The sequence below is a fragment of the Stenotrophomonas sp. STEN029 genome, assembly GCF_056760015.1.
Map to the genome: position 1 here is coordinate 1 of NZ_JBRREC010000035.1, position 42,726 is coordinate 42,726.

Genomic DNA, 42,726 nt, shown 5'->3' on the forward strand with positions numbered 1-42,726 from the left:
GGAGGGGGCCGTTCCTGGCGATCTACAAGATGGCGACGTAGCCGCTTCTACCCCCTCCCTTTCGCGCAGCGAAGGGGAGGGTTGGGGAGGGGGGCTTTGGCTTTGGCTTTGGCTATGGCTTTTGCTTTTGCCCTGCCACAACCACAAGAAGCGACGATCAGTACCCCGCCGCCTGCCCATCCTTTCGACTCTCCGAAGCACCGTAGTAAACGCCGCTTTCCGGGTCACGCATGATCGCCTGATAGCCGCCATAAGGACCGTCGGCGAACACCACACGGTGGCCCTTGCGCATCAGGCTGCGCACCGTCTCATATGCAAAGCCGGTTTCCAGATTGACCTCGCCACCATCACGCATCGCCGTGGCCTGTCCGGTGGGCTCGGTGGAGCCCTCGTGCTGGATGCGTGGTGCATCGCCGGCCTCCTGCAGGTTCATGCCGAAGTCGACCAGGTTCATCACGATCTGTGCATGCCCCTGCGGCTGCATCGCACCGCCCATCACCCCGAAGCTGGCGAACGGCTTTCCGTCCTTGGTGATGAAGGCCGGAATGATGGTCTGGAACGGGCGCTTGCCCGGCGCATAACCGTTGGGATGATCCTTCTGCAACACGAACATCTCGCCGCGGTCCTGCAGGATGAAGCCCAGCCCCGGCGGCGCCATGCCGCTGCCCATGCCGCGATAGTTGGACTGGATCAGCGACACCATCATGCCGTCAGCATCGGCCACGGTCATGTAGATGGTGTCACCCTCCTCCAGCTGCCTTGGCGTACCCGGCTGTACTTCCTTCAAGGCCTTGTCCATCGAGATCAGGCTGCGGCGCTGCGCTGCGTAGTCCTTGGAAATCAGTCGCTGTACCGGTGCAGGCGAGAACGCCGGGTCCGCATAGAAGCGGGCGCGATCGGCGAAGGCCAGTTTCTTGGCTTCAACGAACAGATGGATGTGCTCGGCCGAGCCGAATGGAATCTTCGAGAAATCGTAGCCTTCCAGCACGTTGAGGATCTGCAGCGCAGCGATGCCCTGGCTGTTCGGTGGCAGTTCCCATACGTCATAGCCTCGGTAGTTGCTGCTGACCGGCTCGACCCACTCGCCGTGATGCGCAGCCATGTCCTCGTAGCTCAGATACCCGCCATTGGCCTTGAAGTAGTCGCCAATGCCGCGCGCGATGTCGCCTTTGTAGAACGCATCGCGGCCACCATCGGCAATCTGCTGCAAGGTGTTTGCAAGGTTTGGGTTGCGCCACATCTGCCCCTTGCGCGGCGCGTGTCCATCAATGGTGAACTGCTCCTTGAAACCCGGATACTGCGACAGCTTGGGCACCGAGCGGTCCCAGTAATACGCAATGACCTCGGAAACCGGATGCCCATTGCGGGCGTAGGCGATGGCCGGCGCCAGGTTCTCAGCCATGGGCTTGCGACCGAAGCGTTCATGCAATGCGAACCAGCCATCCACCGCGCCCGGCACCGACACCGGCAGCGGTCCGGTCGCGGGAATCTCCTTCAAGCCACGCCGCTGCAACTCCGCCAGCGTCAACGAACGCGGTGAACGACCCGAGCCGTTGTAGCCATGGAGCTTCTGCGTCTTCGGGTCCCAGACGATCGCGAACAGGTCACCGCCAATGCCATTGCCGGTCGGCTCCATCAATCCCAGCGCAGCATTGGCAGCGATGGCCGCATCCATCGCCGAGCCGCCGCCCTTCATCACGTCCAGCGCGATCTGGGTGGCCAGCGGCTGCGACGTGGCCGCCATTGCATGCGGCGCGATGACTTCCGAGCGGGTGGCAAATTCGTGACCGGTGATGCGGTCTGCGGCAAACGCCGTTACCGGCACAGTAGACAGGGCAAGCAACAAGGCGCTACGCAGCATGGCAGATAACCGGCAAGGGAATGGCGGGACGATAGCCCAGCCACCGCGCTGACGCACGTCTTGTGCATGTGCCTCGTACTGAACTGCCCGTCACGCCAGCGCTCAAACCAGCCAAGCTGCACCACAGGCATCGGACTGTCTTTGTGGGTGCGGCGTCAGCCGCGAAGCAAGGACACCTTCAGATGGAGGTTTGAGCGAAACTCTGCTTCGCGGCTGGCGCCGCTCCCACAGCAAGACCGTCAGGTCACAGACCACCGCGGGCAACCCAGCCCTACATCCGTGCAGACGCCATTCCGATCAGGCTGGCTACCTCGTGTCCGTTACTGATCTGCTCCAGCAGGCCTCGCGTCTCCTGGTCTGGATCCAGGCCCAACTCCTGCCGCAATACCGATTCGAATCGCTGGTAGACCTTCAGCGCCGCGCCCCGCATGCCGGTGCCGGCGTGGGCGCGCATCACCCGCCGGGTATGCGCTTCATTCCATGGATCGCGCTTACTCAAGGCATTGGCCAGCTGCATCGCAGACTCCCAACGCGATGCTTCCAGCATTTCATCGCAGCAGCGTGCCGCCGCGTCTATCAGCTGTGCGTCCAGCGATTGGCGGGTACTCGCCAGCCAAGTCTGGAAGTTGGAATCGGCAATGTCTTCCATTCCATCCAGGAACACCCGCTGCTCGGCCATCAGATGAACCGATTCGCACGGCGCCTGCTCCAGCAGATCGATATCGAACATGGGCTCACCGCCGCGCATCAGGCCAACCGCCGAGCGCTCGATGCGCAGAATGCCCTCCTCCATCACCAGATTGCAGAAGCGATTGAGGTTGCTCAACACCTGGCGCAGGTTGGTCAAGGCACTGGTCTCCCCCAGGCTGGGCCACAACAGGGCCGCCAGCGCCGCCCGCGAATGCATGCGGTTGGACTCGACCGACAGGTAGCCGAGCAGGGCCCAGCCCTTCCGGTAGATCAGCGGCGCCGGCAGAACACCTCCCTGGCCCATCAGTTGCAGCAGACCGGGGGGCCGCCCCTCGCCGGGTACGTCACACCGGTGTGCACCCGCACACGTGATGTCCTGTCCTGGTAACTGCGTCATGGCGATCGTCCTCCGGCTGGCCCAGAAAGGGCCTGTTACTTGCTAAACCGGCAAAAGCAGCGCAATCCAATCACGGCAGGCGAAACTTTCTCTCCCGGCCCGATCAACGTGTTGAACTGACCCGAATCCGCGCAAACCAGCTCGCGCATGCGCTTGACCACGCAGGTTTCAATCGCAACCATGCCGCTGCGACGGGGCTTCCGCGCCAGATCCGGGAAATCACACCTGCAAGCGTTGACATGACGACGACGCGATGGTTATCTCGACCCATGCTGCAACGCCACAACGCCACCGCTGACCTGACTTCGACCCCGGCCCACGCCGCGGCGTCGATTCTCGTACTCGTACTTATTACCGAGCCAACAGGTGCGGGGCAGACTGGCGCGTAACGTAAAGACAGCCAGATTCGACTAAAGACCCCGCGCCGACCCCGGTGCGGGGTTTTTCGTTTCCAGCTTCTATTTCATCTGAAACCATGTACCCAACCACTGACACCTCCAGGAAACACACCACCAACGCCGCCAGCCGCAGCGCTGCGACCTGCATGGTGCCTCCCCCGCCCGCCCCGGCCGCTGCGTCCTGACGCAACGGCCGTTTTTATTTCTGCCTGACTCTCTTCATTGCAAGGAAACCAAGCACCATGAGCACCAACGAACTGCCCCAGATCAAAATCGCCGTCGTCGGTTACGGCAGCCAGGGCCGCGCCCATGCCATGAACCTGCGTGAATCCGGCTTCGACGTGGTTGTCGGCCTGCGCGCCGGCGGCCCCACCGAGGTCAAGGCGCAGGCCGACGGCTTCACCGTCAAGAGCCCGGCCGAAGCGGTCAAGGACGCCGACCTGGTCGCCGTGCTGACCCCGGACATGGTGCAGAAGAAGCTGTACAACGAGGTACTGGCGCCGAACATGAAGCAGGGCGCCTGCCTGCTGTTCGCGCACGGACTGAACGTGCATTTCGGCATGATCGAGCCGCGCGCCGATCTGGACGTGGTGCTGGTCGCACCCAAGGGCCCGGGCGCACTGGTGCGTCGCGAGTATGAAATCGGCCGCGGCGTGCCGTGCATCTACGCGGTCTACCAGGACAAGAGCGGCAAGGCCGAGCAGTTCGCGCTGGCCTATGCGGCTGGCCTGGGCGGCGCCCGCGCCAACATCATCAAGACCACCTTCAAGGAAGAGACCGAAACCGATCTGTTCGGTGAGCAGGCCGTGCTGTGCGGTGGTGCTTCCTCGCTGGTCCAGGCCGGCTTCGAAACCCTGGTCGAAGCCGGTTACCAGCCGGAAATCGCCTACTACGAAGTGCTGCACGAACTGAAGCTGATCGTCGACCTGTTCTACGAAGGCGGCATCACCCGCATGCTGGAGTTCATCTCCGAGACCGCGCAGTACGGCGATTTCGTCAGCGGCCCGCGCGTCATCGATGCCTCGGTGAAGGCACGCATGAAGGATGTGCTGACCGACATCCAGAACGGCACCTTCACCAAGAACTGGGAAGCCGAGTACGAAGCCGGCCTGCCGAACTACAAGAAGTTCCAGCAGGCAGACATGGAACACCCGATCGAGAAGGTGGGCAAAGAGCTCCGCGCCAAGATGGTTTGGCTGCAAGCACAGACTGCGTAATCCGCGGTCCCCCACCCGCAACTGGCAAAGGTCGCTGCATGAACACTTCCACCCCCGGTGCGCCCCGTAACGGCGCACGCTGGCTGACGCAGGCCCTGGAAACCGAAGGCGTGCAAACGCTGTTCGGCTACCCGGGCGGCACCATCATGCCGTTCTACGACGCATTGGTGGACTCCAGCCTCAAGCACATCCTGGTACGACACGAGCAGGGCGCGGCGCTTGCCGCCAATGGTTATGCCCGCGCAAGCGGCAAGGTAGGCGTATGCGTGGCCACCTCCGGCCCGGGTGCGTCCAACCTGGTCACCGGCATTGCCGATGCCATGCTCGACTCGGTACCGATGGTGTGCCTGACCGGCCAGGTCGCTACCCCGCTGCTGGGTACCGATGCGTTCCAGGAACTGGATGTGTTCGGCATGACCATGCCGATCGTCAAGCACAGCTGGCTGGTGCGCAGCGTTGATGAGCTGCCGCAGGTGGTTGCCGAAGCCTTCCGTGTCGCCCGCGAAGGGCGGCCCGGTCCGGTGCTGATCGACCTGCCCAAGGACGTGCAGCTGGGCGACGCCTCGCACCTGCCCGATCACGTGCCGGCCTCGATCGATCCGGTGCCGGCACCGTCGGCCGAGCGTCTGGCTGCTGCGGTCGAGATGATTGCCGCTGCCGAAAAGCCCGTGATCTACGGCGGCGGCGGCATCGGCCTGGCCGATGCGGTTGGCGAGTTCCGTCACTTCGTCGAAAGCTCGGGCATCCCGACCGTGCTGACCCTGCGCGGCCTGGGCGCTTTGCCAGCCAATCACCCGCAGTACCTGGGCATGCTGGGTATGCATGGCACCCGCGCCGCCAACATGGCGGTGCAGGAGTCGGACCTGCTGATCGTGGTCGGTGCCCGCTTCGATGACCGCGCCACCGGCAAGCTGGCCGAGTTCGCCCCGTTCGCCCGCGTCATCCATCTGGATGCCGACGCCTACGAGATCTCCAAGCTGCGCGCGGTCGACATTGCCATCCCCGGCAACGTCAAGACCGGGCTGCAGGCGCTGACCAGCATCCGCAGCAGCTGCAACAGCTGGCGCGCACGTTGTGCCGCCAACCGTGAAAAGTTCGCTGCCCGCTATGACGCGCCCGGCCACGATATCTACGCACCGGCGTTGTTGAAGCGGCTGAGCGAAGTGGCACCGCCGGATACCGTTATCGCCTGCGATGTCGGCCAGCACCAGATGTGGGTGGCGCAGCATTGCCGCTTCAACCACCCGCGCAACCACCTGACGTCGGGCGCGCTGGGCACGATGGGCTTCGGCCTGCCGGCAGCGATGGGCGCGCAGTTCGCCTGCCCCGATCGCACCGTGGTGCTGGTCTCCGGTGATGGCAGCTTCATGATGAACGTGCAGGAGCTGGCCACCATCGCCCGCTGTCGCCTGCCGGTGAAGATCGTGCTGCTGGACAACTCATCGCTGGGCATGGTCCGCCAGTGGCAGGAGCTGTTTTTCGCCGAGCGTTACAGCGAGATCGACCTGTCCGACAACCCGGACTTCGCCGCGCTGGTGCAGGTATTCGGCATCCCCGCCACTCGCATCACCCAGCGTGCGCAGGTCGAGGACGCGCTGGCCGCCATGCTGGATACGCCCGGCCCGGCGCTGCTGCACGTGTCCATCGATGCACGCGCCAACGTGTGGCCGCTGGTGCCACCCAACAACGCCAACAGCACCATGCTGGACAGCAACCCAGCCCATGCCAAGGCAGCGCAGGAGAGTTCCAATGCAATACCGGCTTGACCTGGTGCTGAAACCTGCCGAAGGCGCGCTGGTGCGCGTGATCGGCATGGTCGAACGGCGCGGCTTCGCCCCCAGCAACATCGCCGGCAACCGCAATGCCGACGATGCCGGCCGCTGGCACGTGCAGATGGACATCCATGGCACGCGCCCGCCGGAAACCCTGTGCCACCAGCTGCAGAAGGTCTACGACTGCGAATCCGTGCGGCTGGTACCGGTAGCAGGTGCCAGCGTATGAGCAGCGACGTAAGTGGCGTACCGGTAGTACGCCGCCACAAGCAACGGAGGCGTCTTCTTCAACGCGAACAGCCGACAGCTAGTTCGCTTGTATCCGGTGACGGCCACGTACATGCCTGACCGTGGCCGCGCCAACGCAGTTGCAACACCCGCTGACGCATTGAACGTCAGCGTTGCCGATGTCTTGGCCGCACAGGCACGCCTGCGCCGTTTCCTGCCGCCTACCCCGCTGCACTATGCCGAGCGTTTCGGCACCTGGTTGAAGCTGGAGAACCTGCAGCGCACCGGTTCCTACAAGGTGCGTGGTGCACTGAACGCGATGCTGGCGGCGCTGGAACGCGGTGATGAGCGCCCGGTGATCTGCGCTTCGGCCGGCAACCACGCCCAAGGCGTGGCCTGGGCTTCGCATCGGCTGGGCGTGCAGGCCATCACGGTGATGCCACATGGCGCACCGGCCACCAAGATTGCCGGCGTCCAGCATTGGGGCGCCACCGTGCGCCAGCACGGCAACAGCTACGACGATGCCTATGCGTTTGCCCGCGAGCTGGCCGAACAGAACGGCTACCGCTTCCTGTCCGCCTTCGACGACCCGGACGTGATCGCCGGCCAGGGCACGCTGGGCATCGAGCTGGCACCGCATGCTCCGGACGTGGTGATCGTGCCGATCGGCGGCGGCGGCCTGGCCTCGGGCGTTGCGCTGGCCCTGAAATCGCAGGGCGTGCGCATCATCGGTGCGCAGGTCGAAGGCGTGGACTCGATGGCACGCGCGATCAAGGGCGATGTACGCGAAGTTGATCCGGTGCCAACCCTGGCCGATGGCGTCAAGGTCAAGATCCCGGGCTTCCTCACCCGCCGCCTGTGCGCCAGCCTGCTCGACGATGTGGTCATCGTCCGTGAAGCCGAGCTGCGCGAAACCCTGGTGCGGCTGGCGTTGGAAGAACATGTCATCGCCGAAGGTGCTGGCGCGTTGGCGCTGGCCGCGGGCCGCCGCGTCTCCGGCAAGCGTAAGTGTGCGGTGGTATCCGGCGGCAACATCGACGCCACGGTATTGTCGACCTTGTTGTCTGAAGTACGCCCCAGTCCACCGCGCAAACCTCGACGGCGTAACGCCGAACGACTTAGAAGCCGTGTCGTTGCATCGACACAGCGCAGTTCCAGATCCGAATCCCCCCAAATTTCCGTTACCGCCGCAGTCGAGGAGACCCTCTGGTGAATACTCCAACCAACAATACCCCGCGAATTACAATCTTCGACACGACCCTGCGCGACGGTGAGCAATCACCCGGCTGCAGCATGACGCCACCGCAGAAGCTGGTGATGGCAAGGGCGCTGGCGGAACTGGGCGTGGACGTGATCGAAACCGGCTTCCCCGCAAGTTCGCAGTCCGACCGCGAAGCCATGGCACTGATCGGCCGCGAGGTACGACAGCCGGTCCTGGCAGTGCTGTCGCGCTGCCTGGCCGGCGATATCGAAACCTCCATCAAGGCTCTGGAAGCCGCAGCGCGCCCGCGCCTGCACCTGTTCCTGTCCACCAGTCCGCTGCACCGCGAGCACAAGCTGCGCATCAGCAAGGAACAGGTGCTGGAGTCGGTGCACAAGCATGTGAGCATGGCGCGCGGCTACCTGGATGACGTCGAGTTCTCCGCCGAGGACGCCACCCGCACCGAACTGGACTTCCTGACTGAAGTCACCCAGGTCGCGATCGCCGCCGGTGCGCGCACCATCAACCTGCCCGACACGGTTGGTTTCACCACGCCGGAGGAAATCCGCGCGATGTTCCAGCACGTGATCGCCAATGCGGCCGGCGCTGACAAGGTGGTATTCAGTACCCATTGCCACAACGACCTGGGCCTGGCCGTGGCCAACTCGCTGGCCGCCATCGAAGGCGGTGCACGCCAGGTGGAAGGTTCGATCAACGGCATCGGCGAGCGCGCCGGCAACTGCGCGCTGGAAGAAATCGCGATGGTGCTGAAGGTCCGCAACGCCTTCTACAACAACTTCGACACCGGTTTCGACACCCGCCGCATCGTACCCACCTCGCAGCTGCTGCAGCGTCTGGTCGGCATGCCGGTGCAGCGCAACAAGGCCATCGTCGGTGCCAATGCCTTCGCGCACGAATCCGGCATCCACCAGCACGGCATGCTGCGCAATCGCAATACCTACGAAATCATGCGTCCGGAAGACGTGGGCTGGGAGTCCTCGCAGATGGTGCTGGGCCGCCACAGCGGCCGCGCCGCGGTCGAGGCACGCCTGCGTGCGCTGGGCTACTGGCTGGAAGAAGAGGAACTGAAGCTGATCTTCGAGCAGTTCAAGGCACTGTGCGAACAGCAGCGCGTGGTCACCGATGCCGACCTGCAGACCCTGATGCAGGGTACCTCCAGCAGCGACGGCTACCGCCTGGCTTCGATGACCATCAGCGACGTCGGCAGCCGTGCCAATGCGTTGGTCGAGCTGTCCGATCCGGAAGGCAACCGCGTGGCTGAAACCGCGCAGGGCGACGGCCCGGTCGATGCCTTGTTCTCGGCATTGTCGGCCGCCACCGGCGTGCAGCTGACCCTGGACAGCTACCACGTGCACAGCGTCGGCATCGGCGCCGATGCGCGCGGCGAAGCCAACCTGAGCGTGCGTCACGAAGGCGAGATCCTCGAAGGCACCGGCACCAGCCGTGACATCATCGAAGCCAGCGCGCTTGCCTGGCTGGATGTCACCAACCGCCTGCTGCGCCAGCGTGAAAGCAGCACCACCGAGGAAGCCGTCAGCGCCTGAGCGCGACAGCAGAACATAGGCACCGGAACGAACCAATGAGCTCCGCACCCAAAACCCTGTACGACAAGCTGTGGGATGCCCACGTTGTCGTCCCTGAATCCGACAACGCGCCGGCCGTGCTGTATATCGACCTGCACCTGATCCATGAAGTCACCTCGCCGCAGGCCTTCACCGAACTGCGCGAGCGCGGCCTGAAGCCGCGCCGCACCGATCGCACCAAGGCGACGATGGATCACTCCACGCCGACCCTGCCGGCCGGCCCGGACGGCAAGCTGCCGTACGCAAGCAAGGCCTCCGAAGCGCAGGTCGAAACGCTGGCGAAGAATTGCGCCGAGTACGGCATCGAGCTGTTCGACCTGTCCTCGGCCAACCGCGGTATCGTCCACGTCATCGCCCCGGAGCAGGGTTTCACCCAGCCAGGCATGACCATCGTCTGTGGTGACAGCCACACCTCCACGCATGGCGCGTTCGGTTCGCTGGCCTTCGGCATCGGCACCAGCGAAGTCGGCCACGTGCTGGCCACGCAGTGCCTGCTGCAGCGCAAGGCCAGGACCATGGCAATCACCGTTGATGGCGAACTGGCGCCGGGCGTGGGTGCCAAGGACGTGGTGCTGCACATCATCGGCGTGATCGGCGTCAACGGTGGCACCGGCCATGTGCTGGAGTTCCGTGGCTCGGCGATCCGCGCGATGGACATGGAACAGCGCATGACCCTGTGCAACATGTCGATCGAAGCCGGTGCCCGCGCAGGTATGGTGGCGCCGGACCAGGTCACCTTCGACTGGGTCGCCAACACCCCGCGCGGCCCCAAGGGCGCCGACTTCGACACCGCCGTGGCGTACTGGTCCTCGTTGAACAGCGACGAAGGCGCACGCTTCGATGTGGAAGTGCAGATCGACGCCGCCGACATCCGCCCGACCCTGACCTGGGGCACGCACCCGGGCACAGCGATTGCGGTTGATGCGCCGATCCCGGCCGCCAACGATGCCGCTGCGCAGAAGGGCCTGGACTACATGAAGTTCGAAGCCGGCCACAGCTTGATCGGTACGCCGGTGGATGTGGTGTTCGTCGGTTCCTGCACCAATGGCCGCTTGAGCGACATGCGGGAAGTCGCACAGGTGTTGCGCGGCCGCCACGTCGCCGATGGCGTACGCATGCTGGTGGTGCCTGGCTCGGAGATCGTCAAGCGCGATGCCGAGGCCGAAGGCATCCACGAAATCGTGCGTGCCGCCGGTGCCGAGTGGCGCGAGCCGGGCTGCTCGATGTGCATCGCCATGAACGGCGACCTGGTTGCACCGGGCCAATTGGCGGTCAGCACCAGCAACCGCAATTTCGAAGGCCGCCAAGGCCCGGGCTCGCGCACCTTGCTGGCCTCGCCGATGAGCGCGGCGTGGGCAGCGGTGAATGGCCGCGTCGCCGATACCCGCGATCTGTTTGCCAAGGAGGTGGCGTGATGGCCGTCGCTTTTGCCCTTCTCCCTCCGGGAGATACAAAGGTATGCCCCCGCGAAGGCGGGGGTGCCCCGAAGGGGCGGATGAGGGCGACCGCTGCTCATTCCGGCAAACACCCTGCGCAAGCACACCCTCATCCGGCGCTGCGCGCCACCTTCTCCCGATGGGAGAAGGGCTACGCACTGGAGCTGTACTGATGGCCGCATTGACCACGATCACCTCGCGCAGCGTTGTGCTGCGCCAGACCAATATCGACACCGACCAGATCATCCCGGCGCGTTTCCTGTCCACCACCGAGCGCGCCGGCCTGGGCAAGAACGCCTTCAATGACTGGCGCTGGCAGGCCGATGGTTCGCCGAATGCCGAGTTCGCCTTCAACCAGCCGCACAACCAGGGCCGCGCCATCCTGTTGGCCGGTCGCAATTTCGGTTGTGGCTCCTCGCGTGAGCATGCCCCGTGGGCGCTGACCGATCTGGGCCTGCAGGCAATCGTCAGCAGCGAAATCGCCGACATCTTCCGCAACAACTCGCTGAAGAACGGTCTGTTGCCGATCGTGCTCGACGAAGCCGACGTGCAGGAACTGATGCAGCACCCGGATGACGAGCTGACCGTGGATGTGGCAGCGCGTGAGCTGCGCACCTCCAGCGGCAAGGCGTACAGCTTCCCGCTGGATGGCTTCTCGCAGACCTGTCTGCTGGAAGGTGTTGACCAGCTGGGCTGGCTGCTGGGTCGGGTGGATGAAATCGAGCGGTATGAGGCTGCTCGCGCGGCATGATGAAACACCCCTCCCCTTGCCGGCGCAGCCGGCAGGGAGAGGTCGGGAGGGGTTGGCTTTGGCTTGTAAGGCTCAAACTGCAACAGCAAGAGCTACCCCTCCCCAGCCCTCCCCTGCGCCTTCGGCGCAAGGGAGGGAGTAAATCCGCGCCGCCTGCAGGGCAGCGCGCGAAACACCCCTCCCCTTGCCGGCGCAGCCGGCAGGGGGAGGCTGGGAGGGGGTTGGCTTTGGCTTGTAATGCTCGAACAGCAACAGCAGAAGCTACCCCCTCCGCAACCTTCCCCTGCGCCTTCGGCGCAAGGGAGGGAGCTCCCAACAACAGCAACCGGAACCCATACATGCAAGCCAACATCGTCGTACTGCCGGGTGACGGCATCGGTCCAGAAATCACCGCCGTTGCCGTCGACGTGCTCAAGGCCATCGCAAGCCGGTTCGGCCACAGCTTCAGCTTCAGCGAACATGACATCGGCGGCATCGCCATCGACAGGCACGGCGAGCCGCTGCCGGCAGCCACGCTGGAGGCCTGCAGCAAGGCTGACGCGGTGCTGCTCGGCGCCGTTGGTGGCCCGAAGTGGTCCGACCCGAATGCCAAGGTCCGCCCGGAACAAGGCCTGCTGGCGATCCGCAGGGCACTGGGCCTGTACGCCAACCTGCGCCCGGTACGCACCCACCCAGCCGCGCTCAATGCCTCGCCGATCAAGCCTGAACTGCTCAAGGACGTGGACTTCGTGGTGGTGCGCGAGCTGACCGGCGGCATCTACTTCGGCGACAAAAGCCGCGATGCCGACAGCGCCAGCGACCTGTGTCGCTACACCGTGGTCGAGATCGAGCGCGTGCTGCGCAGCGCCTTCCGCCTGGCCCAACAGCGTCGCGGCAAGCTCACCTCGGTGGACAAGGCCAATGTGCTGGAAACCTCGCGCCTGTGGCGTGACATCGCCGCACGCATCGGCCGCGAGGAATTCCCGGACGTGGAACTGGAACACCAGCTGGTCGATTCCATGGCCATGCACCTGATCGCCAAGCCGCGCGTCTACGATGTGATCGTCACCGAGAACATGTTCGGCGACATCCTCACCGACGAGGCCTCGATGCTGGCCGGCTCGCTGGGCCTGCTGCCATCAGCCTCGTTGGGCGAACAGGGCAAGGTCGGCATCTACGAGCCCATCCACGGTTCGGCGCCGGATATCGCCGGCAAGGGCATCGCCAACCCCTATGCCACCATCCTCAGTGCGGCGATGCTGCTGCGCCATTCACTGGGACTGGAGGCCGAGGCTGCAGCCATCGAGCAGGCGGTCAGCGCTGCACTCGATGGTGGCCACTTCACCGCCGATCTGGCCGCGCAAGGGCAGGCGCTCAACACCCAGCAAGCCGGGCTAGCCGTGCTTGCGCAGTTGAACTGATGTAACCAGACGCGGCCCTTGGCCGCGTCTCTTTTTTGCGGGCTGTTCCCGCCAGGTGGATACCACGCCGTTTCTTCATTGGACCTGTCGTTTCAGGTCCCGCACCAACAAAGGAATGACCTTGAACTACCGCACTCCCGACGACTTCCTGGCCTATGTGGCCAAGCGCGACCCCAACCAATCCGAGTTCCTGCAAGCGGTAAAGGAAGTAGCGCACAGCCTGTGGCCATTCCTGCAGCAGAACCCGAAGTACACGCAATACGGGTTGCTGGAACGTCTGGTCGAGCCGGAGCGGGTCATCCAGTTCCGCGTCGCCTGGGCCGATGACAAGGGGCAAACCCACGTCAATCGCGCCTGGCGCGTGCAGCACAGTTCGGCGATTGGTCCATTCAAGGGCGGCATGCGTTTCCACCCCTCGGTGAACCTGTCCATCCTCAAGTTCCTGGCCTTCGAACAAACCTTCAAGAATGCCTTGACCACATTGCCGATGGGCGGCGGCAAGGGCGGCTCGGACTTCGACCCCAAGGGCAAGAGCGATGGCGAAGTGATGCGCTTCTGCCAGGCTTTGATGCTGGAGTTGTACCGCCACCTCGGCCCGGATACCGACGTGCCAGCCGGTGATATCGGCGTTGGCGCACGCGAAGTCGGCTTCATGGCCGGCATGATGAAGAAGCTCAGCAATGATGCCTCCAGCGTCTTCACTGGCAAGGGCCTGGCCTATGGCGGCAGCCTGATGCGGCCGGAAGCCACCGGCTTCGGCACGGTCTACTTCGTCGAGCAGATGCTGCACCATGCCAAGCGCCAGACCCACGGTGCCAAGGTATTGGTGTCCGGTTCCGGCAACGTCGCCCAGTACGCGGCGATCAAGGCCAGCGAGCTCGGCGCCAAGGTGCTGACCTTCTCCGACTCCGGCGGCGCGCTGTATGCGCGCGATGGCTTCGACGAGACCGCCCTGCAGGAAGTAATGGCGTTGAAGAATGAGCGCCGTGGTCGTCTGTCCGAACTCGCCGATGATGCCCGCTTCGAGTTCCTGGCCGACCGTCGCCCTTGGCATATCCCGGCCGATATCGCCCTGCCCTGCGCCACCCAGAACGAGCTGGACGAAACCGACGCACGCACCCTGGTCCACAACGGCGTGCTGTGCGTGGCAGAAGGAGCAAACATGCCGTCAACGCTGGAAGCAGTGGATGTATTCGTGCAGGCCGGCACGCTGTACGCGCCGGGCAAGGCCAGCAATGCCGGTGGCGTGGCCACTTCGGGTCTGGAAATGAGCCAGAACGCATTGCGCCTGTCGTGGCGCCATGCCGATGTCGACGAGCGCCTGCACGTGATCATGAAGGAGATCCACGCCAACTGCGTGCATCACGGCGTACGTGCCGATGGCAGCGTCAACTACGTGGACGGCGCCAACATCGCCGGCTTCGTCAAGGTCGCCGATGCCATGTTGGCGCAGGGCCTGTACTGAATCATCCAGCCCTCGCACGGCTGGAAACCGACGGCGCCCACGGGCGCCGTCGTCATGACAACACCCGGTTACGGCCTTCGCGCTTGGCGCGATAGAGCTGCCGGTCAGCGGCCGCCAACAGGGTGCGTCCGTCCGCCTGGCCTGGGCCGAATGCCGCAACACCGATACTGACGGTGACACTGACGTCGGCATCCACGTCCTCGAAGCGCAGTCGCGCCAGGCGGATCCGCAGCTCCTGCAATGCCGCCACCGCCTCCTGCAGTGATATGCCATGTATCACCACCAGGAACTCCTCACCGCCATGCCGGGCCACGAACTGCTCCTTGCCAAGCCGCAGCTGCAACAGACTGGCGATGTCACGCAGCACCTGATCACCGGCATCGTGGCCGTAGCGGTCGTTGATCTGCTTGAAGTGATCCACATCCACCAAGGCCACGTTCAAGGGCGTGCCCTCGGTGCTGGCGCGCTGCAACGCCTGCTGCAGGTAGGCGTCACCGGCACGTCGATTGGGCAGGCCGGTGAGCGGATCGTGCATGGCCTGATGCTCCAGGCGTTGCAACAGGCTGACGCGCTCCGAGTCGGCCTGCTCCAGCGCGCGGTTTTTCTCGCTCAATTCCTGGGTGCGTGCAGCGATCTCGTTGCTCAGGCGCTGTTGCCCGCGCCGGTAGCTGGCTGCGCGCCAACCTGCCAGCAACAGGATCAGGCCCAGCACGGCCGCAGCGCTCAGCCAGCGTACCCATGGCCGCTGCCATAGCGGTGCGGCGATATCCAGTTCCAGCACTGCTTCGCCGCCACGATTGGTATTTTCCCAATCCAACGGCAACGACATCGCCTGGATGCGCAGCCGATATTTCCCTGGCGGCAGATTGGTATAGATCGCTTCGACGCGACTGCCTGCATCCAACCAATCACTGTCAAAGCCTTCCAGACGATAGCGGTAACGCATCTTGTCCGGCGCGCGGAAACCGAGCCCGGCGTAGGCCACGGCAATGCGATCCACGCCGGCTGGCAGGGAATAGGCGCTGCTCACCGGCTGCGGATCGCCATCGATGACCACGCTCTCAATGGCCACCGGAATCTTCCGGAAACGTGCATTGCCATCGACACGCTGCGGATCGATCACCGCCAGGCCACCGGCGGTGGGAAACAATAATTCACCGTCACGCGTAAACCAGCCTGCAGGTGATGAAGCGCCATTGCCCTGGCTGCTGGGCATGCCATCGCTATGGTCCAGCACCTGCACCGCCAGATGTGTACGCGCGCCGGCAGCCACGGCAATCAGGTCCGTGCGATCAAGCCGGAACACGCCCTGGTTGCTGGACAGCCACAGATGGCCGGCGCCATCGTCGATGACCCGGAAAACCTTGTCGCGCGGCAACCCGTTGCGATGATCGAACACGGCAATGTCCAAGCCACGCTTGCGCAGCAGTCCGTGGTCACTGGCAATCCACAGGTCACCATTGTCGTCGCCAAGGAAGTCGAAGACATAGCGCGCCGGAAACCCCACATCAGGGAACCACGCCTGCAGCTTGCCCTCCTTGCCCAGGCTCGCCATGCCACCGTCCGTACCTATCCAGAGCACGCCGGCAGCGTCGCGGTACAGCGCATGTACCGCCAGTCCCGGCAGCCCCTCTTCCAGTCCATAGTGATGCAGCTTGCCGCGCTGGTGGTGATACAGACCCTCTGAGCTGCCTATCCAGAGGCTGCCATCGGCTTCACTCAACAGACTGCGGATCAGCGGCTGTACGGTACCCGGCAAGCTGATCTGTTGTACGACCCGACCAGCCTCATCCACGCCAAGCACGCCCTTGTTGTAGGTGCCAGCCCACACGCCCTGGCCACGCGCAGCCAAGGCCAGCACCGACGCGTCACGGCCAGTGCCCGGCAACAAGCGCACCGTGCTGATCAGATCGCCGCGCATGCGGTTCAGGCCTTCGGAATGTCCGATCCAGACATCACCGTTGTCGGACTGGATCAGCGCACGCAGATAGTCCGAGCCCAGTCCATCCTCCATGGTCAGTCCACGTGCCGCGCCTTCGTCGATGCGGAACAAGCCATCGGTGCTGCCCGCCCAGACCAGACCTTCCCGGTCGATCAACAAGGCGGGACTGACCTGCCCGGGAACCGCGATCCGCTCGGTCTTGCCTGGTGCCAAGCGCACCAGTCGGCCCGCGGACAGGCTCAGCCACAACGCATCGCTGGCATCATGGCGCACCGCATCCACGCGCTCACCAGGCAACAGGTGCTGCCGTCGGCCATCAGCGTGCAGCCAATGGACACCGTCGTCGGCAGCAACCACCCAGCCGTTGTCGCCATCATCGACCAGATCACGCACCACCCAACCAGCCGTACCGTTCCACGGCGCCAGATGTCCCTGCTGCTGGTGGTAGACACCTTTTTCAGTGGCAACCAGCACCGTTCCATCCGCCATCAGGCGCAGTGCGGTGATCGGCACCTCGGGCAGGCCAAGCGTGGCACCGGCATCGAGCAGCTGCCCCGAGGGCAGCAAGCGCAGCAGCTTGTCCTTGGCGGCGATCCACAGGTCGCCGGATGGATCCCGCAGCAATGCGGTAACCGATAGATGCCGGGCATCGGCACCCCCCAATGCTTCCCAACGCCCGCGGTGGTAGCTGTAGACGCCATCGGAAATGGTCCCGAACAGCACGGCGCCGTCGGCCTCGGGCAGGATGCTCAGCACCCCGGAAAGCTCCACGCCCGGGGTGTTCTGCCGATCAAATACGGTGAAGCTGCGGCCGTTGAAGCGGACCACGCCTTCCCAGGTGCCCAGCCAGATGAAGCCGTCAGTGCCCTGTGCCACCGACTGCACCAGGTTGTGCGGCAGCCCCTGCTCCATGCCCCACCCGGCCACGGTATGCCGCGCGGCCTGCGCCGGCGGCAAGATCAGGGCCCATAGCAGGGCTGTTACGAGCAGGGCGCATAGCCAAGCTGCCAGCCGGTCCCGGCCTGCAAGGCATGCAGCTGTGGCGTCGGCAATCCTCTGGCGTCTGTACAAACCCGCCTCCGCAGGTCACGCCGACTCCCCCGTCGGCGCGCCAATTTACCACCTCAACCGTGAAATCCGTCGCCGCTTCTTACGGCCGGCCCCGCGGCCAGCCTTGGCGACGACGGCTCACAGCGCGCCGCTCAGTGACTGGCCTCGTCCGGGCGCACCCGGAACCAGGCCGCATACAGCGCAGGCAGGAACACCAGGGTCAGCACCGTGCCGACGATCAACCCGCCCATGATCGAGATCGCCATCGAGCCGTAGAAGGCACTGCGCGACAGCGGGATCATCGCCAGCACCGCCGCCAGCGCGGTCAGCACGATAGGCCGGAAGCGGCGCACGGTGGCATCGATGATGGCGTGCCAGCGGTCATGGCCGGCATCGATGTCCTGCTGGATCTGGTCGATCAGGATCACCGAGTTGCGCATGATCATGCCGGCCAGTGCAATCGTGCCCAGCATCGCCACGAAGCCGAACGGCGCCTGGAACAGCAGCAGGAACCAGGTCGCGCCGATGATGCCCAGCGGTGCGGTGATGAACACCATCGCCGCCCGCGAGAAGCTGCGCAGCTGCACCATCAGCAAGGTCGCCACCACCACCAGGAACAGCGGCATGCCAGCCTTGATCGAGTTCTGCCCGCGCGCGGAGTCCTCGACGGTGCCGCCGGTTTCCAGCAGATAGCCACTGGGCAGGGCGTCGCGGATGTCACTCAAGGTCGGCACGATCTGCTCGACCACGCCGACCGGCAGCATGCTGTCGCCGATGTCGGCACGCACGGTGACGGTTGGCAGGCGGTCGCGGTGCCAGATGATGCCGTCTTCGAAGGCATATTCCAGCTTGGCCACCTGCGACAACGACACCGACTTGCCGCTGGCGGTCGGGATGGCCAGGCTGCCCAGCATGTCCAGACGCGCACGCTCATCATCCGGGCCACGCAGCAACATGCCGATCTGGCGATTGCCTTCGCGGTAGGTGCTCACGCTCATGCCTGACAGCGAGCTGGTCAGGAACTGCGCGATCTGCGCACTGCTCACGCCCAATACGCGGGCACGGTCCTGGTCCACCACCAGGCGCACCACCTTGCTCGGTTCGCTCCAGTTGAGGTTGACGTTGGTGGTATGCGGGTTCTGCCGCACCTTTTCCGCAACCTGCGCGGCAATCGCCTGCACGCGCTCGATATGCTCGCCGGAAATACGGAACTGCACCGGGTAGCCAACCGGCGGGCCGTTCTCCAGCCGGGTAACACGCAGCTGCACATCACCGAACTTGGGCACGACCTCCGTCAACAACCAATCACGCAGCTCCTCGCGTGCCTTGGTGTCCTCGGCCAGCACCACGTACTGGGCGAAGTTGGTGGCCGGCAACTGCTGGTCCAACGGCAGGTAGAAGCGCGGCGAGCCGTTGCCGACATAGCCGACGAAGTTGGCCACGCCCTTGTGCCCCTTGATGAGCGCTTCGAACTTCTGCGCCTGTGCCTGGGTGGCAGTCAGCGACGCGCCTTCGGCCAGTTCGATATCCACCATCAGCTCGGGCCGGGTTGAATCCGGGAAGAACTGCTGCGGCACGAAGCGGAAGATCACCAGCGAGAACACGAACAGGCCCGCCGTGGCCAGGATCACCAGCCAGCGACGACGCAGGCAGGCATCCAGGAACACCCGGAAGCGCTGGTAGAACGCGCTCTTGTACGGGTCATGGTCGTGCGCCAGCTCCTTCGGCTTGATCAGGTTGGCCACGGCCGGATTGCGGTCGGCCCAGCGCAGCCGCAGCGCATGCCAGCGCCCGGCAATACTGCCCGGCTTGGGCGGCTGCGGGTTGTGCAGGTCCGGCAGCATCTTGTCGCCAAGATAGGGAATGAACAGCACCGCGGCGATCCACGACACTACCAGCGCGATCGTCACCACCTGGAACAGGGAACGCGTGTATTCACCGGTGCTCGAAGCCGCGGTGGCAATCGGCAGGAAGCCGGCCGCGGTGATCAAGGTGCCGGTCAACATCGGGAAAGCGGTGGATGTCCAGGCAAAGCTGGCCGCACGCAGACGGTCGTAGCCCTGCTCCATCTTGGTGGCCATCATCTCCACCGCGATGATCGCGTCGTCCACCAGCAGACCCAGCGCAAGCACAAGCGCGCCCAGCGAAATCTTGTGCAGGCCGATGTCGAACTGATGCATGACGAAGAACGTCATCGCCAGCACCAGCGGGATCGATACCGCCACCACCAGGCCGGTACGCCAGCCCAGCGAGAAGAAGCTCACCAGCAGCACGATCACCACCGCCTCGGTCAGCACCTTGACGAACTCGCCCACCGATTCCTTCACCGCATGCGGTTGGTCGGAGACCTTGCGCAGCTGCATGCCGGCCGGCAGCGTCTTCTGCAGCTGCTCGAACTCGTTGTCCAGGGTCTTGCCCAGCTTGAGGATGTCACCGCCGTTCTTCATCGCCACGGCAATACCGATGGCGTCCTCACCCATGAAGCGCATCTTGGCCGAGGCCGGATCGGCGAAGCCACGCTTCACCTCGGCGATATCGCCCAGCCGCACGCTGCGATCACCGGCCTGGATCGGGAAGTTGCGGATGTCTTCGACGGAAGTGAACTGACCGCTGACGCGCAACTGCACGCGATCGGTCGGCGTCTCGAACCAGCTGGCCGGGGCAATCGCGTTCTGCTGCGCCAGCGCCTGCTGCACCTGCTGCATCGACACGCCCAGCGTGGCCAGCTTGGTGTTGGACAGCTGGATCCATACCTTCTCGTCCTGCAGGCCGAGCAGGTCGACCTTGCCCACGTCATCCACGCGCTGCAGCTGCAGCTGGATGCGATCGGCATAGTCGCGCATCAAGGCATAGTCGAAACCCTTGCCTGTCAGCGCATAGATATTGCCGAAGGTGTCACCGAACTCATCATTGAAAAACGGCCCGATCACTTCGGCTGGCAGCTGCGAATGGATGTCGCCGACCTTCTTGCGCACCTGGTAGAACAGTTCGGGCACGTCCTTGGACGGCATCGAGTCGCGCGCCATGAAGATCACCTGCGACTCCCCCGGGCGCGAATAGGCCTGGATGAATTCGAATTCGCCGGTGTTCATCAACGCTTTTTCGATCGGCTCGGTGACCTGCTTGGACACCTGCTCGGCGGTGGCGCCCGGCCACATGGTCTGCACCACCATCGCCTTGAAGGTGAACGGCGGATCTTCGGATTGGCCAAGGTGCTTGTACGACCAGGCACCGATGATCGCCATGGCGATCATCATGAACAACACCAGCGGGCGGTTACCGAGCGCCCATTCGGAGAGATTGAAGCGTTTCACGCCTCACTCTCCTTTTCAGCGCGGATCCAGCGCCGCTCGGCATTGCCGCGAGCGTCAGCCCCCATCCCGTTCCCTTCCCCCGCCGGGGGAAGGGCGAAGGTGTCGCACATATGAGATTTCGACAGGCTCATCGCGAGCCCTCCGACGCAGCCTTCTTCGGTGCGCCAAATTCGATGGGTCGGTTGCTCCTGTCCACGGCAGTCACTGGCTGGCCCTCGCGCAGCAGATGGCCACCGGCGGCAACCACCCAATCCTCGGCCTTCAAGCCCGCCAACACCGGAACGCTGTCCGGGCCGTAGGCACCCAGCGTCACCGCGCGCGCCTGCAGCTTGCCATCGGCAGGGTTCACCACCCACACGCTGGCCTGCTGCGGCTGCTTGCCCGCCTGCACCGCGGCCAGCGGCACGCTCATCACGCCTTGCTTGCCGTGGGCGATGAACACCCGCGCGCTCTGGCCCAGTTCAACCGTATCCAATGCTTCGGCAGCCAGACTGACCCGCGCGGCATAGGTACGCGCCTGCGGATCGGCAGCGGCGGCGATCTCGCGGATGCTGCCCGACAGACGCTTGCCTTCCTGGTTCCACAACTCGACCTCGACCGCCTGGCCAACGCTGAAGTCGCGGATCGCACTTTCCGGCAATGCAATGGCGACTTCGCGTGCGCCGTCGGCGGCCATCGTGTAAATGGTCTGGCCGGCGGCAACCACCTGCCCGGCCTCGGCCTCGCGGCTGGCGATCATCCCGCCTTCCGGTGCATGCAGTTGGGCGTAGCCGGACTGGTTGCGCGCAACATCGAGATTGGCCCGCGCCGCATCGGCCTGGCCCTGCGCTGCTTTCAGGGCAGCGGTCTGCGCATCCAGCGCCGACTGGCTGACCAGTTGCTGGCTGGCCAGCGTTTGATAGCGTTTGTGCTCGTCGCGGGCACGCACCAGGTCAGCTTCGGCGGCAGCGAACTGTGCCTGCGCCGCACGTGCCTGCAGGTTGTAGTCGGCAACATCCAGTTCGGCCAGCAACTGTCCCTTGCTGACCCGCTGGCCGGCATCGACCTCACGCCGCAGCAGCTTGCCGCCGACGCGGAAGGACAGCGCGGTTTCCTCGCGCGCACGCACCTCGCCCGGATAGGCGCCGACCGCCACCCCGCCATTGCCGGCCGGGTGCTCCACCAACACGGGTACAGCATGCACGGGCACGGATTCGGGCTTGCCGCAGGCAGCAAGCAAGGGCAACAGCAGGCAACAGCCAATCCATCGAAGGTGGGTCATAAATAAGGTCGCTGACGCAAGGGGGAAGAGGAGACGGGATTTCACCGCCATTACTAAACGCATCGGTATAGTATAAATATCGAACCAGCTGGTCTAGTATTACCGGATGTCTCCGAAAAAACCCTCCCCAGCGCCCGCCACGTCGGCGCAACGCAGTTCCGGTCCGGGTCGCCCCAAGGACCTGGGCAAGCGTGCGGCCATCCTGGACGCAGCCAAGGAGTTGTTCATCGAGCAGGGTTTCAATGGCGTCAGCATGGACGAGATTGCCGCCCGCGCCAGTGCCTCCAAGCTGACGGTCTACAGCCATTTCGGCGACAAGGACACCTTGTTCAGCGAGGCGATCCAGGCCAAGTGCGTGGAAATGATGCCTGATGAGCTGTTTGTCACCGACAACGAGGCGCCGCTGCGCGGCCAGCTGCAGGGCATCGGCCACGCGTTTTTTGCCCTGATCAGCAGTGACGCGGCCATCGCCACCCAGCGCATGATGATGACCCCGGATACCGATGACCGGGTCCGGCAGATGTTCTGGCAGGCCGGCCCAGCCCGTACCGAATCCGCGCTCACCGAGTTCCTCGGCGCCCGCGTTGCCCGTGGCCAGCTCGACATCGACGACCTGCCCCTGGCATCCCGGCAGTTCTTCTGCCTGATCAAGGGCGAGGTCCATGCACATATGATGTGTGGCCTGTGCACCGCCCCGGACCAGCTCAATGTGGACGTGCATATTGCCGCCAGCGTTGATTTTTTCCTGCGCGCCTACGGCCCGCGCCCGCAAGCTGAATGAACCGGAGGTGCGAATGACTTCCGGCACTGCGTCCAACGCGGCCCTCGCCGCAATGTTGGACCCGTACTTTGTGTCTGGTAACCGGTAAAATGGCCGGCCCACTGCGCTGGAATGATGAGCTTCCCATGACGATCGATTACTCCCACGTCCGCGAAATGATGGTTGAACAGCAGATCCGGCCCTGGGATGTGCTGGAGGTCCGCGTGCTGGACGTGCTGGCCCGCCTGCCGCGTGAAGCCTTCGTCGCCGAATCGCACCGTGCCCTGGCCTATGCCGATATCGAGCTGCCGCTGGGTCACGGCCAGAAGATGATGAAGCCGGTCATCGAAGGCCGTACCTTGCAGGCACTGGATCTGCAGCCGACCGACGAAGTGCTGGAAATCGGCACCGGCAGCGGCTTCCTGAGCGCCTGCATGGGCCAGCTGGCCCGCGAAGTGCTGAGCCTGGAAATCCAGCCCGAACTGGCCGAGCGTGCCCGCCAGAACCTGGACGCCGCCAAGCTGGGCAGCAATGTCCGCATTGAAGTGGCCGATGGCCTGAATTGGCAGAGCCAGCGTCAGTTCGACGCCATCTGCATCACCGGTGCGGTAGAAACCATTCCGGTGGAACTGCTGAAGCTGCTGCGCAGCGGCGGCCGCCTGTTTGCCATCCGCGGCGTCTCGCCGGTGATGGAAGCGGTGCTGGTCCAGGCCGATGGCAGCACCGCCTCGCTGTTCGAAACCGATCTTGATTATCTGCAGGGCGCTGCGCCCGCACCGCAATTCCAACTCTAAAACCGTCCAAGGAAGCCGCAATGATCCGCCGATCCCTCACCCTTGCGCTGGCAGTCGCCCTCACTCCGCTGACTTCCCATGCCGCCGACCTGTTGCAGGTCTACGAAATGGCCCGCAACGGTGACACGCAGCTGGCTGCGGCCGAGTCCACCCGCCTGTTCGACAAGGAAGGCGCGGTACAGGCACGTGCCGCGTTGCTGCCGCAGATCGGCGGCGAGGCTTCCTTGAACCGTACCCGCACCAACTACGACGACATCAGCGGCAGCTCCACCTCCAAGACCCGCAGCTACGGCATCAACGGCAGCCAGACCCTGTTCAACTGGAGCCAGTTCGCCAACCTGCGCGCGCAGCGCGACGTCAGCAAAGCCGCCGACTTCACCCTGGAATCGGCAAATGATGAACTGGTGGTGCGTACCGCGACCACCTACTTCAACGTGCTGGTCGGCATTGAATCGCTGACTGCCGCCGAGACCAACGAAGCCGCTGCCAAGAAGCAGTTCGACTACGCCGACAAACGCTTGGAAGTAGGCCTGGCACCGATCACCGACATGCACGAAGCCCGTGCCCAGTACGACCAGGCCCGCGCCAACACCATCCTTGCCCGCAATGCACTGGAAGACGCCTACCAGGCGCTGACCGAGCTGACCGGCCAGCCGGTGCGCGACGTGCGCGGCCTGCCGGTCGACTTCCGCCCGGAACTGCCGGCCAACCGCGGCAACGTCGACCAACTGGTCGCCGATGCGGTCTCGCGCAACCCGGCGCTGAAGGCGCAGGAGCTGCAGGTCAGCGCCGCCGAGTCCAACGTCTCCTCCGCCCGTGGCGGCCACTACCCGACCTTGTCGTTGGGCGGCAGCTGGGGCAAGAGTGCGCGTTGGGGCGACACCACCGGCAGCGGCACTGCTGCTCCGGATGCCACCACCAACTCGATCGGCCTGACCCTGAATGTGCCGATCTTCGCCGGTGGTGCCACCCAGTCCGGCGTGCGCCAGGCGCTGGCCCGTCGCGATATCGCCCAGGACACCTTCGAGCAGCAGAAGCGCGCCCTGGACCGCAATACCCGCAATGCCTACCAAGCGCTGGTGGCTGGTATCAGTGAAGTGGAAGCGCGTCGCCTGACCGTAGTCTCGGCACAAAGCGCCTACGACGCCTCGCAGGTCGGCCTGGAAGTCGGCACCCGTACCGTGCTGGACGTGGTGCAGAACCAGCGCACCCTGTTCCAGGCCCAGGTGGACTACGCTCAGTCCCGTTACAACTTCCTGCTGGCCCGCCTGCAGTTGAGCCAGGCCATCGGTGATCTGGAAATCAATGAGGTCCAGGACATCAACCGCCTGCTGACGGTGGATGCCGCTTCCAAGCTGCAGCCGAACAACGTGCAGTAACGCCGCGCAGAAGCGCAATACAGAAAGGCGGGCCTCGGCCCGCCTTTCTTGTTTCTGGAACACTGCTCGCGATCGCCTTCACCCGATCGGCTTCGCTTCTCTTTCTTTTGTAGGAGCGGTGTAAGCCGCGAAGCACGCACAGCATCAGCCCGCATTGGCGACAAGACTTCGAACACCGTCAGCTTCGCGGCTTACGCCGCTCCTACAACAAACCCGGCATACCCCGGGTGCACTGCGCTTAGCCGGGCTACGCAAGCGGCATCGCTTTTCTTTCTTTTGTGGGAGCGGCGTAAGCCGCGAAGCCGAAACATCATCAGATGGCACAGAAGCCCGAGGCTTCAGCCAGACCAGCTTCGCGGCTTACGCCGCTCCCACAGACAATCACCGCCATGGCAGCGGGTAAAGGGCTACGACGCAGGCTCACTCGCCGGTGGCAACTGCGGTGTGATCAACGCAATCGTATGCTCCAGCGCGCCACGGCCATTGGCGACCAGTGCACGTCCGGCCTGCACCATGCGCTCGCGCTCGGCCTCGTCCTGCAATAGACGCGACACCGCTGCACCCACTTCCGCCGCACCAGCACAGATGCACAGCGCTCCAGCCTCATCCATCCGCCGCGAGATCTCGGCGAAGTTATGCAGGTGCGGGCCGGTAACCGCGGCCGTACCCATTGCCGCCGGTTCCAGCAGATTGTGGCCGCCAATGGCCTGCAGGCTGCCACCGACGAATGCCACCTGCGCACAGGCATAGAACGCCATCAGCTCACCCAGGGTATCGATCACGAATACCTGCGCATCGGCACCCGGCCATTGCTGCGCCTTGCGCGTAGCCACGCGCCAGCCCGCCTCGCGCGCCTGGGCTTCCACTTTGGCGAAACGTTCGGGGTGACGCGGTGCCCACAGCAGCAAGGCATCCGGATGCTGCTTCAGCAAACGCGCATGAATCTCGATCACCGCCTGCTCCTCACCCTCGTGGGTGCTGGCAGCAATCCATATTGGCCTCGTGGTTGCCACGTGATGGTGGAATGCCTGCAGCACCGCCGTCGGATCTGGCGGATGAATATCAAATTTCAGATTGCCGAGGGCTTGCACCTGTTCGGGCAATGCGCCGAGCTCGACGAAACGTTCGGCGTCGGCCTGCGACTGTGCGGCGACGCAGGTCACCGTGCGCAGCGCGCGCCCAACCAGTGCCTTGAGCACGCGATAACCCTTCAACGAACGCGCCGACAGGCGCGCATTGAGGATGTACACCGGGATCTCACGATCACGGCATCCGAACAACATGTTCGGCCACAGCTCCGTCTCCAGGATCAGCGCCAGGCTGGGCTGGAAGTGCTCGAGAAACCGGCTGACGCTGCCGGGCACGTCATACGGCAGATACACGTGATCCACCGCATCGCCCCACAGCGCGCGCACGCGCTGCGAACCGGTCGGGGTGATGGTGGTAATGATCCAGCGGATATCCGGACGCTGCGCCCGCAAGGCATTGACCAGCGGCGCTGCCGCATTGACCTCGCCCACCGACACCGCGTGCAACCACACCCGCGGCTGGCTGCCACTGTCCGGGTACGAGGCGTAACGCTCGTCCCAGCGACGGAAATATTCGCGCACGCGAAACCCGCGCCATACCAGGTGATAGACGGTGATGGGCAGCAACAGATAGAGCACGGCGGAATAAACGCCGCGCAGCAGTAGCTCGATCGGATCCTTACGCATCGGCGAAGGATACGGGAGAACGCCGGAATTACGCGAGACGAAGACCCGCCTCGCCTCGCCTCCTCCCTTGCGCACAGCGCAGGGGAGGACTGAGGAGGGGTGCCGTTGCTTTTCGCCTCCTCCCTTGCGCAAAGCGCAGGGGAGGACCGGGGAGGGGTGCCGTTGCTTCTCGCCTTCGCCCACTCCGCACCCTCCCCACCCACTCCAGCAAACTCCATCCACGCCCGCCATCATCCCCGTGGCTTAGAATCGACCCATGTCCGATTCACCCACTACCGCCACCCGGCCTTCGCTGCTGCAGCCACGTCACTGGCCCACCTTTGCCTGGCTAGGCATCGCCTTCATCGCCGCGCGCCTGCCGTGGATACTGCAACGTGCCCTGGGCCGCGGCATCGGCTGGCTGGCCCTGCACCTGGCTCGCAGCCGCCGCCATGCCGCCGAGGTCAACCTCAGGCTGTGTTTCCCGGAGCAGGACGAGGCCTGGCGGCAGCGGCTGCTGCGTGACAGCTTCGACGCACTCGGCGTGGGCATATTTGAATTTGCCCGTGCCTGGTGGGGCAAGATCGACGTGATCCGCCCGCAGGTGCAATGGGAAGGGCTGGAGCATCTCAAGGCACTGCAGGCCGAAGGGCGCGGCGTGCTGCTGGTATCAGGCCATTTCATGACCCTGGAAATGTGCGGCCGCCTACTCTGTGATCACGTGCCGCTGGCCGGCATGTACCGCAAGTACCGCAACCCGGTGATGGAATGGGCGGTGAAGAGCGGCCGGCTGAAATACGCCTGCGCGATGTTCGCCAACGAAGACATCCGCGCCACCGTTCGTCACCTGAAGAAAGGCGGTTTTCTGTGGTACGCGCCGGATCAGGACATGCGCGGCAAGGACTCGGTCTTCGTGCCGTTCTTCGGCATGCAGGCCTCCACCATCACCGCCACCCACCAGTTCGCGCGGATGACCGGCTGTGCCGTGGTCCCCTACTTCCATCGGCGCGAAGGCAGCCGCTACGTGCTGAAGATCGCGCCGCCCCTGCCCGACTTCCCCACCGACGACCCGGTTGCCGACACCGCACAGGTCAACGCCGCCATCGAACAGATGGTGCGCGAAGCCCCGACCCAATACCTGTGGATCCACCGCCGCTTCAAGCGCCAGCCCGAAGGCCGCAGCCACTTCTACGACTGAAGCGGCTGCAGCTTCAGTCGCCTTGCTCGGCCAGCAAGGCGCCGGCATACAGTGCCGCCAGCAATACCGTCAGCCCACCCCAGAAGGCGGAGTAGAACGCCAGGTGGGTATTGAGCGGGAACACCGTCACCGCCAAGGCCAGCGCGGCCGGACGCGCCCGATCACGCGCCTGTGCTCCGGAATAGATCCAGGCACGCAGCGCCATTGCCGCACCGGCGATCCACAGCAACAATCCAAGCACACCGGTCTCGGCAAGGATCTCCAGCAGGATCTGGTGGGCATGCAGGGCCGGGCCTTCGCCCCATACCGGTTTCTGCTCAGGGTATGGGTTGCAGCCCGGATAGGCATCGCGGAAACCACGAGCACCGACACCGTTTATCGGGTGCTCGCGCACCATGCACAGCGCCGCCGACCAGATCTGACTGCGACCGGACAGCGCCTCATTGACCCCGCTGGCGCCGCCGCTGAACGCCATCGCGGTACGCGCAAAGCGCTCACGCACCTGAGCCGAGCCGGCCGTCAATGCGCCTATGCCGACAACGCCAGCCAGCATCACCAGCAGCATCCACTTGGCGCCCAACAAGCGCCAACCAGAGATCAGCAGGACCAGCGCATAGGTAATCAGTGAAGCCCGCGAACCAGCAAGCACCAGCACCACGCCGACAGCGGCGGCGCTCAGCAACCAGCCCCACCGTCCAAAACGTGCGCCGACAACGAACAGCAGGAGCGGTGACAGGCTGGCCAGCACCTGGCCGAATTTCAGATTGCACGGCCCGAAGACGCCGGGCAGGCGATCAGCCGCGGCAATCTCCTGCACGGTGCACAGGCCGTGCCCGCTACTCAGCCACTTGAGCTGATCCAGGCCCCAGAACAAGGGACTGGTCCCCAGTGCAGCCTGCAGCAAGGCATCGAGCGTCCACAACCCGGTGACCACCGCCAGGCCGGTAAAGGCGGTGCGGCGCCGCTGGTTGGTACCTACTGCGATGGCCACCAGCCACATGAAAGGCAGGTAGCGCAGCCCTGCGGCAACCTTGCCCCAGACTTTACCCGGGTCCTCGGCGCCTATCGCCGAGCCAAGCTGCGGCAACCAGTACGCACAGAACAGCACGCTGGTGAGTGCCAAGGCTGGTACGCCCAACAGGCTGCGGATGCCGTCGCCTTCTTTCAGCCGCAGCAAAAGCAAGCGCAGCACGGTGAACAAGGCACCCAACACCAGCACCGACTCGGCGATACCCGGCAACGGCAACAGGGCGACGTAAGTGATGACCCAGATCGGCGCCCACCAGCCCGGCTGACGCGGTGCCACTGCATTAGGCCGATCAGTTACCAAGTTCTGCATAGACATCCAGGGTCGCGCGCTGCATGGACTGCAACGTATAGGGAATCCGTCGCGGAAGCGACGGTGGGTTCTGCAGCAGTTGCAGCACGCCTTGCGTCAGCTGCCGCAGGTCACCGTGTTGGACAGCGCCGGACGGCTGCAGCTGGTTGAGCAACTCACCCACGCCGCCATGGTTCCAGCCCACCACCGGACGACCTACCGACAGCGCTTCCAGCACAGTGCGGCCGAATGCCTCCGGCTTGTCCGACAACTGCAGAACCAGATCGCTGGCAGCATAGGCTTCGGCGATGCGGGCGGTGGGTTCACTCAACACGATGTGATCGGCTACACCCAGCGCCAGTGCCAGCTGTTCCAGCTCGCGCACATAGGCTTCACGTCCGGGCTCGCGTACACCGGGCATCCACAACATTGCCGGTTGGCCGTCGCGTTGCAAGGCTGCCAACAGCTGCAAGGCGTGCGCATGGCCCTTGAGGCGGGTGCCGCGCCCGGGCAACAACAACAACGGCGCCTGCGTGCCCAGCTGCGGATGCTGCGCGGCCACGGCAAGGCGCGGTCGACGGTCGCTGCGCTCCACGCGCGGGAACTGGGCCACGTCCACACCGCGCGGTATCACCCGCAGTTTGGCCGGATCGGCATCTCGATAGTGTTCAAGCAGATAGTCACGCACGGTCTGCGATACACAGATGACCCGCTCGCCGCTGGCCATGATGCCGCTGTAACGCCCGGGCGAGTTCAGCCCGTGCATGGTGGTCATCCAGTGCGGACGCTGGCTGGCTGGCATCCCTCGCAACGCATACCAGCCCAGCCAGGCCGGCAAGCGCGAACGGGCGTGCACGATGTCGGCGCCGGTTTCACTGAACAGGCGCCGCAGCGATGCCACGTGACGCAGGGTGAGCAGCGACTTGCGGCCGATGTCCAGGGTCAGGTGCTCGGCACCGCTGTCCAGCAGCGGTTGCACCAGGCGGCCACCCGCAGACACGACAATGGCCCGGTGGCCGGCAGCCACCAGTGCCGCTGCAATTTCCAGCGTGGAACGCTCAACGCCGCCGGAATGCAGCGCCGGCAGCAACTGCACCACCGTCAAACGGCGCATCGGTCAGCGATCAGTCGGCCAGTACGAATACCGAACCGCAATACGGGCAGGCAGCCTCGCCATTGGGTTCGTTCTCGATCGGCAGGTAAACCCGCGGGTGCGAGTTCCACAGCGCCATTTCCGGCGTCGGGCAGCTCAGCGGCAGGTCAGCGCGGTGCACGGTATAACGCTTCTCGGCGTTGGCGGGCGCGGTGGCGGTATGGCTCATGGCGTCATTCACAAAAAAACGGGGCCGCGCAATTCTAGCAGCGCCGGGCCGATGCGGCCGCCTGGAAGCAGCGTGGATGCCAAAAAACCGGCCAGCTCCCCCGCCACAAGCGGGGCAGTGTCGCCCTGCCCCGCCCCTGCTTCACTCTGGGCCGAGCGGGCAGTAGTCCTGCCGGCCAGAACCGCCGCGGAGGCCGCGGCCAACGCCCGGCGCCAGCGATGGCAGTCAGCAACGGGGCGGCCGCCGACCGCCCCTTGCCTGCTTGCCGGACGCCGTCGTTACTTGAAGTCCCCGGCGACAAATACGCTCAGCCGCTCCGGCTTGAGGTGTTTGCGGATGGCGGCGTTGACCTGTTCCACCGTCAATGCCTGATAGGCGGCATCGCGCTGCGCTTCAAACGTCATGTCACGGCCGTAGTACAGATGGCTGCTCAACAGCCCGGCGATGGCGCCATCGGCCGCCCGTGACTGCTCACGTGCCACCTTCTTCTCGGCTACCGCGCTGCGCAGCTCCTCCACGGTGATGCCGTCGGCGACCAAGCGGGCCAGCTCCTCACGCAGCGCGGCTTCCAGCTTGCCCATGTTCTCCGGCGCGGCGATGGCCTGGATGCTCAGGCTGCCGTTGTCATCACGGCCCACGCGACTTTCGTCGGCACTCAGCCCGGCACCGACGTTGTAACTCAGGCCATCCTTCTGGCGGATGCGATCGCCCAGCCGCGCCTTGAGCGGGTCACCACCGAGGATGGCGACGGCGATGTTCAGCGCCGGGAAGTCCGCATCGGCCAGGTTGATCGAGATGTTCTGCCGCGCCAGCAGTACCGCATTGGGCTTGTCAGGAGTGACGAAGCGTTCATGCGTGGCCGCGACATCCCGGTAATGGGTGCTGATCGGCGCATAGGGCTTGGGCGACTTCCAGTCCGCGAACAAGGCCTGCAACTCGGCTTTCAATGCCACTGGATCGAAATCGCCGACCACCGCGATCTCACCTTCCGCAGTGCCGTAGAAATCCCGGTGATAAGCACGCACGTCCTCCAGCTTGAGCGCCTTCAATCGGGCCAGTGACTCGTCGATCGATTGCACGTGCAGCGGGTGCCCAACCGGCCACGGATCGAAATACTGGCTCAAGGCCAGCGATGCCTGGGTTCCCGGCTCCTTGCGCTGGAACTCCAGCCCGGTGATCGCCTGCAGCCGCAGCTGTTCGAACTCGGCCGGCGGGAAGGCCGGGTGCCGCAATACATCGGCCGCCAGCCGCAGCGCCTCGACCAGGCTTTCGCGCTTGCCGTTCAGGCCGATGCTGGCACTTTGCATACCGCCACTCACCTGCGCCTGGGTGTTGAGTGCATCAAAGCGGGCCGCGATCTGGCCGCGATCCAGGCGCGTGCTGCCCGCCATCAACATCGGTCCGACCCAGCTACCGGCCTCGCCGTGCCCGGTAATGAGCTGCTCGTCGGCGAAGCGGAAGGTGGCGGTCAACACCACCGTCTGCCCACGATTGCGCTTGGGCAGCAATGAAACCCGCAGGCCATCGCCGATGACAAAACTCTCTGTACGCGCGGCGATGTTCTCGACACTGGGGTCGAAGGCCTCACCGGCGCTGACGGCGGCACGGCCCTTGTAGCCCTCCACCAGGCTTGCTACTGCCGGTGCCGCGGGAATCACCGCACGATCCGGCGCAGCGGTAGGTACAAAGCGGCCGAGCGTTCGGTTCTGCGGCTTCAGATACGCCGCTGCAACACGATTCACGTCGGCAGCAGTCACCCCTTCGATGGCATCGCGCTGCACGAACAGCAAGCGCCAATCGCCGGCGGCCTGGTATTCGGACAAGGCCATCGCCATCGCGTTGACGTCGCTGGCGCGCTTGTCGATGGCATTGCCGATACGCTGCTTGGCGGCAGTCACTTCCGCGTCGGTGACCGGCGCCGAGCCGATGGCCTCCGCCTGTTTCAGCAACTCGGCCTCCACCTTGTCCGGGTCGCCGTCCTTGGGCAGCACCGACACCAGGGTGAACAAACCCGGATCATGCAGGGTTTCGCTGCTGGCGCCGGCAAAGGCCGCCAACTTGGTTTCCATCATCGCCTTGTAAAGACGGCCATTGGGGTTGTCCCCCAATACATTGCCCAGCACCGCCAGTGGCGCGCTGTCGGCCTGGGCCAGCGCCGGCACGTGATAGCTGGCGGCAATCAGCGACAGATCGCTGCTGCGCCGCACGCTGACTTCGCGCTCACCGTCCTGCACCGGTTCAACGGTGTGGAACGTGGGCTTGGTCCGCGCGGGCTTCTTCAGCGGTGCGAAATGCGCGGCAATCCGCGCCAGCACCTGCTCGTTGTCGATGCGGCCAGCGACGATCAACAAGGCATTGTCCGGTTGGTACCAGGTGCGGTAGAACGCCTGCAGGTTCTCGATCGGTACGTTTTCCACGTCCGAGCGCGCGCCAATCGGCATGTTGGCGTAGTTGTGCCAATCAAAAGCCACCGAGCGCATGCGCTTCATCAGCACGCCGATCGGGCTGTTGTCGCCTGCTTCCATTTCATTGCGGACAACCGTCATCTCGCTGTCCAGGTCGGACTTGGCCACCTTGGCATTGAGCATGCGGTCGGCCTCCATCCCCAGCACCCAGTCCAGGGTGTCGGCATTGGCCGGGAACGAAGCGAAGTAATTGGTGCGATCCAATGAGGTCGTCGCGTTCTTGCTGATCCCGCGCCTCTGCATTTCCGCCGGGATATCCGGGTGCCTGGGCGTGCCCTTGAACATCAGGTGCTCAAGCAGATGCGCCATGCCGGTCTCGCCGTAGTTTTCATGCAGCGAGCCAACGCCGTAGACCAGATTGACGGTAACGGTTGGCTTGCTGGCATCGGCAAACAACAGCACGCGCAGGCCATTCTGCAAACGGTACTCACACACACCCTCGACGCAGGGGCCGGCCTGCACACTGGCGGGCACCGTCGCCACGACCGGCTTTGCCTGCGCCACTGGCATCAATACCAAGCAAAGCGCCATAGCCAAGCCAGTACACGGAAGCTTCATCATCGGAATCCAGTCCTCATCAATACTCGATCAACGCACAAACCCATACGCGTGGTGCTCCCGACGTTGCGTCGAATGCGGCCAGGCCCCAGCGCCAATCATCGCAAAACCCGACGATACTGTGACGCCATACCAGAGAACCCGGCATCTGCATGCATCCAATCGGGACGACTCCGCAATCAGTGCAACCACCAGCCATCAGCGCCCGCCCAACCAGCCCCCGAACGAATACATGGGCTGCAGCAAACGATCACTCAACGGTTCCCGCTCGCCGGTAACCTGCGCATGCAGCATCATGCCCGGCTTGAGGGGCTCCAAGCGGCCATGGGCCACGATCGCCTGGTTGGCCAACTCGACGGTCACGCGATAGAAGGCCTCCTTCATTGCGGGCAGCTCCACCGCGGAACTGGCCTCCTCACTGTCAACCGCCGTCCGGCTGATGTGCGCGATGGTGCCCTGCTGCGTACCGAACTTCTGGTGCGGAAATGCCTGATAGCGCAACACTACCCGATCACCAGGTGCCATTGCCCCGATCGCACGCCCCGGCACCATCAACTCGGCCTCGAGCCGACCATCGCCGGGCAGCAGGCTGAGCAGCGGCTGGCCTGGCTGCACCGATTGCCCCGGCTTGACCAACCGTGCAACCACGACACCATCTACCGGTGCTTTCACCAGCAACGCAGCACTGGCTTCGTTCTCAACCTGATCCAGGCGCAACTGCGCCAGATGTTCCGCGTAGGTGGCGTCATTGGCCTTCTGCCGCCCAGGCAACTCCTGCATGGCTTGCCTCAGCTGCGCGATCAGGCGCTGCGTGGTGGCTTGCTGCCGGCGTAGCGCCTGCAGCTGCACTGTGTACTCCAGCAGCAGCGCCTCCTGCTGCTCGGCGACGGCAAGGCCCGCGGGGGATGCCGCTTCGAATTCCCGGCGTCGGGTCAACACATCGCCGGCGAGCCGTATCTGTTCCCGCCGCGTAGCCACCTCAAGTGCGATCTGTTGCGCCTCTGCACGGGCTGCCTGCATCTGCTCATGCAGGCCTGTTGCCTGCGCCGCCAACTGCTCCTTGAACGCATCGCGTGCCAGCACGAAACTTTGCTCTTTCTGCTGCAGGCCATGCTCAAGCGCCAGGTTGGCGTCACCCAGTTCCGGCATCGCGCGTGGTGCAGCAACCAACGCCAACGTATCGCCTTCGACCACACGTTTGCCGTCGTCAGCATCCAGCCAGCGCACAACCCCTCCCGTCGGCGCCAACACCGTAGCCATTCCCTGTACAGGCACCAGCCGACCAACCACCACTGCGTCCTCATTGCCGCCGCGGATGGCAAACGTCATCGCCGCGACAGCCAACAGCACGAATGTACCTGCTGAATACAGGCACAGTTTTGCGGGCCGCTTGAATTCCATCCATGACCACCAGCGATGATCGACAGCCTGCAGTTTTTCATTCGATTCGGTTTGCGCCACGCCTGCACCAACGGCTCAACACTTAGGAAATAAGCCAATCAATCTGTCAGCGTTATACCAACGACTAACCGCCATCAATCAGCACCAGCGCAGCAGCCTAACGACATCGCGCCACGCCAGCGGACGATGCAATTTACATTGGCAAAAGTCGTCAATATCGATGACGAGTTTCGTTCCGATAATCCACGGACGTAATGAACATTGACAATAAGTCTTTGCCGACTGCGCAAGCTCGCAATGGCTTAGGCTTTTGGTCGGCTCTCATGGTCAACGCTCGAGGAGAAATTTATGCATGACCATCTGGGAATCCGCATCCGCAAAGCGCGGAGAAAGATGAAGATGACGCAGGCGGAGTTGGCTGGCCAACTGAAAGTAAGCCGTAGCGCGGTGGGAAACTGGGAAAGCCCGACGGGCATATCGCCCAGCACGATGCGTTTGATCACCATTGCCCTGGTGACGGATGTTTCGTTTGAATGGCTGGCGACGGGGCGAGGGGAACTGGATGCAGTCGCTGCTGCACTACCCGGCGAGAACGCGGAGCTGGTGGACGACCCATCGGAGCGGAGGTTGCTGCTGGCCTATCGGTCCTGCCGCGCCGCAACCCGCAAACTGGTATTGCAGATAGTGGAGGCGCAGAAGATTCCACAGTTCTGATGTTCGGCGGCGACCGGGAATTCAATCGGCGCCGCCTGTCCGACACACATGCCATTGCTTGTGGGAGCTGTGTAAACCGCGAAGCAGGCATTCCCAAGGTACCAGGCAATTCTTCCATCCGACGGGGCGCCTGCTTCGCGGCTCACGCCGCTCCTACAAAAGATCGGCAGCTCTCGCATCAGCGGCAAAAGAAAAGCCGGCGCAAGGCCGGCTCTGCTTTGACGCATGCGGGTTGGCAATCAACCCACGCGGTCGGCCTCCATCTGCTTGCGGATCTGCGCATCGACCGCAGCAATCGCGGTCATGTTCAGCACGCGGCGCGAGCTGGCACTGCTGGTGAGGATGTGCACCGGCTTGGTCATGCCCATCAGGATCGGGCCGATCGCCACGCCATTGGTGAACACGCGCACCAGGTTGTAGGCGATGTTGGCCGCTTCCAGGTTCGGCAGCACGAACAGGTTGGCACGGCCCTTGAGCGTGCTGTTGGGCAGCAGTTTCTCGCGCAGTGCTTCATCCCATGCGGTGTCGCCCTGCATTTCGCCATCCACGTTCAAGCGCGGGTTGCGCTTGAGCAGCGCCGCACGTACCTGACGCATCTTCAGCGCGTCCTTGGAATCGTGGCTACCGAAGTTGGAATGCGACAGCAGCGCAATCTTCGGCTCGATACCGAACAGCTTCATGCGATATGCCGCCTGCAGGGTCGATTCGACGATCTGCTCGACGCTCGGGTCTTCCTGCACATGCGTGTCGACGAAGAAGAACACGCCCTGGTTGTTGATCACGCCGGTCATCGCCGAGGTCGAGCTGACCTTGGCTTCCAGCGGAATCACGCTGCGCACATAGCCCAGCTTCTTGTGGAAGCGGCCGACCAGGCCAGACAACATCGCATCGGCCTCACCGCGGGCAACCATCACCGCCGCGATAAGGGTCGGACGCGAACGCATCAGGTTCTTGGCGGCAGCCACGGTGACGCCCTTGCGGCCGGTCATCTCGTGGTAATACTGCCAATACTCGTTGAAGCGCGGGTCGTCATTGATGTTGGTGATTTCGAAGTCGACACCGGCACGCATGCGCAGCGCCAGCCGCTCGATGCGGGCCTCGATCACGTCCGGACGGCCGATCAGGATCGGGAAGGCAACACCTTCGTCGATCACGTTCTGCACCGCCTGCAGCACCACTTCTTCTTCACCCTCGGCGTAGACCACACGCTGCTTGTCCGAGCGCGCACGGTCATAGACCGGCTTCATGAACAGGCTGGTGCGGTAGACGAACTGGGCCAGCTTGTCGCGGTAGGCGCCCATGTCGGCGATCGGGCGGGTAGCAACGCCCGAATCCATCGCGGCCTGGGCCACGGCGGAGGACAGCTCCACCAGCAGGCGGCGGTCGAACGGACGCGGGATCACGTAGTCGCGGCCGAAGCTGGGCACGTCACCGCCGTAGGCGGCGCCCAGGTCGGAGGCTTCCTTGCGGGCCAGCGCGGCAATCGCGCGCACGCAGGCAACCTTCATTTCTTCGTTGATGGTGGTCGCGCCCACGTCCAGCGCACCGCGGAACAGGTAAGGGAAGCACAGCGCGTTGTTAACCTGGTTCGGGTAATCCGAACGGCCGGTGCCCATGATCACGTCCGAGCGCACCGAATTGGCGTCTTCCGGCAGGATTTCCGGATAGGGGTTGGCCAGGGCGAAGATCACCGGGTCACGCGCCATGCTGGCGACCATGTCCTTGGTGAGGATGCCACCGGCCGACAGGCCCAGGAAGATGTCTGCCCCGTCGACGATCTCGGCCAGCGTGCGCTTGTCGGTATCGCGGGCGTAGCGGGCCTTTTCCGGGTCCAGGTCGGTACGACCGGTGTGGATCACGCCATCGCGGTCATAGGCCAGGATGTTTTCCGGCTTCAAACCCAGCGAAACCAGCATGTTGACGCAGGAGATACCCGCCGCGCCCATGCCGGTGGTGGCCAGCTTGACATCTTCGATCTTCTTGCCGGTGATGCACATGGCATTGAGCACGGCGGCGCCGACGATGATCGCGGTGCCGTGCTGGTCGTCATGGAATACCGGGATGTTCATCCGCTCGCGCAGCTTGCGCTCGACGATGAAGCACTCCGGTGCCTTGATGTCTTCCAGGTTGATGCCGCCGAAGGTCGGCTCCAGCGAGGCGATGATCTCGACCAGCTTGTCGGGGTCGTTCTCGTTGACTTCAATGTCGAACACATCGATGCCGGCGAACTTCTGGAACAGCACACCCTTGCCTTCCATCACCGGCTTGCCGGCCAGCGGGCCGATATTGCCCAGGCCCAGCACCGCGGTGCCATTGGTGATCACGCCGACCAGATTGCCGCGCGCGGTCATCTCGCTGGCCATGGCCGGGTCTTCCATGATCGCTTCGCAGGCATGGGCCACACCCGGCGAATACGCTAGCGACAGGTCACGCTGGGTCAACATGGGCTTGGTAGCCACCACCTTGATCTTGCCGGGCGGCGACATCCGGTGATATTCGAGGGCGGCCTGCTTGAAATCTTCGTTGGACATCGAGTTGTGAGCGCTAATGGGCAAGAAGGACGGGAGATGATAACGCCGTTAAGGCAGTTGGACCTGTCGCTACGCTGTCGCATTCATGCTGCAACCGCACAATTCCAAGCCTTCCACACCGCTGCGTGCACGCAAGTTTCAGCCATGAGCATGACAAGCTCGGGACGCCAAAAAAGTCGCGGGGCCGCCTGCTCGGTGGCAAGCCCCGCGCAAAAACGCACACACAGGTAAACCTCAGGCCTTGACCGAGGGGGACGGAGGCAGCTCCGACGGCTCTGCACCGTCCAGCACCAGACGCAGGCGCTGCCGGTCCAGCCCGCCCTCCCAGCGCGAAACCACCACGGTTGCCACGGCATTGCCGATGAAATTGGTCAATGAGCGGCATTCACTCATGAAACGATCCACGCCCAGAATCAATGCCATGCCGGCCACCGGAACCTCCGGCACTACCGCCAAGGTGGCCGCCAGGGTGATGAAACCCGCGCCGGTGACCCCGGCCGCGCCCTTGGAGCTGAGCATGGCGACCAGCAACAGCGCTATCTGGTGGCCCAGGCTCAGCTCGGTATTGGTCGCTTGAGCGATGAACAGCGCCGCCAGCGTCATATAGATGTTGGTGCCATCCAGGTTGAACGAGTAACCGGTTGGCACGACCAGGCCCACGACGGACTTGCTGCAACCGGCCTTTTCCATTTTCTCCATCAACGACGGCAGCGCCGACTCCGACGAGGAGGTACCCAGCACCAGCAACAGCTCGGCCTTGAGGTAGCGGGCCAGCTTGACTACCGAGAACCCGCAAAGGCGTGCCACCGCCCCAAGGATCACCACCACGAACAGCAGCGAGGTCAGGTAGAACGCGCCCACCAACCAGGCCAGATTGACCAGCGAAGCGATGCCGTACTTGCCGATGGTGAAGGCGATTGCGCCAAACGCACCGAGCGGTGCGGCTCGCATCAGCAGGTGGACCAACTTGAACACCGGCGTGGTCAGCGCATCCAGCAGCGCCAATACCGGCCGCCCTTTCTCGCCGACCGAGGCCAGGGCGATACCAAACAGTACCGCCACGAACAGCACCTGCAGGATGTTGTCGCCCACGAACGGACTGACAAGGGTCTTGGGAATGATGTCCAAAGCGAAGCCAACCAGGCTCAGCTCGTGCGAGCGCTGCACGTATCCATCCACCGCGCTCTGGTCCAGATCAGCCGGATTGATGTTCATGCCGGCGCCGGGCTGGACCACGTGCGCCACCACCATGCCGACCACCAGCGCCAGGGTGGAGAAAAACATGAAGTAGGCCATTGCCTTGGCAAATACCCGGCCGACACTGCGCAGGTGGGTCATGCCGGCAATGCCGGTGACGATGGTCAGGAAGATCACCGGCGCGATGATCATCTTCACCAACTTGATGAAGGCATCACCCAACGGCTTCAGCTGCTCGGCGAACACCGGCTCGAAATGGCCCAGCAGCACGCCCAGCGCGATCGCGACCAGCACCTGCACGTAAAGCTGGCGATACAGCGGCAGCCGCGCATGCGGGCTGGCAACAATGGCGGAAGTGGCATGCACGGCAGGAAACCTCGGATATTCGCTACTGGAGGTTTTTTACGCGCCAAAGCGCGCGTCGCCGATAACGCATTGGTGTTACTGCGGAGCACACCAGCGGTGCCGGATCAGCGTTTTCGGACCAATCACACCAATAACCGGACAAGACCTATGGCCGCTCGCCGCAGCCCTGCCGGACCATCGCAGCCATGCCCTTCTTTCCTACACATCGGCGCCGCATGCGCTGGCTGCTGCCGCTCGCCGCCGCGCTCGCCATCGCTGCGATCAGCCTGGCTGCGCTGCGCCATTTCGAGCGCAGCAGCCTTGCCAGCGATGCTGCACGGGCGGCAACCCAGCTGCACCTGCATGGCGAGGCTCTGCAGGCACTCATCGAACGCCACCGGGTGCTGCCGGCGGTGCTGGCGCTGGACCCGGATGTACGCAATGCACTGGCGCGGACGACGATAAGCCGTGCCGAGCTGGACCGCCTGAATCGCAAGCTCGAACGCGTCAATGGCGTGGCCGCTACCTCGACCCTGACCCTGCTGGACCGCAATGGCGTGGCCCTGGCCGCCAGCAACTGGCGCATGCCCCGCAGCAACAATGTCGGCAATGACTACCAGTTCCGCCCCTATTTCCGCCAGGCGATGCACGAGGGCAGCGGCACTTTCTATGCCGAGGGCATCACCACCGCCATGCCCGGCTATTTCCTGTCCGAGGCGGTGCGCGACGAGAGCGGCAATCCAGTCGGCGTGGTGGTGGTCAAGGTCATCCTGCGACCACTGGAGCAGACCTGGGCGGATACCACCGACACGGTGTTCGTCAGTGACAGCAATGGCGTGATCTTCCTGTCCAGCCATCGGCCATGGCGCTATTTCGCCCTGCAGGAACTGGATGACGACGTCCGCCAAGAACTGCTGCGCACCCGCCAGTACACCCATCTGCCAAAGCAGCTGCTGCAACATTCGCCAGGCAAGCGGCTGGGGCCGAACCAGCAGTTGGTGAAGCTGCCCGATGCAGGTGAGGTCATCTGGGTCTCGCAGCCGCTGCCGCATCAGCGCTGGAACCTGCACCTGCTGCGCAGCACGGCAAACAGCAGCAATAGCGCGCGCACCTTCGCCGGTGCGGTGATGGCCAGCCTGATTGCCGTGCTTCTGCTCGGCTATGGGCTGTGGCAGCGGCAACGGCTGGCACGCCTGCGCGAGCGCAGCCGACGCGAGCTCGAACAACTGGTCGAGCTCCACGCGTTGGAGCTGCGCACCGCCCAGGACGGCATCGTGCATGCTGCCCATGCAGCCGATTACGGCGAGTGCGCCAGCCTGCAGCACCTGCCACAAGGTGTCTGCGTGGTCGATGCACAGCTCAACCTGGTGGCCTGGAACCGCCGCTACATCGAGCTGTTCCGGTTCCCACCGGGTTTGATCCAGGTTGGCCGTCCGATCGCTGACGTCTTCCACTACAACGCGCGCCGTGGCCTGCTCGGCCCCGGCCCGGTCGAGGAAGCCATCGAGCGCCGACTCAACCACCTGCGCTCCGCCACCCCGCACATGCATGAGCGCGAAAGCGGCGACGGCAACGTCATCGAGATCCGCGGCAACCCTTTGCCGGATGGCGGCTTCGTCACCAGCTATACCGATATCACCGCCTACCGTAACGCTGCCCGCGACCTGCGTTCACTGGCCGACACACTCAGCCTGCGGGTCAGCGAACGCACCCACGACCTGGCCGGTGCCAAACGAGACGCCGAAGAAGCCAACCAGGCCAAGACGCGTTTGGTTGCCGCCGCCGTGCACGACCTGCTGCAGCCGCTGAATGCCGCGCGCATGTTCCTGTCGGCGCTGCGCAGCCGCCTGCCCGATGCCGCAAGTCGCGACATCGCAGACAACGTCGACAATGCATTGACCGCGCAGGATGGCATCCTGACCAGCCTGCTCGACATCTCGCGTCTGGAATCGGGCGCACTTGAGAAGCGGGTCGGCGACTTCGCGCTGGAACCACTACTGGAAGCACTGAGCATCGAATTCGGCATTCTGGCCAATGCACGCGGGCTGCTGGTCAGCCATGTAACCACCACTGCGGTGGTGCGCAGCGACGAGGCCCTGCTACGACGGATCCTGCAGAACCTGCTGTCCAACGCCGTGCGCTATACCCGCAGCGGTCGCATTCTGATCGGTTGTCGCCGCGATGGCGAGCAGCTGCGCATCGAAGTACATGACACCGGCACCGGTATACCGGAAGCACGCCAGCGGGAGATTTTCGAGGAGTTCCGTCGGCTCGACAACGCCGGCAGCGAAGAGCCCGGCGCCGGCCTTGGCCTTGCCATCGTCGATCGCATCGCCCACCTGCTGGATCACCGCATCGGCCTGCGCTCCACGCCCGGGCGCGGCAGCGTGTTCTCGGTCACCCTGCCACGCGGCGACGTCGGCTGCGGCACGCTGCCGGTAAGCCCGCCGGAGGAGCCGCAGATGGATTCCCTGCTGGCAGGATGCCGGGTCTGGTGCATCGACGATGACCCACGCATCAGCCTGGCCACCCGCCTGCTGCTGGAACGCTGGGGCTGCCAGGTCGAGTTCGCCGGTGGCGTCGATGCGGCGCAGGCGGCGACGCGCGCCGACAATATCCCTGATCTATTGCTGTTGGACGTCCGCATGGGCGACATCAGCGGCCCCGCCCTGTTGCCACTGCTGGTGGAGCGCTGGGGCAGCGAGCCAGGCGTGATCCTGTTCACCGCCGAGCAAGACCCCGACCTGCGCGAGCTCGCCCGCAACCGCCACTGGGGCTTCGTCTCCAAACAGGCGCGAACCGCAGCATTGCGTTCGCTGATGACACATCTGTATCAGCGTGGAAGTTGAAGCCGCGCAGCAAGCTAGAGCCGAGCCATGCTCGGCTGGAGCATTACCGATAAACCCTTACCTGTAGAGCCGAGCCATGCTCGGCTGGAGCATTACCGACAAACCGTCACCTGTAGTGCCGAGCCATGCTCGGCTGGAGCATTACCGACAAACCGTCACCTGTAGTGCCGAGCCATGCTCGGCTGAGGCATTACCGATAAGGCCGCTGCCGAGC

Annotated in this window: 28 protein-coding genes; 15 read left to right on the plus strand and 13 right to left on the minus strand. The window is 64.3% G+C overall.

Going from position 1 to position 42,726, the window contains the following annotated elements:
- Positions 1–157 precede the first annotated feature (157 nt).
- Complete coding sequence (gene ggt / locus ACVOLI_RS09665) at positions 158–1,861, minus strand: gamma-glutamyltransferase (protein WP_481534432.1); 1,704 nt, start codon at positions 1,859–1,861, stop codon at positions 158–160.
- A gap of 271 nt (positions 1,862–2,132) precedes the next feature.
- On the minus strand, positions 2,133–2,855 hold the full coding sequence (locus ACVOLI_RS09670; RefSeq protein ID WP_481534433.1) for an AfsR/SARP family transcriptional regulator: 723 nt from the start codon (positions 2,853–2,855) through the stop codon (positions 2,133–2,135).
- Between the two features lie 733 nt (positions 2,856–3,588).
- Here ACVOLI_RS09670 and ilvC point away from each other — a divergent pair.
- The 9 genes from ilvC to gdhA all read left to right on the plus strand — a co-directional run bounded on the left by ilvC (position 3,589) and on the right by gdhA (position 14,420).
- Complete coding sequence (gene ilvC / locus ACVOLI_RS09675; protein ID WP_481511693.1) at positions 3,589–4,563, plus strand: ketol-acid reductoisomerase; 975 nt, start codon at positions 3,589–3,591, stop codon at positions 4,561–4,563.
- A 38-nt stretch (positions 4,564–4,601) separates the two neighbouring features.
- Positions 4,602–6,329: an acetolactate synthase 2 catalytic subunit gene (gene ilvG, locus ACVOLI_RS09680; protein ID WP_481534434.1), complete on the plus strand. Its 1,728-nt coding sequence runs from the start codon at positions 4,602–4,604 to the stop codon at positions 6,327–6,329.
- The gene (locus ACVOLI_RS09685) at positions 6,313–6,564 is read left to right on the plus strand and encodes an ACT domain-containing protein (RefSeq protein WP_057632948.1); all 252 of its coding nucleotides are present in this window, start codon (positions 6,313–6,315) and stop codon (positions 6,562–6,564) included. Before ilvG ends, ACVOLI_RS09685 begins: the two co-directional genes overlap by 17 nt.
- A 159-nt stretch (positions 6,565–6,723) precedes the next feature.
- On the plus strand, positions 6,724–7,776 hold the full coding sequence (locus ACVOLI_RS09690) for a threonine dehydratase (RefSeq protein ID WP_481534453.1): 1,053 nt from the start codon (positions 6,724–6,726) through the stop codon (positions 7,774–7,776).
- A complete protein-coding gene (locus ACVOLI_RS09695; RefSeq protein WP_481534435.1) occupies positions 7,773–9,329 on the plus strand; it encodes a 2-isopropylmalate synthase in 1,557 nt (518 codons plus the stop codon). Before ACVOLI_RS09690 ends, ACVOLI_RS09695 begins: the two co-directional genes overlap by 4 nt.
- Positions 9,330–9,364: 35 nt before the next feature.
- On the plus strand, positions 9,365–10,783 hold the full coding sequence (gene leuC, locus ACVOLI_RS09700) for a 3-isopropylmalate dehydratase large subunit (protein ID WP_481534436.1): 1,419 nt from the start codon (positions 9,365–9,367) through the stop codon (positions 10,781–10,783).
- 193 nt (positions 10,784–10,976) lie between these two features.
- On the plus strand, positions 10,977–11,555 hold the full coding sequence (gene leuD / locus ACVOLI_RS09705; RefSeq protein WP_481534437.1) for a 3-isopropylmalate dehydratase small subunit: 579 nt from the start codon (positions 10,977–10,979) through the stop codon (positions 11,553–11,555).
- A 338-nt stretch (positions 11,556–11,893) separates the two neighbouring features.
- Positions 11,894–12,955 carry a 3-isopropylmalate dehydrogenase gene (gene leuB, locus ACVOLI_RS09710; RefSeq protein ID WP_481534438.1) on the plus strand — a complete coding sequence of 354 codons (1,062 nt, stop codon included), beginning with the start codon at positions 11,894–11,896 and terminating at the stop codon, positions 12,953–12,955.
- Positions 12,956–13,070: 115 nt separating this feature from the next.
- Positions 13,071–14,420: an NADP-specific glutamate dehydrogenase gene (gene gdhA, locus ACVOLI_RS09715; protein ID WP_481534439.1), complete on the plus strand. Its 1,350-nt coding sequence runs from the start codon at positions 13,071–13,073 to the stop codon at positions 14,418–14,420.
- A 52-nt stretch (positions 14,421–14,472) separates the two neighbouring features.
- On the opposite strand, the gene ACVOLI_RS09720 is transcribed toward gdhA, so the two are convergent.
- From ACVOLI_RS09720 to ACVOLI_RS09730, 3 genes are all read right to left on the minus strand, one after another.
- Positions 14,473–17,274, minus strand: a complete 2,802-nt coding sequence (locus tag ACVOLI_RS09720; RefSeq protein ID WP_481534440.1) for a ligand-binding sensor domain-containing protein — start codon at positions 17,272–17,274, stop codon at positions 14,473–14,475.
- 290 nt (positions 17,275–17,564) lie between these two features.
- A complete protein-coding gene (locus ACVOLI_RS09725) occupies positions 17,565–20,726 on the minus strand; it encodes an efflux RND transporter permease subunit (protein ID WP_481534441.1) in 3,162 nt (1,053 codons plus the stop codon).
- Positions 20,727–20,853: 127 nt separating this feature from the next.
- Entirely contained in the window at positions 20,854–21,987 is a 1,134-nt protein-coding gene (locus tag ACVOLI_RS09730) for an efflux RND transporter periplasmic adaptor subunit (RefSeq protein WP_481534442.1), read from the minus strand.
- Positions 21,988–22,093: 106 nt separating this feature from the next.
- Here ACVOLI_RS09730 and ACVOLI_RS09735 point away from each other — a divergent pair, with 106 nt between their 5' ends.
- From ACVOLI_RS09735 to ACVOLI_RS09745, 3 genes are all read left to right on the plus strand, one after another.
- Positions 22,094–22,768, plus strand: a complete 675-nt coding sequence (locus ACVOLI_RS09735; RefSeq protein WP_481534443.1) for a TetR/AcrR family transcriptional regulator — start codon at positions 22,094–22,096, stop codon at positions 22,766–22,768.
- A gap of 125 nt (positions 22,769–22,893) precedes the next feature.
- The gene (locus tag ACVOLI_RS09740) at positions 22,894–23,541 is read left to right on the plus strand and encodes a protein-L-isoaspartate O-methyltransferase family protein (protein WP_481534444.1); all 648 of its coding nucleotides are present in this window, start codon (positions 22,894–22,896) and stop codon (positions 23,539–23,541) included.
- Between the two features lie 20 nt (positions 23,542–23,561).
- Complete coding sequence (locus ACVOLI_RS09745; RefSeq protein WP_481534445.1) at positions 23,562–24,920, plus strand: TolC family outer membrane protein; 1,359 nt, start codon at positions 23,562–23,564, stop codon at positions 24,918–24,920.
- Positions 24,921–25,327: 407 nt separating this feature from the next.
- On the opposite strand, the gene waaA is transcribed toward ACVOLI_RS09745, so the two are convergent.
- Positions 25,328–26,635, minus strand: a complete 1,308-nt coding sequence (gene waaA / locus ACVOLI_RS09750; RefSeq protein ID WP_481534446.1) for a lipid IV(A) 3-deoxy-D-manno-octulosonic acid transferase — start codon at positions 26,633–26,635, stop codon at positions 25,328–25,330.
- Positions 26,636–26,891: 256 nt separating this feature from the next.
- On the opposite strand from waaA, the gene ACVOLI_RS09755 reads away from it, so the two are divergent.
- Entirely contained in the window at positions 26,892–27,812 is a 921-nt protein-coding gene (locus tag ACVOLI_RS09755) for an LpxL/LpxP family Kdo(2)-lipid IV(A) lauroyl/palmitoleoyl acyltransferase (RefSeq protein WP_481534447.1), read from the plus strand.
- 13 nt (positions 27,813–27,825) lie between these two features.
- On the opposite strand, the gene ACVOLI_RS09760 is transcribed toward ACVOLI_RS09755, so the two are convergent.
- From ACVOLI_RS09760 to ACVOLI_RS09780, 5 genes are all read right to left on the minus strand, one after another.
- Positions 27,826–29,151, minus strand: coding sequence for an O-antigen ligase family protein (locus ACVOLI_RS09760; RefSeq protein WP_481534448.1), 1,326 nt, complete (start codon positions 29,149–29,151; stop codon positions 27,826–27,828).
- The gene (locus ACVOLI_RS09765) at positions 29,132–30,244 is read right to left on the minus strand and encodes a glycosyltransferase (protein ID WP_481534449.1); all 1,113 of its coding nucleotides are present in this window, start codon (positions 30,242–30,244) and stop codon (positions 29,132–29,134) included. Before ACVOLI_RS09765 ends, ACVOLI_RS09760 begins: the two co-directional genes overlap by 20 nt.
- A gap of 10 nt (positions 30,245–30,254) precedes the next feature.
- Positions 30,255–30,452, minus strand: a complete 198-nt coding sequence (locus tag ACVOLI_RS09770; protein WP_282267169.1) for a zinc-finger domain-containing protein — start codon at positions 30,450–30,452, stop codon at positions 30,255–30,257.
- 278 nt (positions 30,453–30,730) lie between these two features.
- Positions 30,731–33,427: a M16 family metallopeptidase gene (locus ACVOLI_RS09775; RefSeq protein WP_481534454.1), complete on the minus strand. Its 2,697-nt coding sequence runs from the start codon at positions 33,425–33,427 to the stop codon at positions 30,731–30,733.
- A gap of 246 nt (positions 33,428–33,673) precedes the next feature.
- Complete coding sequence (locus ACVOLI_RS09780) at positions 33,674–34,825, minus strand: HlyD family secretion protein (protein ID WP_481534450.1); 1,152 nt, start codon at positions 34,823–34,825, stop codon at positions 33,674–33,676.
- A gap of 399 nt (positions 34,826–35,224) precedes the next feature.
- Between ACVOLI_RS09780 and ACVOLI_RS09785 the strand changes: the two genes are divergently transcribed.
- Positions 35,225–35,590 carry a helix-turn-helix transcriptional regulator gene (locus tag ACVOLI_RS09785; RefSeq protein WP_296251386.1) on the plus strand — a complete coding sequence of 122 codons (366 nt, stop codon included), beginning with the start codon at positions 35,225–35,227 and terminating at the stop codon, positions 35,588–35,590.
- A 239-nt stretch (positions 35,591–35,829) separates the two neighbouring features.
- Here the strand turns inward: ACVOLI_RS09785 and ACVOLI_RS09790 are convergent, their stop codons facing one another.
- Both ACVOLI_RS09790 and ACVOLI_RS09795 read right to left on the minus strand, forming a co-directional pair.
- Positions 35,830–38,121, minus strand: coding sequence for an NADP-dependent malic enzyme (locus ACVOLI_RS09790; RefSeq protein WP_481534451.1), 2,292 nt, complete (start codon positions 38,119–38,121; stop codon positions 35,830–35,832).
- A gap of 234 nt (positions 38,122–38,355) precedes the next feature.
- A complete protein-coding gene (locus ACVOLI_RS09795; protein ID WP_481534455.1) occupies positions 38,356–39,666 on the minus strand; it encodes a dicarboxylate/amino acid:cation symporter in 1,311 nt (436 codons plus the stop codon).
- Positions 39,667–39,869: 203 nt separating this feature from the next.
- On the opposite strand from ACVOLI_RS09795, the gene ACVOLI_RS09800 reads away from it, so the two are divergent.
- On the plus strand, positions 39,870–42,512 hold the full coding sequence (locus tag ACVOLI_RS09800; protein WP_481534452.1) for a hybrid sensor histidine kinase/response regulator: 2,643 nt from the start codon (positions 39,870–39,872) through the stop codon (positions 42,510–42,512).
- Positions 42,513–42,726 lie beyond the last annotated feature (214 nt).

Bases quoted from the DNA above. Each gene is read 5' to 3' on its own strand.
- ggt (WP_481534432.1), bottom strand. From the start codon at position 1,861: ATGCTGCGTAGCGCCTTGTTGCTTGCCCTGTCTACTGTGCCGGTAACG.
- ACVOLI_RS09670 (WP_481534433.1), bottom strand. From the start codon at position 2,855: ATGGGCCAGGGAGGTGTTCTGCCGGCGCCGCTGATCTACCGGAAGGGC.
- ilvC (WP_481511693.1), top strand. From the start codon at position 3,589: ATGAGCACCAACGAACTGCCCCAGATCAAAATCGCCGTCGTCGGTTAC.
- ilvG (WP_481534434.1), top strand. From the start codon at position 4,602: ATGAACACTTCCACCCCCGGTGCGCCCCGTAACGGCGCACGCTGGCTG.
- ACVOLI_RS09685 (WP_057632948.1), top strand. From the start codon at position 6,313: ATGCAATACCGGCTTGACCTGGTGCTGAAACCTGCCGAAGGCGCGCTG.
- leuC (WP_481534436.1), top strand. From the start codon at position 9,365: ATGAGCTCCGCACCCAAAACCCTGTACGACAAGCTGTGGGATGCCCAC.
- leuD (WP_481534437.1), top strand. From the start codon at position 10,977: ATGGCCGCATTGACCACGATCACCTCGCGCAGCGTTGTGCTGCGCCAG.
- leuB (WP_481534438.1), top strand. From the start codon at position 11,894: ATGCAAGCCAACATCGTCGTACTGCCGGGTGACGGCATCGGTCCAGAA.
- gdhA (WP_481534439.1), top strand. From the start codon at position 13,071: ATGACCTTGAACTACCGCACTCCCGACGACTTCCTGGCCTATGTGGCC.
- ACVOLI_RS09720 (WP_481534440.1), bottom strand. From the start codon at position 17,274: ATGGAGCAGGGGCTGCCGCACAACCTGGTGCAGTCGGTGGCACAGGGC.
- ACVOLI_RS09730 (WP_481534442.1), bottom strand. From the start codon at position 21,987: ATGACCCACCTTCGATGGATTGGCTGTTGCCTGCTGTTGCCCTTGCTT.
- ACVOLI_RS09735 (WP_481534443.1), top strand. From the start codon at position 22,094: ATGTCTCCGAAAAAACCCTCCCCAGCGCCCGCCACGTCGGCGCAACGC.
- ACVOLI_RS09740 (WP_481534444.1), top strand. From the start codon at position 22,894: ATGACGATCGATTACTCCCACGTCCGCGAAATGATGGTTGAACAGCAG.
- ACVOLI_RS09745 (WP_481534445.1), top strand. From the start codon at position 23,562: ATGATCCGCCGATCCCTCACCCTTGCGCTGGCAGTCGCCCTCACTCCG.
- waaA (WP_481534446.1), bottom strand. From the start codon at position 26,635: ATGCGTAAGGATCCGATCGAGCTACTGCTGCGCGGCGTTTATTCCGCC.
- ACVOLI_RS09755 (WP_481534447.1), top strand. From the start codon at position 26,892: ATGTCCGATTCACCCACTACCGCCACCCGGCCTTCGCTGCTGCAGCCA.
- ACVOLI_RS09760 (WP_481534448.1), bottom strand. From the start codon at position 29,151: ATGCAGAACTTGGTAACTGATCGGCCTAATGCAGTGGCACCGCGTCAG.
- ACVOLI_RS09765 (WP_481534449.1), bottom strand. From the start codon at position 30,244: ATGCGCCGTTTGACGGTGGTGCAGTTGCTGCCGGCGCTGCATTCCGGC.
- ACVOLI_RS09770 (WP_282267169.1), bottom strand. From the start codon at position 30,452: ATGAGCCATACCGCCACCGCGCCCGCCAACGCCGAGAAGCGTTATACC.
- ACVOLI_RS09775 (WP_481534454.1), bottom strand. From the start codon at position 33,427: ATGCCAGTGGCGCAGGCAAAGCCGGTCGTGGCGACGGTGCCCGCCAGT.
- ACVOLI_RS09785 (WP_296251386.1), top strand. From the start codon at position 35,225: ATGCATGACCATCTGGGAATCCGCATCCGCAAAGCGCGGAGAAAGATG.
- ACVOLI_RS09790 (WP_481534451.1), bottom strand. From the start codon at position 38,121: ATGTCCAACGAAGATTTCAAGCAGGCCGCCCTCGAATATCACCGGATG.
- ACVOLI_RS09800 (WP_481534452.1), top strand. From the start codon at position 39,870: ATGCCCTTCTTTCCTACACATCGGCGCCGCATGCGCTGGCTGCTGCCG.